This is a genomic window from Ancylobacter defluvii, assembly GCF_018390605.1.
In the GTDB taxonomy this organism is placed as follows: domain Bacteria; phylum Pseudomonadota; class Alphaproteobacteria; order Rhizobiales; family Xanthobacteraceae; genus Ancylobacter; species Ancylobacter defluvii.
Genome location: NZ_JAHBGD010000005.1, coordinates 55,171 through 112,841, shown reverse-complemented (window position 1 = coordinate 112,841; position 57,671 = coordinate 55,171). Strand labels below are relative to the sequence as shown.

Genomic DNA, 57,671 nt, shown 5'->3' with positions numbered 1-57,671 from the left:
CGACGCTGCAACACGCCCAGCGGCATTGGTGAGCCTTGTATTCGTAGCGATGCTCGCTTTGCTGCCTTACAGCGCGCCGATTTTCGGATGGCTGTTCCCCGAACTTCCACGTCCTCTCTATACCCGCGCAAGCTTTCTTGACCTGGCAGTTTCGCACGCCGCGTTGGTGGGCATGGCGAGCCTTGTCGTGATCACTCTCGGCATAGGCATCGGCATTTTTGTCACGCGCCCCATCGGGCGCGACTTCGCTGGCCCCGTCGACACGCTTGCCGCCATCGGCCAAACATTCCCGCCGACAGCCGTACTGGCTCTCGCGGTGCCGGCCGTCGGCTATGGCAGCGCTCCAACTATTATCGCGCTCATCGCCTACGGCCTGCTGCCGGTGATAGGCGCAACCATCGCCGGCCTGACGGCCATTCCCAGGGCACCGATCGAAGCCGCCGACGGCATCGGATTGTCGCCGCAGGGCCGGCTTCTCAAGGTGGAATTGCCCCTTGCCGCACCGATAATACTGGCAGGCGTGCGAACCTCTGTAATTCTCAACATCGGCACCGCGACCATTGGGTCGACGGTCGGGGCGCTGACGCTCGGCTCACCCATAATCGAGGGGCTATCCGGCTCCAACCCGGCTTACGTCATCCAAGGTGCGCTGCTCGTTGGGCTGTTCGCCGTGGCAACCGACCTATGGTTCGATGAATTGGAGCAGGTTCTCTGAACCGCCGATGCGAGGCCGTTCTCATCGTCGGGCAGCTTACGCTGCCACCTCCTGCATTGGAAGACATCGCCCGCCGGTAAACTCGCGCAATCGCTGCCAGCCCCAGCTCTCGGGTGGCTGGTGCCGTCGTCGGCGCTCAAGCCATCGTACGGGTGGTCATTGCCGCATTGAACATCCGATGACCAGGCAAGGCAGTCGCGCCGGCCGGATGCGCTAGCGAGACCTTAAGGGTTGTTCGATACTCTGAATATCGTTTGATCTCTTAGGGTCCACATGCTCACGAGCGAGCTGGGCTCTTGGCGGCGCAAGAACCAGCGATCGTTGTAATGAATGGGTCTTCAAAGCCGCCAGCGTCGTCTTCATCAAGCCGAATGGCAAATGGCCCGACTTGCGGCTGAAGGACAGCATATGGCAATGCGGCCGGGCTGGCCCCTCGCTCACTTCGACCAGCAATAGCGGCGCGGAGCTACGATATGGAAACGTCTCTCTACGAACCCGTCAAACGCTTCCTCGAAGGCCTGGGCTATACCGTCAAGGGCGAGATCGGGTCATGCGATCTTGTCGGCCTTCGGAACGATGATCCCTCCGTGATGGTCATTGGCGAGCTGAAGCTGACCTTCAATCTCGAGCTCATCCTTCAGGGCGTCGACCGGATGAGCGTCGCCGACGAGATCTGGCTGGCCGCCCGGCTCTCGGCCAAGGGCAAGGGCCGCGAGAGCGATCGGAGATACCGCAATCTGTGCCGACATCTCGGCTTCGGGCTGCTCGGTGTTTCGGCGTATGGGCACGTCGAGATCCTCGTGTCTCCGACAGCGCCCTTGCCGCGGAAGAATCCCCGCCGGCGCTCACGCGTAGTGGAGGAACACAAGCGGCGACAGGGCGACCCGGTTGCTGGTGGCGGCACGCGTAAGCCGATCATGACCGCGTATCGCCAGCAGGCACTCGCCTGCGCCGCGGCGATGGCGTTGGCGCCGCAGCGGCCGCGCGATCTCAAGCACTCTTTCCCCGACGCCCAAAAGATACTGCGCCGGAATGTCTATGGCTGGTTCGAGCGCTCGGAGCGTGGCGTCTACGCGCTGACCGAGGAAGGCCGCGGCGCCTTGGCAACATGGCTACCCGGGACCCCGCCCGGCGCAGACGGAAACGATTTGTCCTCTGGCGGCTCGGAACAATCATGGGACGATACCGCGCCCGCATCAGCCTAGGGACGTCTTGAACGCTCCTTGGCCGACGCGGGTCGAGGCCGCCGTCGGGCTCGCACTAACCCGCTTTTTCAGTCGGCCGTGACAATGCGGACCATTCGGCGAATGTGGGGGTCGGCATGTCGAAGCGGTCGCGGATCGTCGCGCAGGTGCTACCGCCAAGCCGCGCGATCGCATCGAGGCGCACCGGATCGACGTGCAACCGCTCCGCATCGACGACGTTGGCCCGGTAATGCGCATAAACGATCTCGCCGAGGATGATCTGCCGCGACTTGCCCAGTTCCAGGGTGAGGTGTCGCCGGCATTCGAAGGCAGCCGGCGCCTCTCGGATCCACGGCGAGGCGACCTTGACGCCGGCAACCGCCGTGAACCCGGCGGCGGCAAGTTCGTCATGTCCGGACGGGAAATCCGCCGCGCACACATGCATTCCCTCGGCGATGGCGTGGGATACAATGTTTACCGTGAAAACCTCGGTGAGGCGGATGTTCTGCGCCGTGTCCTTGAACGACATGTCGGCGTGGTTTTCCACGCCCAGCGCCAGGATCGGCGGATCGGCCGAGAGGCAATTGAAGAAGCTGAACGGCGCCGCATTCACCCGCCCCTGCGGATCGACGGTCGTCACCAGTGCGATGGGACGCGGCACGATGGTGCCGATCATCAGCTTGTAACGCTCGCGTTCGCCGAGCGCCCGGAAATCGAAGGCGACGGAGTCCGTCTCCGGCTGGGGATGCATGCTCATGACTCCAGCCCCCTGATCCGGGCAGCATAAGGCGCCAGCACGTCGCGGATGTCGCGCTCGGCTTTTTCCTGAAGAAGCGCGCGGCTGGCGACCGCCGCAAGATGATGATCCATGAGCTCGGCAGCGCGCGCGGCGTTCCCGGCGATCAGTGCATCGACGATTTCGCCATGCTCGCTGACGCCGCAGTCGGAGGAATGCGGCCGGCCATACATGGCGAGGATGAGCGAGCAGCGCGACACCACCTCGGTCACATAGCGCACGAGCACCTGGTTGCCGGTCAGGCGGGCGAGGAGCAGGTGGAACTCGCCGGCGAGGCGGATCGATTCCACCTCATTGTGGCCGGAGATCTTCTGTTCGCGGGCGACATGGTCGCGCAGCACTGCAATTTCGTCCGGCTTCAGTTTGCCGGCGAGACATTCGGTGACGATGCGCTCGAGGCCCCGGCGGACAACGAACACATCGCGTCCTTCATCGAGGCTCGGATTGGCAACGAAGGCGCCGCGATTGGGCTTCAACTCGACCAGTCCTTCAACGGCGAGGCGCCCGAGCGCCTCGCGCGCAATGGTGCGGCTGGTACCGAAGGCGTCGCCGATGGCGTCCTCCGGAAGCTTGGCTCCCGGCTGGAGCCTCTGCTCAATGATGGCTTGCCGAAGTGCGTCCTGAACCGCTTCGGTACGGGAGATGGCTCCGCTCTCTCCGGGCGGACCCTTTCCCTTTGCGGTCGGGTCGTTCACCGAGCGCGAGGCGCCCTTCTTCACGCGTGAAATGTTCATGCAAATGCTCGATGTTTTGTATGCGCTGAATCAGTCCGAGATCGCGGTGGCAGCCTTGCGCGCTTTCGCCCAGCTGTCGAGAATCGCCACCGCATCGGCGTCCATCTCCTGCTGCGAAGGCATGGCGCGCTCTTCAACAAGAGCCCCGGCCGCTGTACGCAGTGCCTCGGTGTCGATGGGGTGGCGTTCGGCACGCGTGAGCGAGGCGAAGGCGGCACCGGCCTGCCGCATCGAGGCGGCATAATAGAGCTGCGAGATGCCCGCCACCTCCATCGTCGCCACGCACATCGCGCAAGGCTCGCAGGAGGTGTAGAGCTCGCAGCCGGTAAGGTCGACGCATTCGAGCCGGCGGCACGCATCGCGTATCGCCTCTACCTCGCCATGTGAGGTGGGATCGAAATGAGCGAGCGAGTGATTCAGCCCCTCGCCGATGATCGCGCCATCCTTGACGATAACGCAGCCGAACGGCTCGGTGCCCGGCTTCTCCAATGCCTCGCGCGATATATCGATGGCGCGGCGCATGAATTCTTCGCGGTACATGCCTTTATCCTCTTTCAATGTCTTATCCGGCCTGCGGCAGCAGCCCGGCCTAGTGCGTTGTTCCTGGCTGCGGCAGCAGCCAGGCATGGCGTGAATCCCAGTTCAGCTTGACCTGACGTCCCGGCACGAGATCGAGCGCCTCGATTTCATGCTGCTGCTTCTGCACGCGGAATTCCGTGCCGCCCTCGATCTCGATGAACACGGTCTGCGTCGAGCCGACGAATTCCAGCCCGAGTACGGTACCGGCAATGCCCGGCCCTTCCATGTCGGCCGCCAGTACGACGCGATCGGCGGCGATGACGAAGTCGCCGCGGCTGCCCTCGGGACGCGTTGTCAAAGTAGGCACGCGGAAATTGCCGAGCGTGCTGCCAACCTCAAGCATTCCCTCATCATTGCCCCGCACTTCGCCACGGATCAGGTTGTTCATGCCCATGAACTCGGCCACGAAGGCGTTGGCCGGCGCGCGATAAACGTCCTGCGGGCGTCCCACCTGCTGGATATGCCCCTCGCTCATGATGACGATGCGGTCGGCGAGCGCAAAGGCTTCGGACTGAGCGTGCGTCACATAGACGAAGGTGATGCCCAGTTCACGATGCAGGCGCGACAGCTCGGTCTGCATGCGCACGCGCAGATGCGCGTCGAGGGCGGAGAGCGGTTCGTCGAGCAACAGCACCGAAGGTTCCGTCACCAGCGCCCGCGCAATCGCCACGCGCTGGCGCTGGCCGCCGGAGAGCTGGGCGATATTGCGCTCGGCCATGCCGGCGAGGCCGAGCCGGTCAAGCCATTCAAGGGCGCGCTTGCGCCGCTCGGCGGCACCGACCTTCTGCATGCGCAGCGGGAAGGCGACGTTCTCGGCGACGGTGAGGAACGGGAACAGCGCCAGGCTCTGCCACACCATCGGGGTGTTGCGCTGGAAGGCGGGCACGCCGCGCATGCTGTCCCCGCCGATGCGGAGGTCGCCGTCGGTCGGTTCGTCGAGACCGGCGATGAGCCGCAGCGTGGTGGACTTGCCGCAACCCGAGGGTCCCATGATGGCGATGAACTCGCCGGCCTCGATGTCGAGGTCGATGGACTTTACCGCGTGATGGTCGGGATAACGCTTGTCGAGTTTGTCGAGTGCGATGAACGGCGTCGGCATGGGGCTCTCCCTTGTCATGGAGCGGGGTTGCGGCGTCCGGCCCGGACGCCGGTGAAACGTTGGGCGAGAAGCACCAGCGCCACGCTGACGACCAGCACCACCGCGCCGATCGCGTTGATCTTCGGATTCACTTGACCTTGCAGGAGGTTGAGGATGCGCACCGGCAAGGTCTCGTGCACGCCGCCGACGAACCAGGCGATGAGGAATTCGTCGAAGGATACCGCTGCCGACAGGAAGAACGAGGCGATCAGCGCCGGTCTGCAGAACGGGATCACCACATGGAACAGCGCCGCCGCCGGTGAGGCACCGAGATTCCAGGCGGCTGGCTCGAGGTCGCGGCTGAGGTCGTTCAGCCGCAGGCGGATGATCGCCATGGAGAAGGAGGTGGCGATGGCGACATGGCAGGCCATGATCGTCTCCAGCCGCCCGAACAACCCGATGCGGGAGAGGAAGGCCAGCATCGCCATGCCAAGGATGGTGGCCGGCACGGCGGGCGGCACCGCCACCAGCAGCACGAAGCCGAGCTTGAGACGGAAGCGGTAGCGGAAATCCAGATAGGCGGCGGCGAAGCCGAGCAGCGTCGAAAGCACCGCCGTGCCACCCCCGACCAGCATGCTGTTGACGAAGGCGTCGCGGATCATCGAATCGGCGAGGATCGCCCGGTGCCATTCGAGGCTGAAGCCACCCCAGGGAATGGTGGGGAAGCGGTTGGCATCAAAGGAGAATACGACGATGACCAGCATCGGCGTGGCGATGAAGGCGAACAGCAATCCTAGGAAGCTGTATTGGGCGAGGCGCGAGAGGCGGGTGGCGAGGATGCGGTTCATCGTGCCCCCTCCCGGCGGGTGGCGCGACCGCTCGACAGCCATTGGCCGATGCCGAGCACCAGCGCCAGCATGACCAGCATCGCCACGCCGATGACCGAGGCGCGCGGCCATTGCGAGCCGGATTTCACCGTATCGACAATGAGGATGGAGAGAGTGGGCGGCTTGGAACCGGTCATGAACAGCGGGCTGATATAGTCGCCGAAGGCCAGCAGGAAGCTCGTCGTCGCGGCCAGTGCGATGGCCGGTCGGACCGATGGCGCGACGACATGCATGATCACGCGGGCCCGTCGGCAGCCGAGATTTTCCGCCGCCTCGACCAGCGTGCGGTCGATGCCGGCCATGGCGAAGACGAGGATGAGCACGGCGATCGGCAGCGTCAGGGTCAGCAGGCCGATCTGCAACGAGAACGCCCCGCCGAGCAGCGGCAGCGGCCCGATGCCTGTCAGCCCGAGCAGGGCGTTGATCATGCCTTCCGGGCTGAGCACGATCTGCCACGCATAGATGCGCAGCATGTAGCTGGAGAACACCGGCACCACGAGGAAGGCGACCGCCAGATCGCGCCTGCGTGGGCTCAGCCGGAAGGCGATGGTATAGGCGGCGGGAAAGGCCAGCGCGACGGCGAGCAGCGTCGTCGTGCCGGCGACGGCGAAGGTATGCACCAGCGCGCGCTGGAAGGTCGCGGAAAACAGGATCCGCGACCAGTTGTCGAGCACGAAGGCCGGCTCCAGCCGGAACGCCTTCACCTGCCAGAAGGTCACCACGACCAGGAAGACCAGCGGCGCGGCGAAGAATACCGCCTGCCACAGCAGCACCGGCAGGCCGAGCACGGAGGGCAGCACGGCGGGGGAACCCGTCATGCGTGGCCCCTGCAGCCAGGACCAGCGCCGCAGGGCGCTGGCACGCGTCGTCACGGAGGCGGCCGTCATGGCGGATCCCCTTGGTTCGTATGATACTCAGAGGCTCTTGAACTCGCTCCAGGCGTCGTTCCAATCCGAGATTTCCTGCTGCTTGGGCAACTGGCGGAACTGGATCTTCTTCGCCTTGTACTCGTCCATCACGTTCGGGCCGGTGAGCGTCATGCGCAGGATTTCGGCCTCCTTCGGCATAGTCTCGTTGAGCAGCTTCCAGCCGGCGATGGAGGGGATCGACTTCTTGTTGTCGACCTTGGTCGCCATCTTCACCTGCCCCTCGGGCGAGGTGGTGTACTGGATGAACTTGCGGGCGAGATCGCGCTTGGGCGTGCCCTTCACGATGGACAGCGACTCCGTCCACTGCAGCCCGCCCTCCTCCGGGATAATGGTGTCGACCGGCACGCCGTTCATCCGCAGGCCGAGGGTGATCCACTCGCCGATGCCGGGCACCAGCTGGGCGCGGCCATTGGTGAGCGAGGAGAAGATGTCGGCGATGGTGTAGAAGCCCGAGGCCTGCGGCTTCAGCGAGAACAGCTTCTCCTTCACCGCCTCGAAATGCGCCTCGTCGATGTCGAAGGGCGGACGGTTGGAATTGGAAAGGCTGATCGAACCCATGGACGGCAGATACCAGTCGAAGAAGCCAACCTTGCCCTTGGCCTTCTCGCTCCACAGCGCGGCATAGGAGGAGACCTCCTTCGGCGTGAACTCCTTGGTGTTGTAGGACAGGCCGAGATAGCCGAAATCGGTCATCACGCCGTACAGCTTGCCGTCGAACCAGTGCAGCGGGAACTTCTGGAATTCCGGCCAATAGTCCTTCAGCGGGTAATCGGCCGGGTCGAGCTCTTCGACGAAGTCCGCTGCATGCAGCAAGTGCATGTACTCGGCATCGGCGAGCACCACGTCGAAGGAGCCGGGCGGCGACTGGTTGATGACGGCCAGCATCTGGTCGCCGCCGACATACTCCTTGATGCGGATCTTGACGCCGTTTTCCTTCTCGAACTGCTCGACGAGGTAAGGATCGGCATTGCCCGGCCAGGACAGATAATTCAGCACCTTGGGGTCGTCGGCCTGGGCCGCCGACCAGCGGGAGGTGGCGGCAAGCGCGCCAGCGGCGACGCCGGCCTTGAGGAAGGAGCGGCGACTGATATCGCCGGTAAGGAAGGAAGTGCGCATCTGTATGTCCCTGCTTCTGGATTTTATCGCATGCATCGAGTGCATACGATATTGAAAGCAAGGCATGTGCCAGTTTCTGCTTTTTCGTTCCCGCGCGACAAATCAATGACTTAAGGTCAGCGACATTGCCGTGGGAATTTCGCCTCTGTCACGAATGAAGGCGATATGGATATTTTGCGTGCATAAAGTGCGTGCACTTTATCGATGCCATTCAAAGCACCTGACGGCCAGGCGCAGCCACGACGGACTCGCCTCCGCCTTCACGCGCCACGTGAATGTCCGCAAATCGCGCCGGCCCGCAGTATCGGCCGCCGGTTCAAAGAATGTCGGTACGGATCACCCGGCCAACACCGGGCATCCTGAAGCCCCACGCGCACCGCCCCATGCGGCGGGAAGATGCAGCCCCCCCTCTCGCGCGTCGACCCGCCGAAGATCTCGTGCGCCCACGCCGATCGCGTCGAGAGGGAGACAGTCGAGAAGGAGACATCTGCCGATCATGCAGCGCGATTTTGACTTATCGCGTGGAGAGGGCACCGGCGGACCGGGACGGCATTCGCCGCCGCGTCCACGCGGCAGCGGGAAACAGCCTTCCCTCCTACCGTGAGCGACGGGATTCTCGCCGGGCTCACGGCAGACACATCCCGCCGTTCAGTGCCGCATTGGGCACCCGGCCCTCGCGCCGCGCCGATAGAACGGCATGATGAGCTTTACCGCGGCGCCGCTCCCGGCTCGGAAACATCGAGTGCTGCCGAGACCGCGGAGGCCGCGCGGCGCACCCCCTCGGCGAAGTGTGCGATCCGATCGGCATCCGGCCTGTTGCTGCGGACCGAGAGCACCAGACTGAGGCTGGCGACGACGAGGCCATCGCGCGTGATGGGCGCCGCGATGCCGAGCCGGCCTTCGCCGATCTCCGCCTGCGTCATCGCATAGCCGGCCTTCCGCACCGGCTTGAGCTGCTCCTTGAAGCTCAGCCAGGAATCGATGCCGGACCGGCGCAGTTCGGCATCGTTGCGCAGATACAGGCCCCGCAACACCCGGTCCGGCAGAAAGGCCAGAATGACCTTGGCCGGCGCGCCCAGGAAAAGCGGCATCGCCGCCCCGCGCTCGTAGCTCGCGGGCAGATGCGGCTCCCGCCCCTCCACCATGTGCACGCTCATCACGCAGTCCTTGAAGCGGCGGCAAAGGATGACGGCCGCTTCCTGGCTGGTCTCGTCGAGCAGCCGCTCCATCGCCGGGGTGGCAATGTGGATGAGCGGATCGCTCTGCCGCAGCACCCGATCGAAACGGATGAAGGCCGGCCCGAGCACATAGCCGGCGCCGGAGACCGGATCGAGAAACCCGCCCTGCGTCAGCTCCCTCACCGTCCTGTAGGCCGTGCGCACGGAAACGCCGAGCGCCTTGGCGATCTCCTCGACGGTCCACACCGACATGCCGGTATCGAACAGCTGGAGGATGGAAAGGATATGGCTCTGCCGGCTCATTCACAGGATCCGCGGGGAAGGAGATTCCGACTGGTTACGAAATATGCAGCGATTTTGCAAAATGATTAAATTGACACATAATGGCAAAATTCGTTGAAATCATCTCCGCAATATGGCCCTATCTGCACGCCGTTCAACGAAACGGCATCCAGAGGAGGCGGCAGAACGGCCGTCCAGCGCGAGGACGAACGATGAAAGCATTTCTGCGGGCAGCCGGCTGTGTGCTGGCATCCGCGCTCATCCTCTCGGCACCGGCCGCACGGGCTCAGGAGAAGACCGAAGTGCGCATGGCGGTGCTGGCGCCGAGCGCGCTCCTGTGGCTGCATGCCATCGCCAAGGACCAGGGCTTCTATGCCAAGCACGGCATCGAAGTGAGGGAGCTTGTCGCCGCCGGCAGCCCGGCGCTCTTGCAGGCGGTGTCCACCGGCTCGGTCGAGGCCGGCGTCTCGGTGGCGGACCTCGCCATCCGCGCCATCGATCAGGGCGCGCCGATCGTCATTTCCGGCGGCATCCTCACCAAGTCGATCCTGCGCCTCATCGGCAACAAGGACATCACCAGCGTCGCCCAGATGAGCGGCAAGCCGGTGACGGCCGGCGGGGTCAAGGGCGGCACCGCCAATCTGCTGCGCTATCTGATCCAGCGCGGCGGCGGCGACGCCCAGAGCCTGCAGATGGTCGCGATGGCCAATTCCAAGGATCGCGTCGTGGCGCTCGGCAACGGCCAGGTGGTCGGCGCGCTGCTGATCGCGCCCTTCGACACCATCGCCCAGAAGGACGGGATGAAGGTGCTCGACGACTATACCGATCCCTATCTCCAGACCCCGCTGATCCTCAATACCGACTGGGCGGCCAAGAATCCCAAGGCGGCCACGGCGGTGACCCAGGCGACGCGCGACGCGGCGACCTGGATCTACGACCCGGCCAACAAGCAGAAGGCGATCGCCATCCTCGCCACCTACACCAAGGTGGACCCGGCGATCTGCGCCGATTCCTACGCCTTCATCGTCGAGCAGCAGAAGGCGATCGGTGCCGGGCTCGAGGTCTCGGCGGCGAGCCTCACCAATCTGATCATGATCTCCAAGGCGGTGGGTGCCGAACCCGACAGCACCAAGGAGTTCGAGCTCTCACGCTATTACGATCCGGGCTTCCTGGCCGGGAAGTAGCGCCGCGCGCGCTCCCTTTCACTGAACCGACGGCGGGGAGCGATTCCCGCCGACGCTCCCCCCTTGCCCGGAACGGACCCAGGAACGGACCGATGCCCGCTGAACGCATCCCCACAAGCCTGCTCACCGGCTTCCTCGGCAGCGGCAAGACCACGCTGCTCAATGCCTGGCTGGCCAGCCCGGCATTGGCGAGCGCCGCGGTGATCGTCAACGAGTTCGGCGAGGTCGGCATCGATCACGCCCTCATCGCCGCCAGTTCCGACAACACGATCGAGCTGTCGACCGGCTGCCTGTGCTGCACGGTACGCGGCGATCTCGTCGATACGCTGCGCGAGCTCTACGAGAAGCGGCAGCGGGGAGAGGTCCGCCCCTTCGACCGGGTGATCATCGAGACGACCGGGCTCGCCGATCCCGGGCCGGTCATCCAGGCGCTGATGACCTTCCCGGTCGCCGGCACCTACCGGCTCGATCGCGTGGTCACCGCCGTCGACGGCGTGCAGGGGCTCGCCACGCTCGACAATCATCACGAGGCGGCCAAGCAGGTGGCGGTCGCCGACCATATCGTCGTCACCAAATCCGACATCGCCGCCCCGGCGGCGGATCGGCTGGTCGAGCGGCTGACCAGCCTCAACCCCGGCGCCGGGCTCATCCATGCCGGCCTCGGCCACACGCCCGATGCGGCGCTGGTCGCCGGCACCAGCGTGTACGACCCCGCCACCAAGGCCGCCGACGTGCTCGCCTGGCTGAACGCCGACGCCTATGAGGACCACGGGCACGGGCACGAACATGGGCACGCGCATGAGCACGGGCACGGGCACGGGCACCGTCATCATGACCGCAACCGGCACAGCGACCGGATCGGCTCGTTCTGCCTCAGCTTCGACGAGCCCCTGCACTGGGAGCATGTCGCGCACTGGCTCGACGCGCTGGTGATCGCCCATGGCGAGAACCTCCTGCGGGTGAAGGGAATCGTCGACGTCGCCGGCCGCGACCGGCCGATCGTGGTGCAGGCGGTGCAGAAGCTCTTCCACCCGCCCGTCGAGCTGCCCTCCTGGCCGGAAGGGCCGCGCCGCTCGCGCATCGTCTTCATCACCCGCGATCTCGGCCGCGACTATGTGGCCGAGGTGCTCGCCACCATGCAGACCCGCCGCGTCGAGGCGGTGTGACCTTTTCGACCCCGTCAGTGCAAAGGATTGCTTCCATGGACCGCATCATCCTGAACGGCCTCGTCATGACCCCCGGCGGTCGCTTCGAAGGATCGATCGGCATCAAGGACGGCCTGATCGCCGGCCTCTACGAGCCCGGCACCGAGCCGGCCGCCGCCGAGACGATCGACGCCACCGGTCTCGCGGTGCTGCCGGGGATCATCGACATGCATTCGCATCATCGGCAGGGCTCCCTCCCCGGCTTCGAATACAAGGACACCATCCTCACCTCGACCCGGCAATGCGCCGCCGGCGGCGTGACGACCTCGGTCGCGATGCCTAACGTCACCCCCCCGCCGAACACGCTGGATCTTTTGAAGAAGCAGTTCGCCATCTACGAGACCGACGCCGTGGTGGACTGGAACTTCAACCCGGCGCCGACCATCCTGGACGAGGTGCCGTCGATGGCGCAGGAGGGCATCGCCGCCTTCAAGTTCTTCATGGTCGTCGATACCGGCCGCAACTACCCGCATATGCCGGGGATCGGCGTGCACGACCACGGCAAGATCCTCGAGATCATGCAGGCCTGCGCCGCGGTGAACGTGCCGTTGATGGTGCATCCGCACGACCAGGCGCTGATGGACGTGATCGAGCAGGAGTTCTGGGCCCGCGGCGAGCGCGACGCCCTTGCCTATGCCAAGGCCTATGCCGCCCATGACGGGGTGATCTGGGAGACCGCCATCGCCACGCTGCTGCGGCTGCAGAAGGCGGCCGGCTGCCACCTGCACATCCTGCACACCCAGACCGCCGGCAGCGTCGACCTGATCCGCAAGGCCAAGGCGGCGGGCCAGAAGGTCACCTGCGAGATCAACCCCTGGGCGCTGTTCCTCGGCTGCGACTGGTCGTCGATCCAGCGCCTGGGCTCCTACGCCCTGTCCTATTGGGTGCCGGAGAAGAACGTGCCCGGCCTGTGGGAGGGATTGAACGACGGCACTATCGACATCGTCGCCACCGACCACGCCCCGCATACGCGGGAGGAGAAGGAGATCGGCTGGACCGACGGCTGGAAGGCCCACACCGGCACGCCCTCGACCCAGTTCTATCTTTCGATGTTCCTCACCGCCGCGCGCGAAGGCAAGATTTCGCTGGAGCGGGTGGTCGAGGCCTGCTCGGCAGCGCCGGCACGGCTGTTCGGCCTGGAGAAGAAGGGCGGCATCGTACCCGGCAACCATGCCGACCTGGTGCTGGTCGACCTCGACAACGAATATGAGATCCGCGACGCCGACGTGCTGAGCCTCACCGGCTGGAGCCCCTATGCCGGCCGCAAGGTGACCGGCAAGCCGGTGCACACGCTGGTACGCGGCCGCTCCGTCTACCGCGACGGTGAGGTCATCGGCGAGAAGGGCTTCGGCCGGCAGGCGACGGCGCGGCATCAGGCTGCGGCCCACGCATGAGCATGCAGCGTCCCGACACGGCGCGCATTGCCGAGACGCTCGGCACCTTCGTCGCCGATCTGCCGGCGGCGTCAGTGCCCGAGAGCGCCCGCCTCTCCGCCAGCCGGGCCCTTGTCGACATTGTCGGCATCGCCTTTGCCGGCTCGGCGCTGCCGCTGGCGCGCGTGGTGCGGGCGCAGACCTGCGCCGAAGCCAGGCCCGGCGCCGCGCTGGTGCTGGGCGCGGGCGGCGAGCGGCTGGTGGCGACGGCCGCGGCGCGCATCAACGCTACCGCGGCGCATGTGCTCGACTTCGATGCCAATTTCAACATCGGCATGGTGTTCGCCCCGGCGGCGCTCTATCCGGCGCTCATCGCCATGGGCGAAGAGACGGGGGCGAACGGGGCGGAGCTCATCGGCGCCTTCGCCGTCGGCGCGGAAGTCATACGAACCCTCGCCGAATGCCTGTCCGAGGCCCCCTATCGCAAGGATCGCGACAGCCTGTTCTACAAGGGCTGGTTCAACAGCGCGGTGCTCGGCCCCATCGGCGCCGCGGCAGCGGTGGCGCGGCTGATCGGCCTCGATGCCGACCGCACCGCCCATGCCCTCGCCATCGCCGCGGTGCAGGCCGGCGGGCTGCGCATCGCCGTCGGCTCGGACATGAAGCCGGTCCTGTGCGCCCGTGCCGGCGAGACCGGCCTGCGCGCCGCCCTGCTCGCCCGCGACGGCGCGGAAGGCCCGCTCGACGCCTTTGAAGGCCCGCGCGGCCTGATTGAGGTGATCAATGGCGGCCAATGGTCGAGCCTGCCGCTTGCCCGGCTCGGCAGCTTCGAGGCGCCCGGCACCTCCTTCAAGCTCTATCCGGCGTGCTCCTCGGTGCAGGCGGCGGCGGAGTCGCTGGAGGCGTTGTTGCAGCGGCACGATATCGAGGTCGGCGAGGTGGTACGCGTGCGCTGCGAGGTCACCGGCCATATCCTGCGCAATCTGGCTTTCCCGCTCCCCGCCAATGTCACGCAGGCGCAGTTCTCCATGCCCTTCGCGCTCGGCTGCATCCTTGCGCATGGGCGGTTCACCGCCGACCTGCTGACGGCGGAAACCGTCGCCGATCCCGCCGTCCATCGGGAGATGGCCAAGGTGGAGATGGTGGGTGCCGACCTGTTCGACGACGAGGAAGAAGCCCGCAACGGCACCGAGGCCACGCGCGTGACCATCACCACCGCCGATGGCCGCGAGGTCTCGCATTTTCAGGCGGCATCGACCGGCAAGCCGATGCGTCCGATGCCGGACGACCTGCTCGACGCCAAGTTCAGGCGCAATGTCGCGCCGTTCATGTCGCCGGCCATCGCCTCCGACCTGCTCGCCCGGCTGCGGGGTATAGAGGCGGTCGACGATCTCAGCCGCCTCTTCCCCGCGGAGGTTCGCGGCTCATGAAGATCGCCATCCTCGGCTCCGGCGCCATGGCCCTCGCCAGCGCCGCTCTCTTCGCCTCACGCGGGCATGCGCCGATCATCTGGTCGCCCTCCGGCGCCGGCACTGCGGGCCTGCCGCAGCCGCCTCGCCTGATCTCCATCGGTGCTCTCGCCGGCGAATGGGATGTTGCCGCCGGCAGCGACCTCGCCGACGCGATCAACGGCGCCGACGCCGTGCTGCTTGCCGTCGATGCCGGCGGCCATGTGCCGGTAATACGCGCCGCCGCTCCGCTGCTGGCACCCGGTGTGCCGTTTCTCATCGGCGCGGCGCATTCGATGAGCGCCGTCTACCTCTCCGAACTGCTCGCCGCGCGTGGCGTCGAGTTGCCGATCGTGTCATGGAACACGACGGTCGCCACCGCCCACAAGACCGGACCGCTCGCCGTGGATATCCGCACGCTGCGCCCGCGCATCGAAGCCGCGGTGATGCCCTCACGGCTCGAACCATCGGCGCTGTCGCTGTGCCGGGAACTGACCGGCACGCACTTCGAAGCCCGGCCGGACGCGCTCGCCATCGCCCTGCTGTCCAACGCCAATCCGGTGTTCCATGTGCCGGTCTGCCTGCTCAACCTGTCGCGCATCGAGCGTGGCGAAAGCTGGGCGCCCTATGAGCAGACCACGGGCTCGATCGGCCGGCTGATGGAAGCGCTCGATGCCGAGCGGCTCGCCGTGGCATCGGCCTATGGCGCGACCATCCACGGCGTGAACGAGCACTTCCAGCGCTCCTTCCGCATTCCGCTCGGCTCGATGGCGGAAATGAACGCCCATCTCCACGCTCATGGCCGCGGACCGAAGGGGCCACGCAGCATCGACCATCGCTATCTCGCGCAAGACCTCAGCTATGGCCTCGTCTTCGCCGCCGAGATCGGCCGGGGAGCCGGCGTGACGACGCCCGTGCACGATGCAACCATCGCGCTCGCCAGCGCCGCGATCGGGCGCGACTATCGGGCAGCGAACGCGCTACTGCCGTTGCTGCGCCTCGACACCATGACACCGGAAGCGATCCGGCATCGCGCCCGCGAGGGCCATTTCGAACCGCGGGCCGGCGCCGGCAGGAGCTTCACATGACCTTCTGGCAGAAAACTTATGCCTTTCTGGAACGCGAGACCCGCAGCGCCACGCTGGTGCGGGTGCTCCTCTCCATCGCCTTCGTGCTGATCGTGTGGGAGCTGCTCACCGCCACCCTCGTCACCAACCGGCTGTTGCTGGTGCCGCCGCAGGAGGTGTTCGAAGCGCTGATGCGGGAAGTCCGCTCGGGCGCCGTGTGGACGAACGGGCTCGCCACCTGCCTCGCCGTCGGCGCCTCCTTCCCCGTCGCCGTGCTGGTCGGCATAGCCGGCGGGCTGCTGCTGTCGTCCAGCCGGCTGATGTCGCTGACGGCCGGCCCCATGCTCACCGCCCTCTACTCGGTGCCGATCGTGGCGCTGGCGCCGCTGGTCATCGCCTGGCTCGGCCTCGGCTTCGCCTCGAAATTCGTGCTGGTGGTGCTGATCGCGGTCTTCCCCGTGCTGGTGACCACCGAGACCGGCCTGCGCTCCACCGATCGCGGCCTCATCGACGCTGCGCGCTCGTTCAATGCCAGCAAATGGCAGATCTTCACCACCGTCACCCTGCCCTATGCGCTGCCCTTCATCGTCAGCGGCATCCGCGTCGCCTGGGCGCGCGCGCTGGTGGGCATCGTGGTGGCGGAGTTCTTCGGCTCGTTCGCCGGCTTCGGCTTTGCCATCCTTGCCGCCGGCCAGACCTTCGATACGGCGACGCTGCTCGCCTATGTCATGCTGCTCGGCGCCATGGGGTTGATCGGCAGCCTGGTGTTCGAGGCGATCGAACGCCGTCTCGCCCCCTGGAGGCAGGAATGAACCCCATCCGCCGCCCTTCCGCTCCGTTCTGCCTCAGCTGCGCGAGGACCGCATGACCGACGACGCCACTCTCCATATCCGCGGCGTGAACAAGACCTTCCTGCGCACCGGCAAGCCGAGCGTCGAGGCCCTGCGCGACATCGACCTGACGGTGAAGGACGGCGAGTTCGTCGCCATCGTCGGGGCGAGCGGCAGCGGCAAGTCCACGCTGCTGCGGATCATCGACGGGCTGATGCCCGCCAGTTCGGGCACGATCGCCGTCGGCAGCCGCGCGGTTTCCCGGCCCGGGCCGGACCGGGCCATGGTGTTCCAGAACGACTCGCTGCTGCCCTGGAAGACGGTGATCGAGAATGTCGGCTATGGCCTCGCCATCGGCGGCATGGCGCGCGCCGAGCGGGAGGCGATCGCCCGGCGCTTCATCGAGCTCGCCGGCCTGCGCGGCTTCGAGCACCACTACCCGCATCAGCTCTCCGGCGGCATGCGCCAGCGCGTCAATGTCGCCCGGGCGCTGGCGGTCGATCCGCGCATCCTGCTGCTCGACGAACCATTCGCCGCACTCGACGCCCAGACGCGCGAGATCATGCAGGCCGAGTTGCTGAGCATCTGGGGACGCCAGAAGAAGACCGTCGTCCTCATCACCCACCAGATCGACGAAGCTGTGTTTCTCTCCGATCGGGTGGTGGTTTTCAGCGCCCGGCCCGGCCAGATTCGCGCCGAGATACCGATCGACCTGCCGCGCCCGCGCGATCTGGAGGTCAAGCGCAGCCTGGCCTTCGTGCAGCTCGTCGATGAGATCTGGAAGCTGATCGAGCACGAAGTGCGGCTGGGCATGTCGCTGGCCGTCGACTGAGGTCCGCGCGCCCTGAGCGCGAGGATCGCGCGCGGGTACTCGTCCTCGGCCGACGTCTTCATCGGGCAGAAGCAAACGGTCCTGGCGTGCGCCGTCTCAAATCCTGATGTTCATGACGGAGATCGCGTTGAGGCGAGCAACCTTTTCGCGCGTCATCTCGTCGAGTGGCGCGGTGTCGAAGAAGCGTCCGGCTGTGATCGAGTCCTCATATGGGTAGTCGATGGAGAACAGCACACGGTCGGCTCCGAGGGCAGAGAGCGCCGCGATCAACGGAACGTTGTCGAACTGGCCGGACGTCGTCACGAACAAGTTTCGCTTCAGATAGAAGGAGGGAGCCTCCTTGAGCGGGCGCTTGCCAATGATAAGCGCAGCGCGGCTGTCGAAGCGCCACAGATGGTAGGGCATCGTTTCACCCATGTGCCCGAGAATGATCTTGAGCCTGGGAAAGCGGTCGAACACGCCGGCGAAAAGCAGCCGCAGGAAATGGGAGGAGGTCTCGAAGTTCCACTCCCAAGTCGGCTTCAGAAGCTCCGGCGCGCCCTCAAGCACATAGGGCAGCACGAAGGAATCCGTCGGGTGCAGGTAGAGCGGCACATCGAGGGCCTGCATGCGTTCCCAAAACGGATCGTATCCCGGGTCGTCCAGATAGACGCCGTGGGTGTGGCCATTGACCATCGAGCCGACAAAGCCGAGCTCAGATACGCAACGCTCCAGCTCCGCTATGGCTGCGGGCACGTCCTGCATAGGCAGGTGGGCGAAGCCACGATACCGGGCCGGCTGCTTGGCGACCTCCGCCGCAAGTCGGTCATTGGCGTCACGGGCGAGCTTCACGGCCGTCGCCGCATCGGGCTCGGCCTGCACCCCCGGCCCGGAAATGGACAGAACGGCGGTGTCGACACCGGCCGCGTCCATGGCTGCGAGCCTGCGCTCACCAAAATCCAACATAAGCTGGCAAAGGTGGTCAGCGCTCTCCGGCGACAATTTTGGCATCGCCGCCCGCATGTGAGGCTCGAGGCCCGGCGTGATGAAGTGCTCCTCGAGGGCGATTTTTTTCACGGCGACTCCAGGGGGCTGAATTTCAGTGAGCTGAGCTTATGCAACTTACAGCGGCAGAAGAGCGCTGAGAAGATCCCACCTACGGTATGATGTTAAGCATTTATTTCCTCAAGAAACTACTTCCATTTCAGGATTAACCTCCCCTCCGATTGGGAGGACCACGGCGAAGGAAGAGCTTCAAATATGTGCGGTCAGAGACCGGCCTTCCTTCAACTGTTTCCCTTGTGAAATAAACTGATCAAACCTAATAATTCTCGACGTATCTTTTTTGGGGGATAACGTGACAGAAAAGCCTGAGAACAAGCTCGTTGCATCTCGCCGGGAGATTTTCACTTCCGGAGCCGCTTTGATGGGGGCCAGCCTGTTGCCAAAGGCAGCAGAAGCCGGAGAGGCCGGGGGCATGCCGTCCCGCTCGCCATCGCCCATCAAGGCGCCCGACGCCCCGCCCGGCGGCTACAACATCCTGTTCATTCTGGTGGACCAGGAGCACTTTTTCGACGCATGGCCGTTTCCGGTGCCGGGGCGCGAATGGATCAAGGCCAACGGCATCACCTTCAACAACCACCAGGCCGCGTCCTGCGTCTGCTCGCCAGCCCGCTCGACGCTCTATACCGGCCAGCACATTCCCCACACCGGCATCTTCGACAACGCCAATGCGTTGTGGCAGCCGGACATGTCGACGGATGTGAAGACCGTGGGGCACCGTCTCGCCCAGCTCGGCTATCACGCCGCCTATCAGGGCAAGTGGCACCTCTCCGCCAATCTCGATCAGGTGAGCGAAGCCATCGACGCGCCGTTCGCGCAATATCGCGACATCATCGAGAGCTATGGCTTCGACGATTTCTTCGGCGTCGGCGACATCAATGACACGACGCTGGGCGGCTACAATTACGACGACACCACGACGGCGTTCGCGACGCGCTGGCTGCGCACCAAGGGGCAGGAACTGAGGGCCGCCGGAAAACCCTGGTATCTCGCGGTCAACTTCGTCAATCCGCATGACGTCATGTACATCAATTCGGATCTCCCTGGACAGACGGTGCAGGGCAAGCAGTCCTCCATGCCGATCGCCCGCCCTCCGGCAAACGATCTCTACGCGGCGACCTGGGACGTTCCCCTGCCCTCCACGCGCACCCAGGCATTCAATGCGCCGGGCCGCCCGAAGGCTCAGCACATCTATCAGGAGGTCATGGATTTCCTCGTCGGCCAGTGGCCAGACGAAGACCGGCGCTGGCGCGTGCTGCAGAACTATTATTTCAACTGCATCCGCGACTGCGACCTGCAGGTCTACCGCATGCTGGAAGCCATCAAGGCCAACGGCATGTCTGACGACACCATCATCGTCTTCACCGCCGACCATGGCGAACTGGGCGGACATCATCAGATGCGCGGCAAGGGCAACTCCACCTACCGCCAGCAGAACCACTTGCCGCTGATGATCGTCCATCCCGCTTATCCTGGCGGCGTTTCCTGCAACGCCGTGACCTCGCAGGTGGACCTGACCCCCACGATTCTCGCGCTCACCGGCGCGGCGCCGGACAAGCTGAAGCAGGCGAAGGAAGGCTTGCCGGGGCATGATTTCTCAGCCCTGCTCACCACTCCCGGCGCCGCGCAGACCGACACGCTGCGGCCGGCCGCGCTGTTCTGCTACAATATGCTGAGCTATCAGGACGCCCGCTGGGCCGCGCATTTCGACGTGAAGGCCGACAATTCGATCCCGCTCGCCCAGCGCATCGCCGCCATGGAGAAGCAGCCGCCGGACTTCCAGCTGCGCTGCTCGATCCGCAGCGTGTTCGACGGTCGCTATCGGTTCTCACGCTATTTCGCGCCTGAAGGCTTCAACACTCCCGATACATGGGAGGACTTGACGGCGATGAACGATCTTGAGGTCTACGACCTGCAGAACGATCCGGACGAGGTGAACAATCTCGCCATGAAGGGGAAGGCGTCGGGCGACCTGATCCTCTCTCTGAATGCCAAGATGAACGGGCTCATCGCCGCCGAGGTGGGTGTGGACGATGGCAGCTTCCTGCCGTTCAAGGATGGCAAGTGGGTGTTTCCGCCCGCGAGCGAACGATAGCTGACATATGCTGTAGCTTCTCAAGGCCAAGCGACGGCCGACCAACCCACGGTCGCCGCCGCTTGGACCCTGGCAGATGATGGCCGACGCCATTGAAGCCCAGATGCACAAGTTAAAGCTTGAAGACGACATCGTGCAGATCGCTCTTCAGCGGCGCGGCCGGCTCCGCCTGTTCGAGAGCATCGATCCCAAGCGGACCGCACATCTGGTGATCGACATGCAAACCGGCTTCATGACTCCCGGAGCGCCGGCCGAGATCGCGCCGGCCGTCGAGATCATCCCCAACATCAACAGGATAAGCGCGCCCCTCCGTCACGCTGTCGCGAACTGACGCGGCCCGGTTCGGTCAAACACCGTGTAGGTTCCCTTGAACCAGGGCTCATGGGAAAGGCGTGCGCGCCACGGCGTCTCATGCGCCTTCTCGCGGGCGGGCGAGTTCAAGGCATCCGCGTCTGCAAGATAGTGCAATGCGAGGTGCGTGTAGGTCTCGGGCACGCCGTCCGTGACGCGCAGGCGCCGGACCATGAGCCACCTCGGCTCCTCCATCAGCAGAGGCACATGGTCCTGCTCGTACCAGCTGTCGAAGTCCGCGGCCGCCTCCGCCGGCACGTTGAACGCGACAGCGTAGAGCACCGGGGCATTCACCGCGGCGTCGACGTCGCCCTTGGCGCGCACCGAGGTTTCATTCGCGAGATACCGGGTGAACCCGGTGACGTTCTTCAGCATCCACGCGCTTTGCTCGGAGGGCTGGGTCTTCACCTTGGTGTAGGCCGCCGTAGTCATCGCGCCGAGATCGTCCATCTCGTAGACAGCCAGATAGCCGGAGCCCTCATGGCGACGATAGCGCTGCCCGCTGACGAAGCCGGGGCACACCATCCGCTCGGGAATGTGCACGGTATCGTACCAGGAGTTGAACTCAGCTTCGAAGTCAGGACCGGGGGTCATTTCCGAAAACAGTATCGACTTTCCCTTGCCTGCCATCGCTGCCTCCCAGTTCGATGGATGGCACGACGTCGCACGGATCCCGAATTGTCAAGGCAAGGGAGCCGGTCCCACAGTGTCCGATCGAAAGGAGCCCGGCATTCGCCCAGGTCGAGCCCTGGCTGCTCGCATCGGTGCCGGAGACCGTCACCGTCCCGGACCCGTCGATGTTCCGGCCGACATATGTGCCGACGAAGCCGACAGCGTCGAAGGAGCTGACCAGCCGGCCGCCTCCTCGATGTCCAGCACCCCAACACCGTTCACGCCGAACGACAGGATGGGACCGGCATCCCATTCGGGCAGCGGCGGGGCCGGCACCGCGCGATACGTCGCCGCTGCCGCTCGCTGGTTGCGCCAATGCAACCGGCGCGCCGAGGCCAATCAGCACCACCGAGGTCAGCGCGGTGGTCGCATGAAGCCAGAACCGCCACCGCGCCCCCTACGACGCACCGCCGCCGATCCACGCCGCTTCGCTTCGCAGGCTCGACCACGCGTCAGCGCCATCCGTCCCGTCATGCCACGTCCCCAGGCGATGTGGTGCTGCGGAGCTAAACAGTCTCGGAAGCGAAGCGGAAGGTGTTGCGTCCCGCCAGCTTCGCTTCATAGAGCGCGCGGTCGGCGCTGGCGATCAGCGCATCGGCATCGCTCCCGCGATCCGGTGCGATGGCGATGCCGATGCTGAGCCCCAGCGGGATCGTCGTGCCAGCGAACGCGACCGGCTCGGCCATCGCCGCAATCAGCCGCCACGCCAGCCTGCCCGCCTCCGAAATGTCGGCCTCCAGCGTGTGGATCAAGGCGAATTCGTCGCCGCCGAGACGCGCAACGATGTCTTCTGGACCAAGCACCGCCTGAAAGCGCGCAGCGACCTCTCGCAGCACCACGTCGCCGGCCCGGTGCCCGAAGCCGTCATTGATCTGCTTGAAATGGTCGATGTCCATGTAAAGCACCGCGAAGCGCCGTCCGCCCTGCCGCAGCCGCTCCGTCGCCTGCACCAGGTGTTCGCCAAGCAGCGCGCGGTTGGCGAGACCGGTGAGTGCGTCATGAGTGGCGAGATGCTCAAGCCGCGCCTCCTCGTTCTTGCGCCGGTCGATGCCGCGGACCGAGGCGACATAGCCATTGGGCGCGCCGGTCGCGCGGTCATAGGTGAGGCGGAGCGACGCCTCCATCCAGACCCAGGCGCCGTTGCGATGGCGCTGACGCACTTCGATATCACCGATGTCGAGGTGGCCGGCACGGATGCGCTGCATGAGCGCAGCGAAGCCGGCGATATCGTCGGGATGGACAATCTCCATCGCCCGGCGTCCGACCAGTTCCTCCGGCTCGTAGCCGAGCAGCGAGCGCACCGAGGGCGATATGTACAGGCGGATGCCGTCGAGATTGCCGCGCACGATAGTGTCGGTCGAGGTCTCGGCAAGCAGGCGAAACTCCGCCTCGCGCTGCTCCGCCTCCCGCGCCCGCCGTTCCAGTGCGAGGCATTGGCCGGCGAGAGTGCCAAGCGCGGCGAGCCGGGCAACCGCCTCCACGCTCGGCGCGCGCGCCTGCGTATCGAACACCGCCAGCCGGCCGGAACCGGCGGCATCGGTGGGCGCGCTGGCGAGGAAGCGCACCGCCGGCGCGCCGCTCACAAGGGGAAGGTCAGCGTGGGCAGGATGTCGTGCGGCATCCTCGATCACCATGGGCCCGCCGGTGGCATCGGGGCGCCCAGCGAGCGATGTAGCGAACTCCCAGGCGGCCGGATCGACCGCGGCATCAAGGTCGATCCAATGGGTGCGGCCATCCGAAAGGCACAACGAGGCCACGGGCGCGTCGAAAGCTGTGCGCGCAAGGCGGCACAGCCCCGCAAGGGCGAGCATGAACTCTACCTCCTCGGCCGCCGGCTCCGCCCGTTCGCCGAAGCTCGCCGCCCGGCCGCCTGCCGCATCCTTCATGGCCCTCGATCCAGCCCGTTCGACAGGATTTATCGCATCCGCGCGTAGGGAGGAAGCCGATACCGCGCAGGGATGAACCCGTCCTTCGAGGGACGATGTCGAAAGAGGGTGCATCCGTTCCGCGAGGACCGTCAGGCTGATGGAAGCCCGCCCTGCCTGTGACGCCGCCGCGCGATTCAGCCGGACACCTGACCCAAGCCGAGCCGGCGCCATGCGCTCTCCCCCGCCTGGCCCGAGTGCACTGCCGCGGTCAGGATCTTCAGCTGTCCATGGGGGGACGCTTCCCCCCTGTCATGCAAATCATTCGCAGTTGCACACAGGTGATAACTCTGCGTAAGATGCTCCTGCAAATCATTCGCAAAAGGAGACGGGGATGCTCGATGGATCGAGGCGCGTGGTTCTGGCGGGCCTGGTGGCGGCCGGTTTCATCGGCATGGCGGGATTTGCCGGTGCTTCGGCACAGGAGGGGGCGACGCCGAAATTCAAGGCGGTGACGACCTTTACCGTCATTGCCGACATGGCACGCAACGTGGCGGGCGATGCCGCCGTGGTGGAGTCGATCACCAAGCCCGGTGCCGAGATCCATAACTATGCGCCGACACCCGGCGACATTCAGCGCGCGCAGGGCGCCCAGCTCATCCTGTGGAACGGGCTGAACCTCGAACTGTGGTTCGAGAAATTCTTCCATAACCTGAAGGGCGTACCCGGCGTCGTCGTTTCCACCGGCGTCGAGCCGATGGGCATCCTCGAGGGCCCCTATAGCGGCAAGCCGAACCCGCATGCGTGGATGTCGCCGCAGAACGCGCTGATCTATGTCGACAACATCCGCGACGCCTTCGTGAAGTACGATCCGGCCAATGCCGCGACCTACGAGGCCAATGCGGCGGCCTACAAGACGAAGATCGAGGCGGCGGTGGCGCCGATCCGGGCGAAGCTCGACACCATCCCGGCGGACAAGCGCTGGCTGGTGTCGAGCGAGGGCGCCTTCTCCTATCTCGCCCGCGATTTCGGGCTGAAGGAGCTCTATCTCTGGCCGATCAACGCCGACCAGCAGGGCACGCCGCAGCAGGTGCGCAAGGTGATCGATTCCGTGCGCAGGAACCACATCCCCGCCGTGTTCAGCGAGAGCACGGTCTCCGACAAGCCGGCGCGGCAGGTGGCCCGCGAGACCGGCGCGCATTATGGCGGCGTGCTCTATGTCGACTCGCTGAGCGAAGCCGACGGCCCGGTGCCGACCTATATCGACCTGCTCGCCGTGACCACCGGCACGCTGGAAAAGGGACTGGCCGAAGGGTTGTCGCAATGAACGCGCGACCTGTGGCACCAGCAGGCGCGATCAGCACCGGCGTGGGCATCGACGTCAGCAACGTCACCGTCACCTATCGCAACGGCCACACTGCGCTACGGGCTGCCAGCTTCTCGATCCCGACCGGCACCATCACGGCGCTGGTCGGGGTGAACGGCTCGGGCAAATCGACGCTGTTCAAGGCCATCATGGGCTTCGTGCGCGTGGCGGCGGGCGATATCTCGCTGCTGGGCCTCGGCGTCGACGAGGCACTGCGGCGCAATCTTGTCTCCTATGTGCCGCAGGCGGAGGAGGTCGACTGGAACTTCCCGGTATTGGTCGAAGACGTGGTGATGATGGGGCGCTACGGCCATATGGGCCTGATGCGCATCCCCCGCGCCGCCGATCGGCAGGCGGTGACCGACGCGCTCGCCCGCGTCGGCATGGACGAGTTCCGCAAGCGGCAGATCGGCGAGCTCTCCGGCGGACAGAAGAAGCGCGTCTTCCTCGCCCGCGCACTGGCGCAGGATGCGCGGGTGATCCTGCTCGACGAACCCTTCACCGGCGTCGACGTGAAGACGGAGGGTGCGATCATCGCGCTGCTCAAGGCGCTGCGCGAGGAAGGCCGGGTCATGCTGGTCTCCACCCATAATCTCGGCAGCGTGCCGGAATTCTGCGACCGGACCGTGCTGATCAAGGGCACCGTGCTCGCCCATGGCCTCACAGTCGAGACCTTCACCGAGGCCAATCTGGAAAAGACTTTCGGCGGCGTGTTGCGCCATTTCGTGCTCGGCGCCGCCGGATTGCACGCCGATGACGACCGGCGCCAGCTCGCCGTGCTGACCGACGACGAGCGCCCGCTGGTGTTCTATGGCGAGAAGGGCGAGCGCCAGCCGCGCACCACGGAGGACGCTTCGTGATCGAGTTGCTCGCCGAGCCCTTCGGCTACGAATATATGCGCAGCGCCATGTGGGTCTCGGCGCTGGTCGGGGCGGTCTGCGCCTTCCTGTCCTGCTACCTGATGCTCAAGGGCTGGTCGCTGATCGGCGATGCGCTCTCGCATGCCATCGTGCCGGGCGTCGCCGGCGCCTACATGCTCGGCCTGCCCTTCGCCATCGGCGCCTTCTTCTCCGGCGGGCTCGCCGCGGCGGCCATGCTGTTCCTCAGCCAGCGCACGAAGCTGAAGGAGGACGCCATCATCGGGCTGATCTTCTCCTCCTTCTTCGGGCTCGGCCTGTTCATGGTGTCGCTGTCGCCGACCTCGGTGAACATCCAGACCATCGTGCTCGGCAACATCCTTGCCATCACGCCGGAGGACACGCTGCAACTCGCGCTGATCGGCTTCGTCTCGCTGGCGATCCTGCTGGTGAAGTGGAGGGACCTGATGGCCGTATTCTTTGACGAGGCGCATGCGCGTTCGATCGGCCTCAAACCCACGGCGCTCAAGGTGCTGTTCTTCACCCTGCTGTCGGCCTGCACGGTCGCCGCGCTGCAGACGGTGGGCGCCTTCCTGGTCATCTGCCTGGTGGTGACGCCCGGCGCCACCGCCTATCTGCTCGCCGACCGCTTCCCGCGCCTGTTGACCATCGCCGTCGCCATCGGCGCGGTGACGAGCTTCATCGGCGCCTATGCGAGCTATTTCCTCGACGGCGCCACCGGCGGCATCATCGTCGTGCTGCAGACGCTGATCTTCCTCATCGCCTTCGTCTTCGCGCCCAAGCACGGCCTGCTGGCGGCGCGACGGCGGACGGCGCAGGCACTCAAGGCAGGGCTGTGACCATGATCGACACGCTGCTCGCGCCGTTCCAATTCGAGTTCATGGTCAATGCGCTGGTCATCTCCGGGCTGGTGGCCGTCCCGATGGCGCTGCTCTCCTGCTTCCTGGTGCTCAAGGGCTGGTCGCTGATGGGTGACGCCATCTCCCACGCGGTATTTCCCGGCGTGGTGCTGGCCTACATTGTCGGCCTGCCCTATGCGATCGGCGCCTTCGCCGCCGGCATGTTCTGCGCGGTGGCGACGGGCTTCCTGAAGGACAACAGCCGCATCAAGCAGGACACGGTGATGGGCATCGTGTTCTCCGGCATGTTCGGCGTCGGGCTGGTGCTCTACGTCAAGATCCAGTCCGAAGTACATCTCGACCATATCCTGTTCGGCGACATGCTCGGCGTCACCTGGCGGGACATTGGCGAAACCGCGCTGATCGCCGCCGTGGTCGCCGGCATCATCGGGGTGAAGTGGAAAGACTTCCTGCTGCACGCCTTCGACCCGACACAGGCGCAGGCGGTCGGCCTGCGCGTCGGGTTGCTGCATTACGGACTGCTCTGCCTGATCTCGCTCACCATCGTCGGCGCGCTGAAGGCGGTCGGACTGATCCTTGCCATCGCCATGCTGATAGCGCCGGGCGCCATCGCCTTCCTGCTCGCCCGCAGCTTCGGCGCGATGCTGGCGCTGTCGGTGGCGATCGCCGTCAGCGCCTCGCTGCTCGGCGTCTACCTGTCCTTCTTTCTCGATAGCGCACCGGCCCCGACCATCGTGCTGCTGATGAGCATCGTCTTCGTTGCTGCCTTCATTCGTTCTTCTCTGGCGATCAGACGGATCGAAACCAGCGACCCTGCTTGAAAGGCGGCAAGACCGGGCGGCACCGAGGCAGTCTCGCAAGCAGCGCCGCCCATTTTCCTTCCACCATCCGGCCCTTCGCGATGCACCAGCTAACGGGCCGGCGGTCTTTTTCTGTCCCGATCGGCGACGCGGACGCACAGAAGGCGCCTGCACGACAAACCGGTGGCGATATCGCAGGGCCATCGCGGACGATCACCCGCGCCCGCTGCACACCCGCGCTGCCGGCCGGTGGCGCGCACCTCGCCGGTCGAATCCGCATCGGCAATGTGGATCGGGAAGAACGCGGCGCTCCATAGCACCATGCTGGGCGGCGTTAGCCTGAATCGTCGTTCTGCTCCCCCGCCCTCCCCCTCCCCTTCGGGATGACGCATCCGGCCTCGTCGCTTCTCCGCAGCTATCCCGGTGAGACCGCATGAACCTGCTCTGGATCATCCTCGTCCTTCTCGTCGGGGTCGTCGCCACCCATTGGATCGCCGCCGCGGCAGGCGGCCGGATCGCGCCGCCGCTGATCCAGATCGCTGCTGGCGCCGTCATCGGCCTCACCACCAATTTCGGCGTAACGCTGCAACCGGAGCTCTTCTTCCTGCTGTTCCTGCCGCCGCTTCTGTTCCTCGACGGCTGGCGCGTGCCCAAGCGCGACCTTCAGGACAATGCTGCGATCGTGCTGTCGCTGGCTTTCGGCCTCGTCTTCTTCACCGTGCTCGGGGTCGGGCTCATGCTGCATGCGATCCTGCCCGCCATGCCGCTCCCGGTCTGCTTCGCTCTGGCGGCGGTACTGTCGCCCACGGACGTCGTGGCGGCCACCGCCATGGTGACGCACGTGCCGATCCCGCGTCGGCTCCTGCGCATTCTCGAAGGTGAGGCCCTGTTCAACGACGCTTCCGGCCTCGTTTGCCTGCGCCTCGCCGTGGCGGTGATGATGACCGGCACCTTTCCCTTCTGGCCTTCCCTGGGTGGGCTGGCCTGGGCAGCGGTCGGCGGCGTGGCGCTCGGCCTTGCTTTCAGCTGGGCGATCGCTTCGGTCAAGCTCTGGGTGGTGGCGCGCCTGGGAGAGAACACCTCTTCCCAAATCCTCATCAGCCTCCTCAATCCCTACGGCGCCTATGTCCTGGCCGATGCCATCGGCTGTTCGCCGGTACTGGCGGCGGTGGCCGCCGGCATGATGATGAGCTGGATCGAGGTGAGCGGCCAAGCGCTCGCCGTAACGCGTATCCGTCGCAACGCGGTGTGGGAGACGCTGCAATTCGCACTCAACGGCGCCATCTTCCTGCTGCTCGGCGAGCAGTTGCCCGGCATCATGGCACGGGTCGACGCCGGCGCCGCCGAGAGCGGCCATGCGGGTCTCGGCTGGCTGGCCATCTATGTGCTGGCGGTTATCGCCGCATTGGCGGTGCTGCGTTTCATCTGGGTCTGGATCTCGGTTTTCATCTGGCTACGGCTCAACAAGGAGTTCGCCCACGGCCAACGGCTGCCCAACGGCCGACTGGTCCTCGCCATGTCGGTGGCGGGCGTTCGGGGCACCGTCACGCTCGCAGGCGCTCTCAGCCTGCCGCTGTTCTTGCCTGACGGATCGGCTTTTCCCTCACGCGATCTTGCCATTCTCATCGCGGCCGGGGTGATCCTGGGCTCGCTCATCCTGGCCAATGTCGGTTTGCCGCGGCTGTTGAAGGGTGTCCCCTTGCCGCAGGAGCCTAGACAGGACCAGCAGGAGCGCATGGCTCGCATCGAGGCGGCCAAAGCGGCCATTGCCGCACTGGGGCGAGCCGGAGAGCCGCAGGGACCGGAGGAAGGCCGCCGCCTCGCGGCGGTCGCCCTGGTCGCCGACTACTACCAGCATCGTCTGGCACAGCTTCAGCCGGAAGTTCGCGGCGCGCAGGAAGAAGATGCGCTGCATGCGGAGGAGAGGCTGCACGTGCTGGCCCTGAGAGCCGAAAGCGCCGCCATCGTCGGCCTGGTGCGCAGCCATCGCATATCGAGCGATATCGCGCGCAAACTGCTTCGCGAGACGGATCTCGCGGAAGCCGCCTTCGAGACCGCGTCCGAGGACTGAAAAGCGCTTCGTCCCGCTGAAGGCGGCGCCACCTTCCGGGACACAGGCCGGTGAGCCGCCCGTACAGCAGGGTGAAATGTGGCTGACTGCTAAAGCCGGCGAGCAGAGCAATCTCGGCGAGAGACCGCTTACTGTCGCGCAGCATGGTCTGAGCATACAGGCACGGCCTGGGTCTGTCCCGCCGCGGTGCAGGCCGACGAGATCCGCACAACTCCCTCGCCGCTCATGGCCGGCCATATCTACATCCCTCAATCGAGTCTCGATGCCGTCGCCGCCGACGCGGCCGAGTCGCCAGCCAGAGCGGCGTGGATGGCCGCCAAGCGGAGCAGAGCTCGGTGAATGGTCCCACCTCTCCCCCTCGCTCGCGTGGCCCTGCCCATAGAATACTGCCGGCCGGCTTCGGTTGATTGCGGCCCGAAACAAGGCATCTACGTCGTTCACCGCAGCCTTGCCTGCCGCCTAGGTTCCTCCGGCAGCCGCCCGCCATCCCGTGGGCCACAGCAGGAGAACAGCATGACCCGGCTTAAGGACCTTGCCATCGCGGCTCATGGCGGCCTCGACCGTTGGCGACAGTTCGAACAGGTCTCCGCCGATCTCGTCCAGGGAGGCGTCCTGTGGGCTGTGAAGGGGCAGGCCCACACTCTGGAGCGCACCACCGTCACCGTCGGGCTGAAGGAGGAATGGGCGTCGCACGCACCATTCGGAGCGGAGGATCGGCGCTCGCGTTTCGCACCCGGGCGCGTCGCGCTCGAGGCGAGCGACGGAACGGTTGTCGACGAGCTTCTCCAACCTCGGGCGAACTTCATCGGGCACACGCTCCAAACGCCCTGGACCGAACTCCAGCTCGCCTATTTCGCTGGCTGCGCCATGTGGACCTACCTCAACATGCCGTTCGTGCTCGCCTGGCCGGGCGTGGAGACGGAGGAACTGGAACCCTGGCAGACCGAAGATGGCGACTGGCGCCGTCTCGCCGTGCGGTTCCCCGCGAGCATAGCCACGCACAGCGCCGTGCAGACGCTTTATCTCGATGGCGACGGACTGCTCAAACGCCATGACTATGACGTCGAGATCGCCGGCAACACCCCGGGGGCGCACCTCATCTCGGACTATGAGGAAGTGTCCGGCATCAAGTTCCCGACGAAAAGGCGCATCTTTGCCCGGCAGCCCGATGGCAGCTTCGGCCGGGACCCGCTGGTCGTCTCGATCGACCTGTCCAACATCCGCCTCGGCTAGTGCGGGTACGCTAGAGCGAAGCGAGCGGGCCGGCTTCGCTGCGGATGGCCCGTGGCACCTCGCCGAGCACCCGGAGGAACGACAGCCGCATGCGCTCCCGATTTGCGAAGCCCACCTCGCGGGCGATCACCTCGAGGGGCAACCGGCTTTGCTCCAGCATCAGCTTCGCGGCTTCCACCCGCAGCGCTTCGACCGCCTTGGCCGGCGTGGTGCCGGTCTCCGCCCGGAACAGGCGGCTGAACTGGCGCGGGCTCAGACAGGCGGCATCCGCCAAATCTTCAATGGTCAGCTCTTCGGCAAGATTTTGCCGCGCATAATTCAGCGCCCCCTGGATCCGGTCCTCCTGGGGACTGAGATCCAGCAGGGTGGAGTGCTGGGATTGACCGCCCGAGCGGCGATGATACATCACCATGCCCTTGGCGACCGAGCGCGCGACCTCGGCACCATGGTCGCGCTCGATCATGCCAACGACGAGATCGGTGCCGGCCGTCATGCCGGCCGAGGTCCAGATCGGACCATCGGCGATGAAGATCTTGTCCATGTCGACGCGGCAGCTTGGAAAGCGATCCCGAAGGGCGTGTGCGTAGCGCCAATGGGTAGTGGCGCGCCGGCCGTTCAGCAGGCCGGCATCGCCGAGCACGAACGAGCCAAGGCAGATGGCGGCGACGCGCCGGGCCTCGCGAGCGGCGGCACGCACCAACCGGATCAACCCCGGCGACGAGGTTGGTATCTCCAGGCCCGCGGCGACGATCAACGTGTCATAGGGCTCTGTGTCGAAAGCATCCGTCATGACCTGCATGCCGGATGAGGAGGCGATCAGCCCGCCATCCTCCGACAGGACGCGCACGTCATAAAGCTTCCGGCCCGCCTGCTTGTTGGCAACGTCGAAGGCCGTCGTCGCGCCAAAGCAGATGGGTTGGAACTCCGGGCACAGGACCAGGCCGACTTTCATGCTTCCTCTCCGGAGCTGTTCACCGCGAATGTGGTGACCATCACGCCATCTGCAATCACGTGGCCGGAATGAGGGCATCTGTGTCCTGTCGACCCGAGCTTGCCACTGCTACCGCTTCGCCATGGTCGCAAATACGGGAGCTCCCATGTCCGGCCAAGCCGGCTTCCGCATCGCCCTCACCATGTGATCCTCCGCGCCACTGCCGATCGATGTCGTCTCCGGCCATGCCGCGCACGAAGGACCCGTCATGTCACTCGAAACCGCAAGCACCGAATTCCTGAACGTCGACAATGTTCGCTTCGCCTTCAGGTGCCTCGGGCCCACGAGCGGAAAACCGCTCCTCCTGCTTCAGCACTTCACCGGCACGATGGATTCCTGGGATCCGGCCATGGTGAACGCACTCGCGCAGACGCGGCCGGTCATTGTCTTCGACAATCTCGGTGTGGGTGCCTCGACCGGCCGGACTCCCGACACGGTGGAGCAGATGGCAGCCGATGCCGAGGCGTTCATCCGCGGCCTAGGTCTGGCGCGGGTCGATCTTCTCGGCTTCTCGCTCGGCGGCATGCTCGCCCAGGTTCTCGCCGCGCAGCAGCCTGATCTGATCGCCCGGATCATCATCGCTGGCGCGGCGCCTCGCGGCGGTGAGGAGCATCTGCTCGCCGTGGTCGAGGATGCGTTCGCTCAAGATGCGCCGGACGTGCGGCTGCCATTGTTCTTCACACCTTCCGGGGCGAGCCAGCTCGCCGGTCGGGCTTTCGTCGCCCGCGCAGCCGCTCGCACCCGGGACCGCGACCCGGACGGTGGTGGCGACGTCAGCGAGCCGCAGGCGAAGGCCATCATCGGCTGGTGCGCGCAGAAGCGGGATGGCGACGCGACGCTGCGCTCCATCGGGCAGCCCGCCCTCATCGTGCATGGCAGCGACGACACGATGTTTCCCAGCATCAACGCCTACAACATGTTCAAGGCGATGCGGAACGCCGAGCTCATCCTCTACCCGGACTCCGGCCACGGCGCGCTGTTCCAATACCCGGAGAGGTTCGTCGCCCATTGCCACACCTTCCTGGACAACTGAGGAGAGCGGCACATGCACAATCTTCAGCAGCAGGTGATCGAGGCGCATGGCGGCCTCGAGCGCTTCTAAAGGTTCTCCGTTCTGACGGCGCAGCTTCACCAGTTCGGCATTCTCTGGGACCTGAAGGGCAAGCCGGACGTCCTCGCCCATGCCAATGTCCGGGTGAACCTCCGCAAGGAGGAAGTCTCGCACTGGCCCTTCCACCCGACGGCGAACCGTTCGCGTTTCACGCCGGACGAGGTGCGCGGCGAGACGCCGGACGGCACCATCATCGAGAGGCTGGCGCAGCCGCGCACCAGCTTTTCCGGCTTTGCGATGGAGACCCATTGGAGCGATCCGCAGCTCGCCTATTTCGCGGGCTATACGATGTGGACCTACCTGACCTCGCCCTTCATCCTCGCCCAGCCCGGCGTGGTGGCGGAGGAGATCGCGCCCTGGTCGGAAGAAGGGCGAGGTGTGGCGGAGGCTGCGAGTGAGCTTACCCGCGTCCATCGCGACCCACAGCCGGGAGCAGACCCTCTATATTGGCCGGGACGGCCTGATCCGGCGCCACGACTACGAGGTGGAGATTCAGGGCAACAACGCGACGACCCGCTATCTCCTCGGTCCCGTCAATGTCGAAGGCATCCTGCTGCCGTCCGGCTTCAGGGTTTATCCACGGTAGCCGGACAACACGCCGGCGGCAGAACCGCTGATCGTCGGCGTCGACATTGCGGATTACCGCCTCGCGTGACGCCGGCCGGAGCAACGCGCATAGATGGACCAATAGCCCCCTCGACCTTCAGAAGGGAGTGAACCATGGCTTCCCCCGAGATCACATCGCGGCCGATCATTGTCGAGCATGTCCGTATCACCTGCGCACGCCCTTTCGCAGAGGTGCGGGCAGCTCTGGCGGCGGCCCTGCCGGAACTGGACGCAGACGTCATCGCCTTGCTGAGCCGCGGGGACCGCGCCGCGATCGATCAGTATGAAGCGCACGGCCCCAAGCTTTTCATCTTCCTCGAACGCGACCACGGTGCGCTGCTCGCGTTCGCCGGAGGCAGGAAGAGTGCTGTCCAATACGAGATCGGCAATCCGATCACAGCCTCGAAAATGACCCGCCATCACCTCGGCGCAGCGCTCTACGCGCCGTTGCGCGTTGCATTGTTCGAGACCGTCAGCGGTGAAGTCGTCTTCGAATATGATCGCCCTTCGTCGCTGTTTGGCCAGTTCGGAGACGACGAGGTCCGGCAATTCGGCCTCTATCTCGATCGAGAACTCGAGGCTGTGCTTCTCGCGACGGCTGGAGGTTCTTAAAGTGGATGCCTGTCGGAGACAGGCGAGGTGACGAGGCCCGCCGCGGCACCAGTTTCCGGGGCTGGCGTGCTCTGCTTCCATCAGAGGTAGAGTCTGACAGTGTGTTGGCAGCCGATCTTCGGGCCGACATTCCGGGGAAAATGCGGAAGGCCGTGACATGGTGGAACTTGCCAAGCCGTTCGCCCCATGCGGTGTATGGAGGACTCCATCCTTGCCGTCGCGGCCGGCCGCGCGGTGGTGGCGAGAAACAGCATGTTCCTGTCCGTCTTCGAACTCTTTAAAATCGGCATCGGCCCGTCCAGCTCTCATACGATGGGGCCGATGACCGCGGCTTCGCGCTTTCTGCAAGACGTGAAGGATGGAGCGTGGCGACGGACGGCGGACGGCACCGTCACCCATATTGGCGTGCGCCTGCATGGGTCGCTGGCCCATACCGGCGTCGGGCACGGATCCGACCGCGCCGTGATCCTCGGCCTCGCCGGCTACACGCCGGTGACGGTGGACCCCGACGCGGTCGAGGCCGTCGTCGCGGAGGTGGCGGCGACACGCAGGGTGCGGCCGCCCGGTCACCCGGCCTATGGTTTCGACCCGGCGGTCGATCTCGTGCTCGACAAGACCACGCCGCTGCCGGGCCATGCCAACGGCATGAGCTTCCGGGCGTATGACCAGACCGGAGGCCTGCTGCTCGAGCGCATCTATTATTCGATCGGCGGCGGCTTCGTCGTGTCTGATGAGGAGTTGCACCTCGCGCGGTCAAACCGGGCGCCGCTCGCCGAGCGGCGGGATGTGCTCTTTCCCTTCCGCACAGCGGCGGACATGCTGGCCATGGCGGCCGCGAGCGGCCTGTCGATCGCCCAGATGAAGCGCGTGAACGAGGAGGCATGGATGTCCCGGGCCGATCTCGACGCCGGGCTCGACGCCATCTGGCAGGCCATGAGCCACTGCATCGACCGTGGCCTCACGCAGGGCGGTGTCATGCCGGGCGGCCTGAAGGTGAAGCGCCGGGCCCGTGCCCTGCACGACCGGCTGGTGGAGGATGCCCGGCAGAACCGCGTCAACCCGCTGCTCGCCAATGACTGGCTGTCGATCTACGCCATGGCCGTGAACGAGGAGAACGCCGCCGGCGGCCGCGTCGTCACCGCCCCGACCAACGGCGCTGCCGGCGTGATGCCGGCCGTCCTGCGATACTGGCAACATTTCCATGCCGAGGCGGATCAGAACAGCATCCGGGAGTTTCTGCTGACGGCGGCCGCGATAGGCGGAATCATCAAAGCCAACGCCTCGATCTCGGGGGCGGAGGTCGGATGCCAGGGAGAAGTGGGGTCCGCCGCCGCGATGGCGGCCGCCGGCCTGGCGGCCGTTTTGGGAGGCTCGCCCGAGCAGGTTGAGAACGCGGCCGAGATCGCGCTTGAGCATCATCTTGGAATGACCTGCGACCCGATCGGCGGCCTCGTGCAGGTGCCCTGTATCGAACGCAACGCGCTGGGGGCGGTAAAGGCCGTCACGGCCGCCTCGCTGGCGCTCAAGGGCGACGGCACGCATTTCGTGCCTCTTGATGTTGCCGTCGAAACGATGCGGCAGACCGGCATGGACATGAGCGAGAAATACAAGGAGACCAGCCTCGGCGGCCTCGCCGTCAATTTCGTCGAGTGCTGACTGGGCTGCGATACCCGCTCCGGCCCGGCCATCCCGGCTCATTGCCGTCATTGCATGGCGCGGTGCGCGAGAGAACGGAAGAAGTGCTGGCAGGAAAGTTCGGCTTCGCTGGCGCCGCCCGGCCGGAGCTTTGCGCGGGAGCTTCTCACTGGCAGGAGCGCTGGCGTCAGATGTGACCGGGCTGTCCCGCTCCAATGAGGAGCCCGACCACCTCACGCATCCCTCCAAGCTCCACATCCAATGCATGCCCCGCTTAGCACCGGCACCTCCGCTCGGCATGCATCTACGCAACGGGTGTCGATATCGGAAATACCCCGTGCACGAACCGTGGCATCGAGGCGGCAGATCCATAGGAGGCCGCCATGAACATGGCCACGAACCCCAGGGCGTTGAAGGTCGAGCCCGTCGCCGATGTGCTCGTCAAAGCGGCCTCGGCGCCGTCTACAGCGCCTCGATGGCGCTCGCTCAAGATCGGGCTGATGGTGGCGGCCACCTGCGCGGCGCTCGGCGGCTTCGGCTATGCCGGCTACGAATACTGGACCCTCTGGCGCTTCGAGGCGTCCACGGATGACGCCTATGTGCAGGCCGACATCGTCACCATCGCGCCGCAGGTCGCGGGGCATCTGGTCACCGTCAACGTCATCGACAACCAGCCGGTCAAGCAGGGGGACCTGCTCGCCGTCGTCGATCCGCGCGAATACCAGGCGGCGGTCGATCAGGCCGAGGCGGATGTCGCCGAGGCCAAGGCGGCGATCGACGATCACCAGGCACAGCTTGACGAGCAGCAAGCCCTGATCGACGAAGCCAAGGCCCAGATCGTCGCCGACGAAGCGAACGAAACCTTCGCCCGCCAGAACAACCAGCGTTTCATGAAGCTGGCGCAGGACGGCTACGGGCCAGTCGAGACCGCCGAGCAGACAACGGCGCAGATCAGCCAGGCGCAGGCGCAGGTCGCGCGGGACACCGCCGCACTCGACGCCGCGCAGAAGCAGGTCGCCACGCTGACGGCCGAGCTCGCCGAAGCAAAGGCGACGCTCGGCCACAACCAGGCGGCACTCGACACGGCGAAGCTGAATCTCGGCTATACTGAGCTGCGCGCCCCGGTCGACGGCGTCATCGGCGCGCGCATGCTGCGCGTCGGGCAATATGTCGAGCCCGGCACCGCACTGCTTGCGGTGGTGCCCCTGCAGGCGGCCTATGTCGTTGCCAACTACAAGGAGACCCAGCTTACCGACGTGAAGCCCAACCAGCCGGTGGCCATCTCGGTCGATACCTTCCCCGGCCTCAACGTGCGCGGCTTCGTCTCCAGCCTCGCGCCGGCCAGCGGCCAGGAATTCGCCCTGCTGCCGCCGGACAACGCCACCGGCAATTTCACCAAGATCGTCCAGCGCATCCCGGTGCGCATCGACATCGACCGCACCGATCCGCTCGCCGACCAGTTGCGGCCCGGCATGTCGGTGGAAACCACGATCCGCACCGACGATACCGTTCCTGTGGATGTGCGGCGCGCCGCCTACATCCCGCCGAACGAATAGGGGCGTGCCATGGCCGATACCCCCGTCTCGACCCCGGCACAGGAGCCGGGCGCAAGCCCCGTCACCTGGATCGCGGTCATCGGCTGCATGCTCGGTGCGCTGATCGCCGTGCTCGACATCCAGATCACCAACGCTTCGCTGCCCTATATCGAGGGCGGAATCGGCACCGGCTCCGACAATGGCACCTGGATATCGACCTCCTACCTGATCGGCGAGATCATCATGATCCCGCTGACCGATTATCTCAGCCGCGTCTTCGGCTTCCGCCGCTTCCTGCTCAGCTGCGTGACTATGTTCCTCATCTTTTCGATGGGCTGCGCATTTGCGACGAACCTGACGCAGATGATCGTGACGCGAGGGTTGCAGGGCTTCTTCGCCGGCTGCCTGATCCCGCTCGCCTTCACCATGGTGCTGACCAAGCTGCCGCGCCGACAGCAGCCGATCGGCATCGCCATCTTCGCCATGACGGCAACCTTCGGACCCGCGATTGGCCCGACCATCGGCGGCTGGCTCACCGACCAGTTCGGTTGGCCCTACATCTTCTTCATCAACCTGATCCCGGGTGCGGTGATGCTGGGGATGCTGATCCCCACGCTGGAGAAGGCCCCGCTGCAACTGCACCTGCTGAAGGAAGGCGACTGGTGGGGCATCGGCTTCATGGCGCTTGGCCTCGCCTGCCTGCAGACCGTGCTCGACGAAGGCAACAAGGACGACTGGTTCGGCTCACCGCTGATCGTGAAGCTATCCATGATCTCGGCGATCTGCCTGATCGTGTTCGTCATCATCGAACTTAAGGTCGAGAAACCGGCAGTGAACCTGCGGCTGTTCAACCGGCGCAACTTCGCCCTCGGCACCTTCGCCAATGTCATCGTCGGTTTTGCATTGTTCGGCTCGGTCTATGTGCTGCCGACCTATCTCGACGAGGTGCAGGGCTATGATGCGCAGCAGATCGGCGCAGTGCTCGCCTGGGTGGGGTTGCCGCAATTGCTCATCATACCCTTCGTGCCGCTGCTGATGAAGCATATCGACGCGCGCCTGCTGGTGGGCGTCGGCCTGTCCATCTTCTCGCTGAGCTGCTTCCTCAACACGCATCTCAGCTACAATGTCGGCGGCGACCAGCTGATGATGACCAATATCGTGCGCGCGGTCGGCCAGGCGATCGTGCTTTCCCCGCTCGCCAGCATCACCATGATCGGCATGCCGCCGGCCCTGTCGGGGCAGGCGTCCGGCCTGTTCAACATGATGCGCAGCCTGGGCGGTGCCATCGGCACCGCGGCTCTGGCGACGCTGATCACCAAGCGTGAGCAGTTCCACTCCAACATCATCGGCCAGTCGGTCACGCCCTATGGCGAAAGCGTGCGCGAATTCCTCGACCGCATGCAGCACTATTTCCTGCAGCACGGCGTACCCGACCCCAACCGCGCCTATCATCAGGGAGAGATCCTGCTGGGCCAGTTGGTGGCGCGGCAGTCGCTGATCATGGGCTTCTCGGACACCTTCGCGGCGCTCGGTGTGCTTCTTCTGTTGGCTATGGTGGCTGTCGCGTTCACGCGCCGCCTCGCCTGAGCGCCCGCATTCGACGTATCCAGACACGCTTTTCGGCAAGGAACGGCGAAGGGACGATCACACAGCCCCCTGCCTGACTCCTCCGCCCAAATCCCCCGCGTCTTCACCCGAACGCGTCGACATACGGAGACGGATCGACCATGGTGCTGGATCCGGGCTCAGCCGACACTCGTTGATCCACGTATTGCCCATCGGCACACGTCACGACACCATCGCCCGCCGATGAGAGGATCGACGTGAACATGCACCCGCGACGGCCGACGGCCACGGATTCCAAGGTGTCCGGGATCGACATCCCGCTGCATCCCTAGGGTGTTCCCTGTTCCGGCGAGCGGCGCCGCCGCGCGAAACGAGAGGAAATCAGATGACCGTCCGACAGACCGAACTGGAAGCCATCGACCGCTATTGGCGCGCGGCTAACTACGTGTCGGTCGGACAAATCTACCTGCTCGACAATCCCATGCTACGCGAGCCCCTCGCGGCCGAGCACGTCAAGCCGCGTCTGCTCGGCCATTGGGGCACCACGCCGGGCCTCAACTTCATTTACGCGCATCTCAACCGGATCATCCGCGAACGCGATTGCGACGTGCTCTATGTCTGCGGTCCTGGCCACGGTGGTCCAGCCATGGTGGCCAACACCTGGCTGGAAGGAACCTATAGCGAGATCTATCCGGGCATCACCCCGAATGAGGCGGGTATGCGCAAGCTGTTCCGCCAGTTTTCGTTTCCCGGCGGCGTGCCGAGCCATGTGGCGCCCGAGACACCCGGCTCGATCCACGAAGGTGGGGAGCTCGGCTATGCGCTGGTTCATGCCTTTGGCGCCGCCTTCGACAATCCCGATCTCGTCGTCGCCTGCGTGATCGGCGACGGCGAGGCGGAGACCGGGCCACTGGCGGCCGCCTGGCATTCGAACAAGTTCCTCAATCCTGCGCTCGACGGCGCGGTGCTGCCGATCCTGCACCTCAATGGCTACAAGATCGCCAATCCGACCCTGCTCGCCCGGATGTCGGATGACGAGCTGCGTGCGCTGTTCACCGGCTATGGCTACGAGCCGATCTTCGTCGAGGGGCACGAGCCGATGCCCATGCATGCGGCGATGGCGGGGACACTCGACAACGCCTTTGACCGGATCCGCGAGATCCAGCGTGCGGCGCGTTCCGCCACCGGCGACATCGAACGTCCGCGCTGGCCGATGATCGTGCTGCGCAGTCCCAAAGGCTGGACCGGCCCGCGCGAGGTCGACGGCAAGAAGGTGGAGGGATTCTGGCGCTCGCATCAGGTGCCGGTCTCCAACGCCCGCGGAGATGCCGCACACCGCCGCATCCTCGAAGACTGGATGCGCAGCTACCGCGCGGAGGAACTGTTCGACGCAAACGGCACCCTGCGGCCGGAGTTGCAAGCGCTGGCGCCGCGCGGCGAGAAGCGGATGGGCGCGCTGCCGCATGCGAATGGCGGCCTGCTGCGAAAGGAGCTTGTCCTGCCCGACTGGAAGGATCTGGCGTTGGACATCGGCCGGCCAGGCACATCAACGGGCGAGGCGACGCGGGCGATGGGGCGCTATCTTCGGGAGGTCATCCGCCTCAACGAAGACGCACGAAATTTCCGCCTCGTGGGGCCGGACGAAACGGCCTCGAACCGACTGGACGCGGTGTTCGAGGTTACGAACCGCGTGTGGATGGAAGCCATAGAACCCTACGATACGGGCCTTGCCCGGCAGGGCCGCGTCATGGAGGTTCTTTCAGAGCATCTCTGTCAGGGCTGGCTCGAAGGCTACCTGCTGACCGGGCGTCACGGGCTATTCTCCTGCTATGAGGCGTTCATCCACATCGTGGACTCGATGGTCAATCAGCATGCAAAATGGCTAAAGACCTCGGCGGAGCTGCCTTGGCGAAAGCCCGTTGCTTCGCTGAACTATCTGTTGACCTCGCATGTCTGGCGCCAGGACCACAACGGCTTCAGCCACCAGGACCCCGGCTTCGCCGATTTCGTTGCCAACAAGAAGGCCGACATCGTCCGTCTCTATTTCCCGCCGGATGCCAACAGCCTGTTGTGGGTCACCGACCATTGCCTGCGTACCTGGAACCGCATCAACGTGATCACGGCCGGCAAGCAGCCGCAGCCGCAGTGGCTCTCCGCCGAGGCGGCCGAGGCCCATTGCCGTGCCGGTGCCGGCATATGGGAGTGGGCATCCAGCGATGAGGGCGCGGATCCAGACGTGGTGATGGCGTGCGTCGGCGATGTGCCGACCCTTGAAACGCTGGCTGCTGTCGATCTTTTGCGCGCGGCATTCCCCGACCTGCGCATCCGGGTGGTCAATGTGGTCGATCTGATGACGCTACAGTCGCACTCGACGCATCCGCACGGTTTTACCGACGAGGCGTTCGATCGGCTGTTCACCACCGACCGGCCGGTGATCTTCGCCTATCACGGCTACCCCTTCCTCATTCACCGTTTGACCTACCGGCGCCGCAACCATCTGAATTTCCACGTGCATGGCTTCCGCGAGGAAGGCACGACGACGACCCCGTTCGACATGACGGTGATGAACGAGCTCGATCGCTTTCATCTCGCCATCGCGGCGTTGCAGCGGATCCCCCGTCTCGCCGGTCGCACCACCGACGCCATCTCGACTCTCGAGGGCGAGCTCTCCGAGCACCACGACTACGTCCGCAATCATGGAGAGGACATGCCCGAGATTCGGAATTGGCACTGGTCAACCTGATCCCTCGTCTTCACCTGGTCGCGTCGATACGGGCAGGTATCGAACATGTTGCGCGGCGTGGGCGGGCCGCAGCAGCGGGCTCGTCGCCCAGCCATGGTGTGACCGTTCAGCACCCGAGATGGCTCCGGCACCTGATCAGTCCCCGCTTTCCCAGTGCCGGCTCGGTGCAGCGGGATCGGGCCGCCGTGCCTAAGGCCCTCTTGTTGGCTTAAGAGACCGGCGCGGAGCGTTCCCGGCACAGGCCGCCGACATGCTGCCAGACGCGGTGGATGTTGGCGAGAATGTGCTCGATCGAGCCCGAAGCCTCCGCCAACTGGTTGCGTGCGACTTGCCGCTTGACGGCCTCGGCATGCAGAACGACCGCGGTGAAGGCGTTGATGGCATTGACCATGGCCGAATGTCCGCCGTCGCCGGCTTCCGCCAGCGTCCATGTCCACGCGGCTATCGGTTCGCCGTCGCGCTCGACGGAGATATGTACCACGGCGACCCTGTCATCGAGATCGCGCTCGAGCCGCACCTGCACGCGCCGCCGTACCGGCAACACGCTGCGCAGCCGAATCATTTGCTCGATCTCGCAGTCTTCTCCGCTGTCGAAGGCTTCCACCACTGCCTGGCGGACAAGCTCGAACTCGCGCGAATCGACCTCCATCCCGTCGGCGGATGAATCCCACCGCAATGCTGGTTCGATCGCCTTGGTCATGGCCACTCTCCAGCCGCCAACTGACGGCCTGCATGAATTAGCCGATGCACCGCGTGCAAAGGTGCAAAAAACTGCAAAATCTCCGTCAGGCAGGTTGGCGGGCTGCCTGCGGACGCAGCGACAGGGCAAACAGCGCCGCGGCGGCCATCACGGTGGCGATCGCTGTAGCGATTAACGCTTCGGCGCCAAACGCATAGACAAGGCCGCCGATCGCCGGGCCGGTGGACAGGCCAAGCTTAGAGGCGAAGCCGGCCAGCACCGCGGAGCGGCCGCTGCTGTCGCCCTCGGCGCAGAGCGCAAAGGCATAGGGCAGCGCCATCGCCATGGTAAGGAACACCGAGGCGATGGCGCCGGCGAACACCATCGGGTCGTCGCCGAAGCCGACCAGCGCCTTGCTCAAGCCGGCCGCCAGAATGATGGGCACCATCGGACGCCAGCCAAAGGTGCGGCTGAGCATCAGCATGGTAAGGGCTCCCAGCACGCCGGCCCACAGGCCCAGTCCCACTGCCGCGCCCGAGAAGCTCGCCGCATGGCCGAGATCGGCGCCGATGCCGATCAGGAAGGCACCGAGACCGAGATTCGCGGCCTGGAACAGGAACAGCCCGCCGATCCGCATGAGGCTTCGGGCCGGAAGCAAGACAGGATGGCTCCCCAGGTTGCCGGCTTCCCGCGGCGGCGGTTCAAAGGCCGGCAGCCACGGGATGACCAGCACCGCCAGCACGCCGAAGGCGGCGAGGACCAGGAAGACCACGCCATGCGTCATGAAGGGCGCCAGGAAGGTGGAGGCGAACACGCCAAGGCCGCCAAAGGCGAAATGAAACACGAAAAGAATGCCGAAGCCTTGGCGGGGATCCCCGGTGCGCGCGATCAACGCGTAGCAAAGGCCAACGAGCATCCCGCCGATCACGCCATGGGTGGCGCGCACGACCACCAGCATTTCCATGCTGCGCACGAAGGTGGTGGCGACGTCCGTGGCGACGAGGGCGACGAGCAGCGCTACCGCCAGCGGACGCCAGGGCAGGCGCGACACGATGAACAGGGCGAGCAGCGCACCAAGCGTCGAGCCATAGCCGTTGCTGGCGGCGACGAAGCCTGCCTGCGCGGCGCTGAGGCCGTATTCGCTCCGCAACGCCGCGACGATGGAGGGCATGATGTCGATATAGAGTGGCCCCGCCATCGCCAGCAGCGCCAGCAGAACGGCGACGCGCAGGCCACCAGATCGCGTCTCCGCCCGCGCGGACGCTGCGGAAGGGCTCGTATTCATGAAAAATGCGGTTCCCTTACGTCGGCCGAACCCGTTGCCGTCGCAGCGAAAACTCGGCGGCTGGTTCTCTTCTCAGACCATGTTTCCGATCATTATGATAGAGGAAGCGATGGTCGAACAGACGTCTCCCGGATCGTTCATGAAACCCGCCTCCCGTGCCGCATTGTTCGGCCCGTTTCGCCTCTCTCTCACGTCGAAGCAATTGCTGAAGGATGGCGTCGTCGTGCCCATGGGCGGGAGGGCGCTGGAACTGCTGGTCGCACTGGTCGAGAAAGCCGGCGAGGTGCTCTCCAAACAGGAACTTCTGGCGAGCGCCTGGCCGGACCTGTTCGTGGAGGAGGCCAATCTGCGGGTGCAGATGACGGCATTGCGCCGCGTGCTCGGCGACGGCCAGGACGGACGGCACTACATCGCCAACATCGCCCGCCGCGGATACAGCTTCGTTGCCGACGTCACTTTCACCGACGTCGCCGAACGGGATGCCGCCGCCCCCCGTGTGGTTCGGCAGAATCTGCCGCTCAACCTCACGCCGGTGCTGGGGCGCGACGCGGCGGTCGCGGCAATTCGCCATCAGCTCGCCCGCCACCGCTTCGTGAGCGTCGTGGGCCCTGGCGGCGTCGGCAAGACCACGGTGGCGCTGGATGCTGCGCGCGCCCTGCTGGGACAGGAGGGCGCGACCGGCCCCGACGCAGTAATCCTGGTGGAACTGGCACCGATCAGCGATCCCGCCCTGGTGGAAAACACCATCGCGTCAGCGATCGGCATGACCCTGGGCGCGGGACCGATCCAGCTCGCCGAGCAGCTTCCCGTCGAGCGGGGGGTGCTCATCCTCGACAATTGCGAGCAGGTGGTGGGCACCGTCGCCGACCTCGCGGAGAAAATGCTCAACGCCAACCCGGAGCTTCGTCTACTGGTCACCAGTCGCGAGCCGCTGCGGGCCAAGGGCGAACATGTCTTCCGGTTGCCGGGGCTGGAGGTGCCACCGCGCGAGGTCGATGGCGCGGGCACCGAAGCGCTGGCCTTCCCGGCAGTTAGGCTCTTCGTGCAGCGTACAGCCGCCACGCTGGGAAACTACGAGCCGACACCGGAGGACCTGGCGGTCATCATCGGCATCTGCCGCCGCCTCGACGGATTGCCGCTCGCGATCGAGCTTGCGGCCGGGCGGGTGGATGCCTTTGGCATCAAGGGACTGGCGCAACGGCTCGACGACCTGTTTCGTCTGCTTGTCGCTGGTCGGCGCACTGCCCTGCCGCGTCACCAGACATTGCTGGCGACGCTGAGCTGGAGCTACGACCATCTCGAACCCGGCGAGCGGACCACGCTCTGTCGCCTGGCGATCTTCGCCGGGCATTTCTCGCTCGATGCCGCCAGCAAGGTCGCCGCCATTGAGGAGCCGAGCTGGGAGATCATCGAGAACCTCACCAGCCTTGTGTCGAAGTCGCTGGTCGCTGCCGATTTTTCGCAGGCGGTGCCGCGCTATCGCCTGCTGGAGATTACCCGCGCCTATGCGCTGGAGAAACTCTGGCAGTGCGGAGGCTTCGATCGGCTGAGCCGCCGGCATGCCCTCTACATGAAGGAGTTGGTCACCGCCGCCGAGCAGGAATGGCCGCGGGCGCGTCCTGCCGAATGGCTCACGACCTATGCCGGGCAACTGGAGAATGTGCGCGCCGCGCTCGACTGGAGCTTCGGGCCGAAAGGCGACCACGAGATCGGCGCGGCGATCACCATCTCCTCGGCGGTGTTGTGGTTTCAGCTGTCGCTGGTGAATGAATGCCGGGCACATTTCGAGCGGGCGCTGATCGGCCTTCGCGAGGGACCGTCGCTCGATGCCGCCCGTGAAATCTCGCTGCTGACCGGGCTAGGCACCGCACTAATTTACACCATAGGGCCCGGCCCCGAGGCCGAGGAACCGCTCCAGGCGGCGTGCCGGATTGCGCGCAAGACGGGCAGCGTGGAGCTGCAATTGAGGACCGGCTGGGCGCTGTGGCTGGTCGAATTCTGCTCCGGCCGCTACGACGTATCGCTCGATATCGCGCGCGATTTCGCCGCCCTCGCCCATACCGCCGGTGATGGTCCGAGGGCGCCCGACCTTGTCATCGCCAATCGACTCGCCGGTATTTCCCTTCTGTTCCTCGGTCGCGCCGAGGAGGCGCGGACGGCATTGGAAGCGGCGATAGAAGGCGGCGGCGCGGCCAATGTCATCGTCCGCATGCAGTATGATCAGCAGTTGAATGGACGCGCTTTCCATTCGGCCAATCTCTATCTTCTCGGCCTGCAGGATCGGGCCTCCGCTCTCGCCACCCGCAATGTCGTCGATGCACGGGCGCACGGCCATGCGACGACGCTGGCGCTCAATCTTGTCGATTCCGGCTGCCCTGTCGCCTTCTATTGCGGCGAGACCGACGCTCTGGCCGAGCGGTTGGAGTTGCTGGCCGATGTTTCCGGCCGGCATTCCTTCGGGCCGTGGCGGGCCTGGTCCCGCTGCTATCACGGCTCGCTGCATCTGCTGCGCGGGAACGTCTCGCAGGCCGCCGAAGATCTCGCCGCCGGCGTCGAGGCGCTGGACCGCACCCGTTGGCCGATCCGCCGGGCGATGTTCCTCAGCCATTATGCACAGGCGCTCGGAGGGCTCGGACTTGGGCGAGAAGCGCTCGCCAGTGTCGACGGCGCAATCGCGTTCTGTCGCGCCAGTGGCGAGGGGTGGATCTTGCCGGAGCTCCTGCGAATCCGTGCCGACATCGTCGGGCCAGAGCGGCCGGAAGAGGCGATGGACGGCCTCAATGAGGCGTGGCACCTCGCGCAGCGGACAGGCCTGCGCTCATGGGCATTGCGTATCGCCACGACGGCGGTGCGGCGGCAGCCACAGGCGCATCGCTTCGGGACGCGGCTGGGCGAAGCCGTCGCCGCCTTCGAGGAAGGGCACGCCAAGCCGGATTATCGAGCCGCATGGCAGGTGCTGGAACGGCTCGGCTAGCATCCTTGAGAAAGATACTGGTTTGCGTCCTACGATGCAGGCTGCGCCTCCGGCAACTTCCACCTGCCGTTCAGGAGCTCGGCCCGAGGGCCGTAGAACCGAAATGTGTAATTCCACACCTGTATGATCGACAGGCAGTTCACGATTTCCCCGTCGCAGCCGCTTAACTGGCCTTGATAGGAGAGGCCAACCTCCGACAGAGTCACGTCATGCTCGGCCTCCACCCTTGCCGTATCTTCGGCGATCGGCACACTAGCCGCCGTGAAGTCGTCCGAGCCTGCACGGGTCAGCTTCACGGTGGGCGGCGTGCCGCCAGTTCGACGGGTCGAGATTGGGGCGCTACGGCGCCCTGAAACCAGTCCGCCACAATAGGTGTCCGACTGGAAAGCGAGGGGCCGCATCGGTTTCCCCTGCTACCTATCAATTGGTCGGAAGATAGAGCTGCCCGGCTTCGCGATATTTCTCCGCCATCGCCGCCATGCCCTCCTTCTGTGCTTCCGCGCGGATATCGTGGGAGATGCGCATCGAGCAGAATTTCGGCCCGCACATCGAGCAGAAATGCGCAACCTTGTGCGCCTCCTTCGGCAATGTCTCGTCGTGGAAGGCGCGAGCGGTCTCCGGGTCCAGCGACAGGTTGAACTGGTCCTCCCAGCGGAACTCGAAGCGCGCGCGAGAGAGCGCGTCATCACGCAGTTGCGCCGCCAGATGCCCCTTGGCGAGATCGGCAGCGTGGGCGGCTATCTTGTAAGTGATCACCCCGGTTTTCACGTCGTCGCGGTCCGGCAGGCCGAGATGCTCTTTCGGCGTGACGTAGCAGAGCATGGCGGTGCCGAACCAGCCGATCATCGCCGCGCCGATGCCGGAGGTGATGTGGTCGTAGCCGGGCGCGATATCGGTGGTCAGCGGCCCGAGCGTGTAGAACGGCGCCTCGCCGCAGACCGCCAGTTGTTTTTCCATGTTGGCCTTGATCTTGTGCATCGGCACATGGCCGGGACCTTCGATCATCACCTGGCAGTCTTTCGCCCAGGCTATCTGTGTGAGTTCGCCCAACGTCTCCAGCTCGGCGAACTGCGCCGCGTCATTGGCATCGGCGATCGAGCCGGGCCGCAATCCGTCGCCCAGCGAGAACGACACGTCATAGGCGCGGCAGATGTCGCAGATTTCCTCGAAATGCTCGTAGAGGAAGCTCTCGCGGTGATGGGCGAGGCACCACTTCGCCATGATCGAGCCGCCGCGCGAGACGATGCCGGTCACGCGGTCGACGGTGAGCGGGATATAGGGTAGCCGCACGCCGGCATGGATGGTGAAATAGTCCACGCCCTGCTCGGCCTGCTCGATCAGCGTGTCGCGGAACACCTCCCAGGTGAGTTCCTCGGCGATGCCACCGACCTTCTCCAGCGCCTGATAGAGCGGCACGGTCCCGATCGGCACCGGCGCATTGCGCAGGATCCAGTCGCGGATGTTGTGAATGTTGCGACCCGTCGAGAGGTCCATCACCGTATCGGCGCCCCAGCGGATCGCCCACACCATCTTCTCCACCTCCTCCGCCATGGACGAGGTGACGGCAGAATTGCCGATATTGGCGTTGATCTTGACGAGGAAGTTGCGGCCGATCGCCATCGGCTCGCTTTCGGGGTGGTTGATGTTGGCGGGAATGATGGCGCGCCCGCGAGCCACCTCGTCGCGCACGAATTCGGGCGTGACGAAATCCGGTATCGCCGCGCCGAAGCTCTCGCCGTCGCGCTCGCGACCCGCCTGCGCCTGCGCACGCCCGAGATTTTCGCGAATGGCGACGAATTCCATCTCCGGCGTGATGATGCCCGCGCGGGCATAGGCAAGCTGCGTCACCGCGCGACTGCCGCTCGCCCGGAGCGGGCGGTGGCGCACCGGGTGCTCCGGCGTCAGCCGCTCGCCGGTGGCAAAGCCGTTGTCCTCCGGCTTCACATGCCGCCCCTCATAGGCTTCGACATCGCCGCGGCTGGTGATCCATTTGGCGCGCAGCCGCGTCAGCCCCTGGTCGATGGCGATGCTCTCGGCCGGGTTGGTGTACGGTCCCGAGGCGTCATAGACCGTGACGGGTGGCTCGCCGGCGCTCGGATGCACGGCGATCTCGCGCATCGGCACGCGGATGTCGGGATGCAGGATGCCGGGCCGGAATACTTTCGTCGAAGCGGGCAGCGGTCCGATGGTCACGGAAGGGGTGGGGTTGTCGGTCGTCATAGGTCGAGGCTCCTCGCAGCGTGCATGGAGACCCAGATCTGACGGGAATGATGATGGAGGATTCCCCCTCGCTGAAAAAGGGGAAACCGGCCGCGCTCGCCGCGACGCATCCGCACCGTCCCTACGCCAGTATGAACTGGATCAGGTTCAACGGGTCACTGCGCCGTAACAGCCGCGAGGGCCGCACCCAGCAGTATCTCAGCCCCTTGTCGGGACCCCCCTGGTGAATAGCTGGGAAGGTGCCTGCTTCGTTTCCGCCTGTCAATCGAGCGCGAGATGCAGCCTCCGCGGCGCCGGGCCGGGATCGGTCGATCCTGCCGGGCCGCGTTTGGGACGGATCCGCTATGCCGAGATCAGCAATATTGGAGCGCGATTCCTCCGCCAGCAAGGTGTGCGGCAACCGCACCTCGGCAAGGGCGGCGAACACTTGCACTGCGCTCGGGACGTCGCCGGCCGACGGCTTGGCTTCCAGCGCTGGGTGCGGCGCCATGCGGTACGCGAGATTTTCGCGGGGTGTGATTCTAGGGTCTAAAGCCAACGAATAAATTATGATTCGATCGGTTCATGGAGAGAGAAGGTCCCATGAGCCGATTGCTCTGGTTGAAAGATGACCAATGGTCGAAAATCGAACCGCTTCTGCCTCATTATGACAGCCCGCTACGTGTCGATGACCGGCGCATCCTGTCGGGTATCGTCCATGTGCTGCGCTGCGGCTGCCGCTGGTGCGATTGTCCCGTCGATTACGGCCCCTACACCACGGTCCACAACCGCTTCGACCGCTTGTCCCGCAACGGGATCTGGCAGCGCCTCTACGCCGCCCTGACCGGTGATTGCCGCACGCCGCGCCAGTTGCTCGCCGACAGCACCCACATCAAGGCGACAGCGACAAGGCCAGCTACGACCTCGCCAGCCGAGGGACACGCGCCATCATCCCCAACAAGGATGATCGAAAGTACCGGCATCCATTCGACAAAAGGCACTACAGGAAACGCAATGCCATCGAGCGCATGTTCTGTCGCCTCAAGGACTTCAGGCGCATCGCCACCCGATAAGACAAGCTCGCGAGAAACTATCTCCCCAGCCTCTGCCTCGCAGCCCTCGTCTCATGCTGGCTGCGTTGTGTCTCGACCCTAGCGCAGCCGACATGCAGAACTGCGAGATGCGACTGCAAATCTGGCTCAGCTATCGGCTTCGCGCGCCGCTTTCGTGAGAGTGTTGAGGGAGTGGCGTTGCGGCGCCTACAATGATGAAAATGTTCAGCAATGGGCGTCATTCATCAGGCGCGGCCACGTTGCTGGAAGAAACAATGGCGCGATACATCCCACTGTCATCGAATATGACGCAAACGACGAAGAGTTAATCGCGCAAATTATCGGAAGGCTCGACGACATCAGAGGCCGGATTGATGGGTCCATCGGCAAAATTGAGCAAGTGGGAATGCCACGCGCGCTTGCGATATAGGCACCCAAGACTTGCTCGGAGACACCCCACACCGGTCACCCTCACCGGTGATGACTGCCAAGCACGTCTGGACGAATTCCAACTCAGACCGGCACCGGAGGAACTTCTGCGGCACAGGGCGATGACCGCAAAAATGACCCCAGTTGAGACAAGGAGGCCAACTCAATCGATCCGTCTTGGCCGGAGCGCACTCTGACGCGGCGGCAGCCCACTCGCTAGCGGACACCTCCAGGGGCCATCTAGGGGACATGTCCATTTTCGCCATAAAACATCAAACAAATTCAATGACTTATGGGCATACAGAACAGCTGGCGCGCCGATAAGGGGAAAACTGCAGACACCTATGTCGTTGAAATTGCAACGATCCGCTGCCCGGCTTAGGCGGGAATGCTCCCTCCGCCAGGGCGCGAGGCCGGAAGCCGCGCTAATATGGGCGCGACCGATTCCGGCGCCGACTCGTGTGGGTGGACCTAATCCGAGCCGACGAAACAAACGCGCGGCCATCAGGTGGTGAGCAGACCGCCTTTGCCGATGCCGAGCCAATGCCTGCACCGGCGAGATTGTCCACCATGCTGCCCACCATGCGCGTCTCGCCGACCGGCGCCATTCGCGCGTAACTTATGAACGAAGGGCCCCTGCGAACCCGATCCGCGCTTTGGCGGCGCGCAAGCGCGGGCGAGGCAAGTCCGCCTATGGACCGCCGTTTGCCGGACAGGATCAGGTGTCCCCTGCCTCTCGCGGCGCAGTCGCCCCGCGCGGCGATCTGCACCCCCTATGTCCGGCCCGGCAGGACCTGATGGAACTGACGGATATGCAGGAGTTCGCGGAGCCGCCGCTGGAGCTGTGTGCCCCTCTCCGCCGGTCAGAGAAAGGGGAGGCATTTCGGCCTCGGCCTTCTGCTCAGAGCAACGACTTGCGCAGCATCATGTGAATGCCCTTGTTGCCATCGACCAGCTGCGTCACCCGCAGATTTCCGGCCAACGAGCAAAGCATATAGGCCTGATTGCGGGAGAGAGTGGTCCGCTCGCAGATATGCTTGACCATTTCGCGCGTCGCCTGCTTGGCAGCGTCATCCAGATCCTCGTCGAGCCCAATGGAGATGAGATGCGTCGCACTCTCCGCAAAGGGCCAGTCAAGTTCCATGTCCTTGCGCACGGTGAGGCGGAAGGTGCCGGTGACGCCTGTCTCCAGCGCGGTGATGCACACCTCGCCGTCACCCTGCACACCGTGGCCGTCACCGGCGAAGAACAGTGCGCCCTCATTGAAGACCGGCAAATAGAGAGTGGTGCCGGCGCGCAGTTCCTTGTTGTCCATGTTGCCGCCGAAGGCACGCGGCACCGGCGATCCGCATCGGCCCCAGGCCGGCGGCGGTGCCGTCGCGATGATGCCAAAGAACGGATCGAGCGGGATCTCCGTGCCCCACGGCATGACGCAGACGTTCTTGGCGTGGTCGACAACCGGGTGGATGGTCTCGTAGTCGGTGAACTCGGCCGGAAGCGTACCGAGCAGAGGCAGAATGGAGACGAAACCCCAATCCTGCCGCACCTTCACGTCGAGAATGTCGACCTGGAGCACGTCGCCCGGCTTGGCCTCCTTCACGTGTACCGGCCCGGTGATGAAGTGTGGCCCGGCGCCCTGCGGGAGCGTGTCGAGCGCCAGCTGGTAATCCTCGGGAACGATGAGAGTATCGGGCAGCGTCTCCTTGCCGCCGGCAGGGAAGGAATGGAGCGTTACCACGTCGCCCGAGGCCACCTCCAACACCGGCGGCGTCGTGCTGTCGAGATAGCCCCACACCATGTTCTCCGGCGTGGCGGGGATTTCAAAGCGGCGCGACATGGTAAACTCCTGATGCGAGGCGGAAGAAGGATCAGACGGCGATGAAGCGGGTGAGATTCTCGCGGCTCATCGCCCCGGCGCGGCCGGTCTCGACGATGGTACCGCGCGAGAGGATGACGAAGGCGTCGGCTGTCTCGATGGCGAAATCCAGATATTGCTCTACCAGCAGGATCGAGATGCGCCCCTTGAGCGAGCGCAGCACCTCACCGATGAGTGCGACGATGTTGGGCTGGATGCCTTCGGTCGGCTCGTCGAGGATGAGCAATCTCGGTTGAGTGACCAGAGCACGCGCGAGGGCGAGTTGCTGCTGCTGGCCGCCGGAGAGTGCGCCGCCGGAGCGCTTCCACATCTCGCGAAGTACCGGGAAATTGCTGATCGCCTCTTCCATGGCCGGGCTGCCATAGGTGCCATGGGCGCGCGCCGCTGCCTCGATGTTCTCGCCCACCGTCAACTCGGCGAAGATTTCCCGTCCCTGCGGTACATAGGCGATGCCGGCCCGCGAGCGCCGGTTGGGGGACCAGGAGGTGCCATCCGCACCATCGATCATCACCCGCCCGCCCGTCGGAGTGAGTAAACCCATCAGGCATTTCAGCAGCGTGGTCTTGCCTGCGCCATTCCGGCCGAGCACCGCCAGGCATTCGCCCGGCGTGATCTCGAAGCTGACCTGCCGCAGTGCCTGCGCCGAGCCGTAATGCTGATCGAGAGCCTCCACACCGAACTGCATGTCAGCGCCCCAAATAGACGTCGACGACCGCAGCGTCGGCGCGCACCTTGTCCATCGAGCCCTCGAAGAGGGTTCGGCCCTCGTGCAGCACGGTCACGCGGTCGGCAATGCGCTCGACGAAATCCATGTCGTGCTCGACGACGATGATGGCGCGATCGTGCCGCACCAGCGCGCGCACCAATTTAGCGGTGCGCTCGGTCTCTTCGTCGGTGAGGCCGGCGACCGGCTCGTCGAGCATAAGCACGCTCGGATCAGAGGCGATCACCATGCCGATCTCAAGCCACTGCTTCTGGCCATGGCTGAGCTCGCCGGCGAGGCGGGTGACGTGCTCGGTGAGCCCGACCGTCTCCAGCACCTCGCAGATCCGGTCATCAAGCGCGGGTGTGTCGAGACGCGAGCGGAAGCCGAAATCGGCGCCGATGGCGATATGCTGGCGCACGGTGAGCCCCTCGAACACGCTCGGCTTCTGGAACTTGCGTCGCAACCCGGCACGGGCGATGGCGGCTTCGCTCGTCTGGGTGAGGTCGAGGGCGCCGTCGAACAGGACGCGCCCCTGCTTCGGCCGGGTAATGCCGGAGATCACGTCCAGCAGGGTCGTCTTGCCGGCGCCGTTGGGCCCGATAACGGCGCGCACCTCGCCATAGTCGATGGCGAGCGACAGGTCGTCGATGGCGCGAAAGCTGCCGAAGCGGACGGTGAGTCCGTCGACGAGAAGGGCGGTGAGGCTCATGGGCGCGCCTCCCCGATCTCTTCCGCCATGCGCTTCGGGCCCATCGGCCGCGTCAGCCTGAATTTGGCGAGGTCCATCAGGCCATTGGGGAACACCAGCACGACAAGGACGATCAGCCCGGAGAGGATGAACGGCCAGATGTCGGGCGCCGCCGAAGACAGCCAGAACTTCACCGCGTTGACCAGCAGCGCGCCGATAACCGCGCCGACCAGGTGTCCACGCCCGCCGATGGCCACCCAGACGGCAATCTCCAGCGATAACTCGGGCGAGAGCACGCGCGGGTTGATGATGCCGACCTGCGGCACGTAGAGCATGCCCGCTACCATGGCGATCACCGCGGAGAGGCACCAGACGATGAGCTTGAGCCGCAGCGTCTCGTAGCCGAGCGTTTGCAGGCGGATCTCGTCGTCGCGCGTGGCCAGCATCAGCGCGCCGAAACGGCTGCCGACCAGCCAGCGGCACAGCATCAGCACCAAGGCGAGGACCGCCAGCGAACCCGCCGCCAGCGCGGTGATCATGCCGCTCGTGCCCATCTGCCAGCCGAACAGGACGGAGAAGCCGGTCATGCCGTTATTGCCGCCGAAGCCCGTGTCGTTGCGGAACATCAGCAGCATGGCGACGTAGACCAGCGCCTGGGTGATGATGGCGAAATAGACGCCGCCCACGCGCGAGCGGAAGGACACGTAGCCGAAGATGCCGGACACCAGCAACGTGACGAGAACGGCCACGGTGAAGGCGTAGGGGAAGAAATCGAAGCCCGCCCAGTAGAAGGGGAAGTCTTTCCAACCCATGAACTGGAGGAAGTCCGGCACCGTACCCGTCACCACGAAAGAGTGCTTGAGCAAGTACATGGCGAACACATAGCCACCAATGGCGAAGAACAGCCCGTGGCCAAGCGACAAGATGCCGAGATAACCCCAGATGAGGTCCAGCGAGATGGCGAGCACGGCGAAGGCGGCGAGTTGGCCGATGGCATTGGCGAGGTATCGGGACACTTCAAGGGAGGTCCCGGACAGCGCCGGCATGGCCACCGCGACAAGGAGGATCAGGCCGGTGAGGAGTACGATGGGACCATTTCGACCAAGGCGCATCATTTGCGGCGACCCTTCACAGCGAACAGGCCTTCCGGCCGCCATTGCAGGAAGGCGATGATCATCAGCAGCACGATGACCTTGGCGGCAACAGCACCCCAGAGCGGCTCGATCAGCACGTTGATCTGGCCAATGCCGAGCGCCGCCAGCACCGTACCGGCGATGGTGCCGACGCCGCCGAGCACCACCACCATGAAGCTGTCGATGATGAAGTTCTGCCCCATCTGCGGGTTCACGCTGTAGATCGGCGACAGCGCGAGGCCGGCCAGGCCGGCAAGGCCCGAGCCGAAGCCGAAGGCCATCATGTCGATGCGCCGCGTCGGGATGCCGATGCAGGCCGCCATGTCGCGGTTCTGCGTCACCGCCCGGATGTTCAGCCCCAGCGGCGTCTTGCGCACCACGCCCCAGGTCAGCGCCAGCGTCACTATGGCGAAGGCGATGGCGAACATACGGTTCCAGGTGAAGATGAAGTCGCCGATGACCGGCACCCCGCCCGACACATAGAACGGCGTCTCGAACTGCATGTTCTGGGTGCCGAATACCACACGCACGATGTTGACGAGGAACAGGCTCACCGCCCAGGTGGCGAGCAGGCTCATCAGCGGGCGCTTGTAGAGATGGCGCAGCAGCAGCGCCTCCAGCGCGATGCCGATGGCGGCAGTGGCGAGGAAGGCGACCGGAATGGCGAGGACGAGATACCAGTCGAGCAGCGCCGGCGCCGCCACCCGCAACCCTTGCTGCACCAGCCAGGTGACATAGGCGCCGATCATGATCAGCTCGCCCTGGGCGAGGTTGATGACGCCCATCAGCCCGAAGATGATGGCGAGGCCGATGGCCGCCATGAACAGGATCGAGGCGAAGCTCAGGCCGTTATAGAGCGTGGCCAGCGTATCGCCGAGGGCGATGCCGCGCTCGATGCGCGCGGTCGCGGCATCTACCGCCGCGCGGAACTCCGGGTTCGCGGCATAGGCCGGGTCGCTCTCCAGTGCCGCGATGCGGGTCAGCGCGCGCCGGCTCGGGTTCTCCGCTACCCGGCCGATGGCGCGGATGCGGGCGGCGGGATCAGAGGCGTTAAGCGCGGCGGTCTGGGCGAGGGTGTCGATCTGCTCCTTGAGCCCGGCATCGCTTTCCGCCGCAGCGGCAGTGTCGAGCAGCCCCTCGGGAATCTGTGCCGGGCGGCGCTCCAGCGTCTTCAGCGCAGCCGCACGCTGGGCGACGGCGGGCGCGCCGCGCAGGGCGAAGGCAGCATCGGCCAGTTCGAAGACCGGGCGATTCTTGAGGCTCAGCAGCGGCGAGCGGGGCGTGCCGGCAGCCGCGCGTGGCATGCGGGTAATCGCATCGAGACCGCCTTCGTCGAGCACGGCGCCGGCATCGTCGCAGCCGAGCTTGCGGTCAATGACGGCGCGGGCAAGCGGCGCGGCGAAGGCACGGTCCTCGGCGCTGCCGGAGGCGGCGGTCGCGACCAGCGCGGTACCGGCCCGGCCCATCGCGCCCGCGTCGCCGCACAGCTCCTGCACGAGACCCGCGCGGTCCAGCGTGTCCGCGCGGAGCCCGGGAGCGAACAGCAGGACGGCCAGCAGGCCGGCGGCAGCGGTGAGACGCGCAAGCTTCATCGGGAACTCAGAAGGGCCGAACTCGGCCGGAGACGATGCCGGGCACCGGGCGCTCAACGCATCAGGGCCGGACAGGTACCGGCCATCCACGTCTTGCGAAAATGCGAAGGCGAACCGGACGACATGGATCCCCGGGCCTGGCCCGGGGATGACGTGGCGAGAGCGGCGTGCCGCCCGATCGGAAATCCTTCCCGTTCAGCCATAGGGGCTGAACGGGACGGGCTTCGGCGTGTCCTTGGACTGCCAGAGGATGTCGAAGCCCTGCTTGTCGTTGACCGAGCCGATGAACACGCCGCGGGCGACGTAGTTGTTTTCGCCGGTCATCGAGATCTTGTAGCCCGACGGGCAGTCGAAGGTGAGGCCGGCGAAGGCCTTCGAGACTTCCGGCACGTCGAATGAACCCGCCTTCGCCGCAGCCATCGCCCACAGATGCACGGAATCGTAGGCCGAGACCATCGGGTCGATGGACACCGTGCCGCTGAAGGGCACATTCTTCGCCTTCACATAGCCGGCCCAGTTCTTCAGGAACGCCTCATTGGCCGGGCCCTTGGCATTTTGCAGATAGGCCCAGCAATTGAGGTGGCCGACCAGCTTGGCAGTGTCGAGGCCCTCGAGGTCGGCCTCCACCATGTCGAGGCCCAGCACCGGAATGTCGGTGGCGAGGATACCCTGATTGGCGAATTCCCGCATGAAGTCCGGGATCGAGTTGCCGACCACGGTGAGGATGACCACCGGCTGGCCGCCGCCCTGGTCCGCGAAGGCGCGGATCTGGTTGACCAGGGTCTGGAAGTTGGAGAAGCCGAAGGGGACGTATTCTTCCTTCCACGCGGTCTCTGGGATGCCCTTGGATTTGAAGTAACCCTTGAGCTGCTTGTTGATCGTGCGCGGCCACACATAGTCCGAGCCGAGCATGAAGAAGCGCTTGGCGGAGACGCCTTCCTCGCCCATCAGGTAGTCGACGGCCGGCAGCACCGAACTCGCCGGCGGCGAGTTCACATAGACGACGTTCTTGGAGTTCTCGTCGCCCTCGAAATGCAAGGGGTAGTAGAGCAGCCCGTTCTCCTGCTCGACCACCGGCAGCACGGTCTTGCGCGACACCGAGGTCCAGCAGCCGAACAGCGCGGAAACCTTCTCCTGTTGCAGCATCTGCTTGGCGCTCTGGGCGTAGAGCGGCCAGTCGGAAGCGGGGTCGGAGACCAGCACGTCGATGGTGCGGCCATTGACGCCGCCCTTCGCATTGATCTCGTCGGCGGCCATCTTCACCACGTAGTTCAGCCGGCCTTCGAGATTGGCCATCGTGCCGGAGGAGGAGAAGAGGCAACCGAGCTTGACCGGGCCGGACTGCGCCTGCGCGCTGCGCAGATAGGCCGGCATGGCGAGGGGGGAGGCCAGCCCGGCGGCGGCAACGCCGCCCGCCTGCAGAAAGGAACGCCGCGTGAACTTGACCATGGACGACACCTCAGGAGTTCGGAAGATGAGGCCAATTCTGTTGCGGTCCGCTCCGCGCGCAACTTCATATAATGTTCAGCCCTGCCCAATGGCGCGGCAAAGGCGTGATGGCCGCCCGGATTCTGGCAGGATTGCCAGAACCCGCCGGGCGGCGGGGCGGG

Annotated in this window: 48 protein-coding genes, 2 pseudogenes and 1 riboswitch (1 of these 51 running past the window's edge); of the genes and pseudogenes, 26 read left to right on the top strand and 24 right to left on the bottom strand. The window is 65.4% G+C overall.

Annotated features, from left to right (window positions below):
- Together KHC24_RS03045 and KHC24_RS03040 are read left to right on the top strand one after the other, a co-directional pair.
- A protein-coding gene (locus tag KHC24_RS03045; RefSeq protein ID WP_271180642.1) for an ABC transporter permease crosses the window boundary here: on the top strand, nt 1–715 show its 3' portion. 44 nt of this gene lie to the left of the window's left edge; only the last 715 of its 759 coding nucleotides appear in the window; the start codon falls outside the window, past its left edge; its stop codon occupies nt 713–715.
- A 473-nt stretch (nt 716–1,188) separates the two neighbouring features.
- Nucleotides 1,189–1,920, top strand: coding sequence for a DUF2161 domain-containing phosphodiesterase (locus tag KHC24_RS03040; RefSeq protein ID WP_213359220.1), 732 nt, complete (start codon nt 1,189–1,191; stop codon nt 1,918–1,920).
- A 55-nt stretch (nt 1,921–1,975) separates the two neighbouring features.
- Here the strand turns inward: KHC24_RS03040 and KHC24_RS03035 are convergent, their stop codons facing one another.
- The 8 genes from KHC24_RS03035 to KHC24_RS03000 form a co-directional block, all read right to left on the bottom strand.
- Nucleotides 1,976–2,650: a flavin reductase family protein gene (locus KHC24_RS03035; RefSeq protein WP_213361036.1), complete on the bottom strand. Its 675-nt coding sequence runs from the start codon at nt 2,648–2,650 to the stop codon at nt 1,976–1,978.
- 2 nt (nt 2,651–2,652) lie between these two features.
- Nucleotides 2,653–3,429 carry a GntR family transcriptional regulator gene (locus tag KHC24_RS03030; RefSeq protein ID WP_213359219.1) on the bottom strand — a complete coding sequence of 259 codons (777 nt, stop codon included), beginning with the start codon at nt 3,427–3,429 and terminating at the stop codon, nt 2,653–2,655.
- Between the two features lie 30 nt (nt 3,430–3,459).
- A complete protein-coding gene (locus tag KHC24_RS03025; protein WP_213359216.1) occupies nt 3,460–3,969 on the bottom strand; it encodes a nucleoside deaminase in 510 nt (169 codons plus the stop codon).
- 49 nt (nt 3,970–4,018) lie between these two features.
- Nucleotides 4,019–5,107, bottom strand: a complete 1,089-nt coding sequence (locus KHC24_RS03020; protein ID WP_213359214.1) for an ABC transporter ATP-binding protein — start codon at nt 5,105–5,107, stop codon at nt 4,019–4,021.
- 14 nt (nt 5,108–5,121) lie between these two features.
- A complete protein-coding gene (locus KHC24_RS03015) occupies nt 5,122–5,934 on the bottom strand; it encodes an ABC transporter permease (protein ID WP_213359211.1) in 813 nt (270 codons plus the stop codon).
- Entirely contained in the window at nt 5,931–6,860 is a 930-nt protein-coding gene (locus KHC24_RS03010) for an ABC transporter permease (RefSeq protein WP_246546086.1), read from the bottom strand. Before KHC24_RS03010 ends, KHC24_RS03015 begins: the two co-directional genes overlap by 4 nt.
- A 27-nt stretch (nt 6,861–6,887) precedes the next feature.
- Nucleotides 6,888–8,018: an ABC transporter substrate-binding protein gene (locus KHC24_RS03005; protein WP_213359208.1), complete on the bottom strand. Its 1,131-nt coding sequence runs from the start codon at nt 8,016–8,018 to the stop codon at nt 6,888–6,890.
- Between the two features lie 707 nt (nt 8,019–8,725).
- Nucleotides 8,726–9,499, bottom strand: coding sequence for an IclR family transcriptional regulator (locus KHC24_RS03000; RefSeq protein WP_213359206.1), 774 nt, complete (start codon nt 9,497–9,499; stop codon nt 8,726–8,728).
- Between the two features lie 191 nt (nt 9,500–9,690).
- Here KHC24_RS03000 and KHC24_RS02995 point away from each other — a divergent pair, with 191 nt between their 5' ends.
- The 7 genes from KHC24_RS02995 (at nt 9,691) to KHC24_RS02965 (ending at nt 17,417) form a co-directional block, all read left to right on the top strand.
- Nucleotides 9,691–10,662 (top strand): ABC transporter substrate-binding protein, encoded by a 972-nt coding sequence (locus KHC24_RS02995; protein WP_213359203.1) that lies wholly within the window; start codon nt 9,691–9,693, stop codon nt 10,660–10,662.
- Between the two features lie 92 nt (nt 10,663–10,754).
- A complete protein-coding gene (locus KHC24_RS02990; protein WP_213359201.1) occupies nt 10,755–11,828 on the top strand; it encodes a CobW family GTP-binding protein in 1,074 nt (357 codons plus the stop codon).
- A 35-nt stretch (nt 11,829–11,863) separates the two neighbouring features.
- Nucleotides 11,864–13,261: a dihydroorotase gene (locus KHC24_RS02985; RefSeq protein ID WP_213359200.1), complete on the top strand. Its 1,398-nt coding sequence runs from the start codon at nt 11,864–11,866 to the stop codon at nt 13,259–13,261.
- Nucleotides 13,258–14,670 carry an MmgE/PrpD family protein gene (locus KHC24_RS02980; protein WP_213359198.1) on the top strand — a complete coding sequence of 471 codons (1,413 nt, stop codon included), beginning with the start codon at nt 13,258–13,260 and terminating at the stop codon, nt 14,668–14,670. Before KHC24_RS02985 ends, KHC24_RS02980 begins: the two co-directional genes overlap by 4 nt.
- Complete coding sequence (locus tag KHC24_RS02975; RefSeq protein WP_213359197.1) at nt 14,667–15,776, top strand: NAD/NADP octopine/nopaline dehydrogenase family protein; 1,110 nt, start codon at nt 14,667–14,669, stop codon at nt 15,774–15,776. Before KHC24_RS02980 ends, KHC24_RS02975 begins: the two co-directional genes overlap by 4 nt.
- Complete coding sequence (locus tag KHC24_RS02970) at nt 15,773–16,567, top strand: ABC transporter permease (RefSeq protein WP_213359196.1); 795 nt, start codon at nt 15,773–15,775, stop codon at nt 16,565–16,567. The genes KHC24_RS02975 and KHC24_RS02970 overlap by 4 nt, the downstream gene beginning before the upstream one ends.
- Before the next feature lie 52 nt (nt 16,568–16,619).
- Entirely contained in the window at nt 16,620–17,417 is a 798-nt protein-coding gene (locus KHC24_RS02965; RefSeq protein WP_213359195.1) for an ABC transporter ATP-binding protein, read from the top strand.
- Between the two features lie 96 nt (nt 17,418–17,513).
- On the opposite strand, the gene KHC24_RS02960 is transcribed toward KHC24_RS02965, so the two are convergent.
- Nucleotides 17,514–18,473 carry an amidohydrolase family protein gene (locus KHC24_RS02960; protein WP_213359194.1) on the bottom strand — a complete coding sequence of 320 codons (960 nt, stop codon included), beginning with the start codon at nt 18,471–18,473 and terminating at the stop codon, nt 17,514–17,516.
- A gap of 400 nt (nt 18,474–18,873) precedes the next feature.
- Between KHC24_RS02960 and KHC24_RS02955 the strand changes: the two genes are divergently transcribed.
- On the top strand, nt 18,874–20,553 hold the full coding sequence (locus KHC24_RS02955; protein WP_246546085.1) for a sulfatase family protein: 1,680 nt from the start codon (nt 18,874–18,876) through the stop codon (nt 20,551–20,553).
- 76 nt (nt 20,554–20,629) lie between these two features.
- Nucleotides 20,630–20,884 carry a hypothetical protein gene (locus KHC24_RS02950; protein WP_213359190.1) on the top strand — a complete coding sequence of 85 codons (255 nt, stop codon included), beginning with the start codon at nt 20,630–20,632 and terminating at the stop codon, nt 20,882–20,884.
- Here the strand turns inward: KHC24_RS02950 and KHC24_RS02945 are convergent.
- From KHC24_RS02945 to KHC24_RS02935, 3 genes are all read right to left on the bottom strand, one after another.
- Nucleotides 20,866–21,534: a DUF4286 family protein gene (locus KHC24_RS02945; RefSeq protein ID WP_213359187.1), complete on the bottom strand. Its 669-nt coding sequence runs from the start codon at nt 21,532–21,534 to the stop codon at nt 20,866–20,868. The two genes, KHC24_RS02950 and KHC24_RS02945, sit on opposite strands and share 19 nt — an antisense overlap.
- Nucleotides 21,482–21,829, bottom strand: coding sequence for a hypothetical protein (locus tag KHC24_RS25600; protein WP_373878606.1), 348 nt, complete (start codon nt 21,827–21,829; stop codon nt 21,482–21,484). Before KHC24_RS25600 ends, KHC24_RS02945 begins: the two co-directional genes overlap by 53 nt.
- Nucleotides 21,830–22,082: 253 nt before the next feature.
- Complete coding sequence (locus tag KHC24_RS02935) at nt 22,083–23,462, bottom strand: sensor domain-containing diguanylate cyclase (RefSeq protein ID WP_213359181.1); 1,380 nt, start codon at nt 23,460–23,462, stop codon at nt 22,083–22,085.
- A 373-nt stretch (nt 23,463–23,835) separates the two neighbouring features.
- Here KHC24_RS02935 and KHC24_RS02930 point away from each other — a divergent pair, with 373 nt between their 5' ends.
- The 5 genes from KHC24_RS02930 (at nt 23,836) to KHC24_RS02910 (ending at nt 29,416) form a co-directional block, all read left to right on the top strand.
- The gene (locus KHC24_RS02930; RefSeq protein WP_213359179.1) at nt 23,836–24,768 is read left to right on the top strand and encodes a metal ABC transporter substrate-binding protein; all 933 of its coding nucleotides are present in this window, start codon (nt 23,836–23,838) and stop codon (nt 24,766–24,768) included.
- Nucleotides 24,765–25,667 (top strand): manganese/iron ABC transporter ATP-binding protein, encoded by a 903-nt coding sequence (locus tag KHC24_RS02925; RefSeq protein WP_213359177.1) that lies wholly within the window; start codon nt 24,765–24,767, stop codon nt 25,665–25,667. The genes KHC24_RS02930 and KHC24_RS02925 overlap by 4 nt, the downstream gene beginning before the upstream one ends.
- Before the next feature lie 35 nt (nt 25,668–25,702).
- The gene (locus tag KHC24_RS02920) at nt 25,703–26,524 is read left to right on the top strand and encodes a metal ABC transporter permease (RefSeq protein WP_246546190.1); all 822 of its coding nucleotides are present in this window, start codon (nt 25,703–25,705) and stop codon (nt 26,522–26,524) included.
- Nucleotides 26,521–27,366, top strand: a complete 846-nt coding sequence (locus KHC24_RS02915) for a metal ABC transporter permease (RefSeq protein ID WP_271180640.1) — start codon at nt 26,521–26,523, stop codon at nt 27,364–27,366. Before KHC24_RS02920 ends, KHC24_RS02915 begins: the two co-directional genes overlap by 4 nt.
- A gap of 412 nt (nt 27,367–27,778) precedes the next feature.
- Nucleotides 27,779–29,416 (top strand): Na+/H+ antiporter, encoded by a 1,638-nt coding sequence (locus KHC24_RS02910; RefSeq protein ID WP_213359175.1) that lies wholly within the window; start codon nt 27,779–27,781, stop codon nt 29,414–29,416.
- Nucleotides 29,417–29,450: 34 nt separating this feature from the next.
- Here the strand turns inward: KHC24_RS02910 and KHC24_RS25595 are convergent.
- Nucleotides 29,451–29,561 (bottom strand): annotated as a pseudogene (locus tag KHC24_RS25595) (helix-turn-helix transcriptional regulator); the annotation flags it as partial.
- A gap of 368 nt (nt 29,562–29,929) precedes the next feature.
- On the opposite strand from KHC24_RS25595, the gene KHC24_RS02900 reads away from it, so the two are divergent.
- Nucleotides 29,930–30,649, top strand: a complete 720-nt coding sequence (locus tag KHC24_RS02900; RefSeq protein WP_213359174.1) for a hypothetical protein — start codon at nt 29,930–29,932, stop codon at nt 30,647–30,649.
- A gap of 10 nt (nt 30,650–30,659) precedes the next feature.
- Here the strand turns inward: KHC24_RS02900 and KHC24_RS02895 are convergent, their stop codons facing one another.
- Nucleotides 30,660–31,601, bottom strand: a complete 942-nt coding sequence (locus KHC24_RS02895) for a GlxA family transcriptional regulator (RefSeq protein ID WP_213361030.1) — start codon at nt 31,599–31,601, stop codon at nt 30,660–30,662.
- A 247-nt stretch (nt 31,602–31,848) separates the two neighbouring features.
- Between KHC24_RS02895 and KHC24_RS02890 the strand changes: the two genes are divergently transcribed.
- From KHC24_RS02890 to KHC24_RS02860, 7 genes are all read left to right on the top strand, one after another.
- On the top strand, nt 31,849–32,673 hold the full coding sequence (locus KHC24_RS02890) for an alpha/beta fold hydrolase (RefSeq protein WP_213359173.1): 825 nt from the start codon (nt 31,849–31,851) through the stop codon (nt 32,671–32,673).
- A 472-nt stretch (nt 32,674–33,145) separates the two neighbouring features.
- On the top strand, nt 33,146–33,337 hold the full coding sequence (locus KHC24_RS24935) for a hypothetical protein (RefSeq protein WP_246546084.1): 192 nt from the start codon (nt 33,146–33,148) through the stop codon (nt 33,335–33,337).
- Between the two features lie 134 nt (nt 33,338–33,471).
- Nucleotides 33,472–33,969, top strand: a complete 498-nt coding sequence (locus KHC24_RS02880) for a DUF302 domain-containing protein (RefSeq protein WP_213359172.1) — start codon at nt 33,472–33,474, stop codon at nt 33,967–33,969.
- 252 nt (nt 33,970–34,221) lie between these two features.
- Nucleotides 34,222–35,625 (top strand): L-serine ammonia-lyase, encoded by a 1,404-nt coding sequence (locus tag KHC24_RS02875; protein ID WP_213361022.1) that lies wholly within the window; start codon nt 34,222–34,224, stop codon nt 35,623–35,625.
- Nucleotides 35,626–35,987: 362 nt separating this feature from the next.
- Nucleotides 35,988–37,160 carry an HlyD family secretion protein gene (locus KHC24_RS02870; RefSeq protein WP_213359171.1) on the top strand — a complete coding sequence of 391 codons (1,173 nt, stop codon included), beginning with the start codon at nt 35,988–35,990 and terminating at the stop codon, nt 37,158–37,160.
- A 9-nt stretch (nt 37,161–37,169) separates the two neighbouring features.
- A complete protein-coding gene (locus tag KHC24_RS02865) occupies nt 37,170–38,726 on the top strand; it encodes a DHA2 family efflux MFS transporter permease subunit (RefSeq protein WP_213359168.1) in 1,557 nt (518 codons plus the stop codon).
- A gap of 364 nt (nt 38,727–39,090) precedes the next feature.
- Nucleotides 39,091–41,448 carry a phosphoketolase family protein gene (locus tag KHC24_RS02860; protein ID WP_213359166.1) on the top strand — a complete coding sequence of 786 codons (2,358 nt, stop codon included), beginning with the start codon at nt 39,091–39,093 and terminating at the stop codon, nt 41,446–41,448.
- Between the two features lie 208 nt (nt 41,449–41,656).
- On the opposite strand, the gene KHC24_RS02855 is transcribed toward KHC24_RS02860, so the two are convergent.
- Together KHC24_RS02855 and KHC24_RS02850 are read right to left on the bottom strand one after the other, a co-directional pair.
- Nucleotides 41,657–42,148: a hypothetical protein gene (locus KHC24_RS02855; RefSeq protein ID WP_213359165.1), complete on the bottom strand. Its 492-nt coding sequence runs from the start codon at nt 42,146–42,148 to the stop codon at nt 41,657–41,659.
- 85 nt (nt 42,149–42,233) lie between these two features.
- Nucleotides 42,234–43,412 (bottom strand): MFS transporter, encoded by a 1,179-nt coding sequence (locus KHC24_RS02850; protein ID WP_213359164.1) that lies wholly within the window; start codon nt 43,410–43,412, stop codon nt 42,234–42,236.
- 139 nt (nt 43,413–43,551) lie between these two features.
- Between KHC24_RS02850 and KHC24_RS02845 the strand changes: the two genes are divergently transcribed.
- A complete protein-coding gene (locus KHC24_RS02845; protein WP_213359163.1) occupies nt 43,552–46,386 on the top strand; it encodes an ATP-binding protein in 2,835 nt (944 codons plus the stop codon).
- Nucleotides 46,387–46,415: 29 nt separating this feature from the next.
- Here KHC24_RS02845 and KHC24_RS25515 read toward each other — a convergent pair whose 3' ends face one another.
- Nucleotides 46,416–46,682 (bottom strand): hypothetical protein, encoded by a 267-nt coding sequence (locus tag KHC24_RS25515; RefSeq protein WP_213359162.1) that lies wholly within the window; start codon nt 46,680–46,682, stop codon nt 46,416–46,418.
- 124 nt (nt 46,683–46,806) lie between these two features.
- Complete coding sequence (thiC, locus tag KHC24_RS02835) at nt 46,807–48,606, bottom strand: phosphomethylpyrimidine synthase ThiC (protein WP_213359161.1); 1,800 nt, start codon at nt 48,604–48,606, stop codon at nt 46,807–46,809.
- 100 nt (nt 48,607–48,706) lie between these two features.
- Nucleotides 48,707–48,838, bottom strand: a riboswitch (TPP riboswitch).
- A 350-nt stretch (nt 48,839–49,188) separates the two neighbouring features.
- Between thiC and KHC24_RS02830 the strand changes: the two are divergent.
- Nucleotides 49,189–49,721 (top strand): annotated as a pseudogene (locus KHC24_RS02830) (transposase); the annotation flags it as partial.
- A gap of 1,246 nt (nt 49,722–50,967) precedes the next feature.
- Here KHC24_RS02830 and KHC24_RS02825 read toward each other — a convergent pair.
- The 6 genes from KHC24_RS02825 to KHC24_RS02800 all read right to left on the bottom strand — a co-directional run bounded on the left by KHC24_RS02825 (nt 50,968) and on the right by KHC24_RS02800 (nt 57,510).
- Nucleotides 50,968–51,903, bottom strand: coding sequence for an acetamidase/formamidase family protein (locus KHC24_RS02825; RefSeq protein WP_213359159.1), 936 nt, complete (start codon nt 51,901–51,903; stop codon nt 50,968–50,970).
- 31 nt (nt 51,904–51,934) lie between these two features.
- Entirely contained in the window at nt 51,935–52,627 is a 693-nt protein-coding gene (gene urtE, locus KHC24_RS02820) for an urea ABC transporter ATP-binding subunit UrtE (RefSeq protein ID WP_213359156.1), read from the bottom strand.
- 1 nt (nt 52,628) lies between these two features.
- Complete coding sequence (gene urtD / locus KHC24_RS02815; protein WP_213359155.1) at nt 52,629–53,357, bottom strand: urea ABC transporter ATP-binding protein UrtD; 729 nt, start codon at nt 53,355–53,357, stop codon at nt 52,629–52,631.
- Nucleotides 53,354–54,451: an urea ABC transporter permease subunit UrtC gene (gene urtC / locus KHC24_RS02810; protein ID WP_213359154.1), complete on the bottom strand. Its 1,098-nt coding sequence runs from the start codon at nt 54,449–54,451 to the stop codon at nt 53,354–53,356. The genes urtD and urtC overlap by 4 nt, the downstream gene beginning before the upstream one ends.
- Nucleotides 54,448–56,061: an urea ABC transporter permease subunit UrtB gene (gene urtB, locus KHC24_RS02805; RefSeq protein WP_213359153.1), complete on the bottom strand. Its 1,614-nt coding sequence runs from the start codon at nt 56,059–56,061 to the stop codon at nt 54,448–54,450. Before urtB ends, urtC begins: the two co-directional genes overlap by 4 nt.
- 195 nt (nt 56,062–56,256) lie before the next feature.
- On the bottom strand, nt 56,257–57,510 hold the full coding sequence (locus KHC24_RS02800) for a transporter substrate-binding protein (protein ID WP_213359152.1): 1,254 nt from the start codon (nt 57,508–57,510) through the stop codon (nt 56,257–56,259).
- Nucleotides 57,511–57,671: the final 161 nt, after the last annotated feature.

Bases quoted from the DNA above. Each gene is read 5' to 3' on its own strand.
- KHC24_RS02980 (WP_213359198.1), top strand. From the start codon at position 13,258: ATGAGCATGCAGCGTCCCGACACGGCGCGCATTGCCGAGACGCTCGGC.
- KHC24_RS03015 (WP_213359211.1), bottom strand. From the start codon at position 5,934: ATGAACCGCATCCTCGCCACCCGCCTCTCGCGCCTCGCCCAATACAGC.
- KHC24_RS02975 (WP_213359197.1), top strand. From the start codon at position 14,667: ATGAAGATCGCCATCCTCGGCTCCGGCGCCATGGCCCTCGCCAGCGCC.
- KHC24_RS02965 (WP_213359195.1), top strand. From the start codon at position 16,620: ATGACCGACGACGCCACTCTCCATATCCGCGGCGTGAACAAGACCTTC.
- KHC24_RS03010 (WP_246546086.1), bottom strand. From the start codon at position 6,860: ATGACGGCCGCCTCCGTGACGACGCGTGCCAGCGCCCTGCGGCGCTGG.
- KHC24_RS02845 (WP_213359163.1), top strand. From the start codon at position 43,552: ATGAAACCCGCCTCCCGTGCCGCATTGTTCGGCCCGTTTCGCCTCTCT.
- KHC24_RS02935 (WP_213359181.1), bottom strand. From the start codon at position 23,462: ATGAAGGATGCGGCAGGCGGCCGGGCGGCGAGCTTCGGCGAACGGGCG.
- thiC (WP_213359161.1), bottom strand. From the start codon at position 48,606: ATGACGACCGACAACCCCACCCCTTCCGTGACCATCGGACCGCTGCCC.
- KHC24_RS03020 (WP_213359214.1), bottom strand. From the start codon at position 5,107: ATGCCGACGCCGTTCATCGCACTCGACAAACTCGACAAGCGTTATCCC.
- KHC24_RS02825 (WP_213359159.1), bottom strand. From the start codon at position 51,903: ATGTCGCGCCGCTTTGAAATCCCCGCCACGCCGGAGAACATGGTGTGG.
- KHC24_RS02855 (WP_213359165.1), bottom strand. From the start codon at position 42,148: ATGACCAAGGCGATCGAACCAGCATTGCGGTGGGATTCATCCGCCGAC.
- KHC24_RS02985 (WP_213359200.1), top strand. From the start codon at position 11,864: ATGGACCGCATCATCCTGAACGGCCTCGTCATGACCCCCGGCGGTCGC.
- KHC24_RS02850 (WP_213359164.1), bottom strand. From the start codon at position 43,412: ATGAATACGAGCCCTTCCGCAGCGTCCGCGCGGGCGGAGACGCGATCT.
- KHC24_RS02870 (WP_213359171.1), top strand. From the start codon at position 35,988: ATGAACATGGCCACGAACCCCAGGGCGTTGAAGGTCGAGCCCGTCGCC.
- KHC24_RS02950 (WP_213359190.1), top strand. From the start codon at position 20,630: ATGATGGCCGACGCCATTGAAGCCCAGATGCACAAGTTAAAGCTTGAA.
- KHC24_RS02875 (WP_213361022.1), top strand. From the start codon at position 34,222: ATGTTCCTGTCCGTCTTCGAACTCTTTAAAATCGGCATCGGCCCGTCC.
- KHC24_RS03040 (WP_213359220.1), top strand. From the start codon at position 1,189: ATGGAAACGTCTCTCTACGAACCCGTCAAACGCTTCCTCGAAGGCCTG.
- KHC24_RS02910 (WP_213359175.1), top strand. From the start codon at position 27,779: ATGAACCTGCTCTGGATCATCCTCGTCCTTCTCGTCGGGGTCGTCGCC.
- KHC24_RS03030 (WP_213359219.1), bottom strand. From the start codon at position 3,429: ATGAACATTTCACGCGTGAAGAAGGGCGCCTCGCGCTCGGTGAACGAC.
- KHC24_RS03005 (WP_213359208.1), bottom strand. From the start codon at position 8,018: ATGCGCACTTCCTTCCTTACCGGCGATATCAGTCGCCGCTCCTTCCTC.
- KHC24_RS02895 (WP_213361030.1), bottom strand. From the start codon at position 31,601: ATGAAAGTCGGCCTGGTCCTGTGCCCGGAGTTCCAACCCATCTGCTTT.
- KHC24_RS02860 (WP_213359166.1), top strand. From the start codon at position 39,091: ATGACCGTCCGACAGACCGAACTGGAAGCCATCGACCGCTATTGGCGC.
- KHC24_RS02880 (WP_213359172.1), top strand. From the start codon at position 33,472: ATGGCTTCCCCCGAGATCACATCGCGGCCGATCATTGTCGAGCATGTC.
- KHC24_RS02995 (WP_213359203.1), top strand. From the start codon at position 9,691: ATGAAAGCATTTCTGCGGGCAGCCGGCTGTGTGCTGGCATCCGCGCTC.
- KHC24_RS02930 (WP_213359179.1), top strand. From the start codon at position 23,836: ATGCTCGATGGATCGAGGCGCGTGGTTCTGGCGGGCCTGGTGGCGGCC.
- KHC24_RS02865 (WP_213359168.1), top strand. From the start codon at position 37,170: ATGGCCGATACCCCCGTCTCGACCCCGGCACAGGAGCCGGGCGCAAGC.
- KHC24_RS02900 (WP_213359174.1), top strand. From the start codon at position 29,930: ATGACCCGGCTTAAGGACCTTGCCATCGCGGCTCATGGCGGCCTCGAC.
- urtB (WP_213359153.1), bottom strand. From the start codon at position 56,061: ATGAAGCTTGCGCGTCTCACCGCTGCCGCCGGCCTGCTGGCCGTCCTG.
- KHC24_RS02925 (WP_213359177.1), top strand. From the start codon at position 24,765: ATGAACGCGCGACCTGTGGCACCAGCAGGCGCGATCAGCACCGGCGTG.
- KHC24_RS02920 (WP_246546190.1), top strand. From the start codon at position 25,703: ATGCGCAGCGCCATGTGGGTCTCGGCGCTGGTCGGGGCGGTCTGCGCC.
- KHC24_RS02955 (WP_246546085.1), top strand. From the start codon at position 18,874: ATGCCGTCCCGCTCGCCATCGCCCATCAAGGCGCCCGACGCCCCGCCC.
- KHC24_RS02800 (WP_213359152.1), bottom strand. From the start codon at position 57,510: ATGGTCAAGTTCACGCGGCGTTCCTTTCTGCAGGCGGGCGGCGTTGCC.
- KHC24_RS03000 (WP_213359206.1), bottom strand. From the start codon at position 9,499: ATGAGCCGGCAGAGCCATATCCTTTCCATCCTCCAGCTGTTCGATACC.
- KHC24_RS03025 (WP_213359216.1), bottom strand. From the start codon at position 3,969: ATGTACCGCGAAGAATTCATGCGCCGCGCCATCGATATATCGCGCGAG.
- KHC24_RS02890 (WP_213359173.1), top strand. From the start codon at position 31,849: ATGTCACTCGAAACCGCAAGCACCGAATTCCTGAACGTCGACAATGTT.
- urtE (WP_213359156.1), bottom strand. From the start codon at position 52,627: ATGCAGTTCGGTGTGGAGGCTCTCGATCAGCATTACGGCTCGGCGCAG.
- urtD (WP_213359155.1), bottom strand. From the start codon at position 53,357: ATGAGCCTCACCGCCCTTCTCGTCGACGGACTCACCGTCCGCTTCGGC.
- KHC24_RS02970 (WP_213359196.1), top strand. From the start codon at position 15,773: ATGACCTTCTGGCAGAAAACTTATGCCTTTCTGGAACGCGAGACCCGC.
- KHC24_RS02945 (WP_213359187.1), bottom strand. From the start codon at position 21,534: ATGGCAGGCAAGGGAAAGTCGATACTGTTTTCGGAAATGACCCCCGGT.
- KHC24_RS03035 (WP_213361036.1), bottom strand. From the start codon at position 2,650: ATGCATCCCCAGCCGGAGACGGACTCCGTCGCCTTCGATTTCCGGGCG.
- KHC24_RS25600 (WP_373878606.1), bottom strand. From the start codon at position 21,829: ATGGGATGCCGGTCCCATCCTGTCGTTCGGCGTGAACGGTGTTGGGGT.
- KHC24_RS02990 (WP_213359201.1), top strand. From the start codon at position 10,755: ATGCCCGCTGAACGCATCCCCACAAGCCTGCTCACCGGCTTCCTCGGC.
- urtC (WP_213359154.1), bottom strand. From the start codon at position 54,451: ATGATGCGCCTTGGTCGAAATGGTCCCATCGTACTCCTCACCGGCCTG.